The following is a 55,719-nucleotide window of genomic DNA, read 5'->3' as shown; positions in this document are numbered from 1 at the left end:
CCCGTCGTCGCCGTCGTCACGAAGGCGGACCTGGTCTCCCGGGAGGCCCTCGCGGAGCAGCTCCTGAACGTCAGCCGGCTCGGCGAGGAGATCCTCGACGGCGGCGGCTTCGCGGCCGTCGTGCCGGTCTCCGCCACCAAGGACTACCAGGTCGACGAGGTCGCCGACGTCCTCGTGGGGCTGCTGCCCGAGTCGCCGCCGCTCTATCCCGACGGCGAGCTGACCGACGAGCCCGAGATCAAGATGGTCGCCGAACTCATCCGCGAGGCGGCGCTCGAGGGGGTCCGCGACGAGCTGCCGCACTCGCTGGCCGTGGTGGTGGAGGAGATGCTCCCGCGCGAGGACCGGCCGGCCGACAAACCGCTGGTCGACATCCACGTGAACCTCTATGTCGAGCGGCCCTCGCAGAAGGCCATCATCATCGGCAAGGGCGGCGCGCGGCTGCGCGAGGTCGGTTCGCGGTCCCGCAGGAGCATCGAGGCGCTCCTCGGCGTGCGCGTCTTCCTGGACCTGCACGTGAAGGTAGCGAAGGAGTGGCAGCGAGACCCCAAGCAGCTGGGCCGGCTCGGATTCTGAGTGCCGGGCGCCCGGGGCGGTGTCCGGACCGCAATATTGGCGTGCCGACTTGCCGCGTCGATACGCGCCGGTGCTAGCGTGAGCGCATGCGTTGGACGTCGCTTCTTCTAGGTCGCCGCGGTGAGGGCCCACGGGGAGACTGAACCCCCGAGGCCGACCCCCTCACTGCGGAGACTTCGTGCTGCCGGCCGTGCTCCCACCAGGAGCTAGTCCCACCCGCTAGAGAGACAGAGGCGTCACCACCATGAACAACGCTCAGAAACCCTCCGGAATGCCGATCCACAAGTACGTGCCGTTCCAGGAGCAGATCCAGGTCGACCTCCCGGATCGCACCTGGCCGGACAAGGTCGTCACCAAGGCGCCGCGCTGGTGCGCCGTCGACCTGCGGGACGGCAACCAGGCCCTCATCGACCCGATGAACGTCGAGCGCAAGCACAAGATGTTCGATCTGCTGGTCGGCATGGGCTACAAGGAGATCGAAGTCGGCTTCCCGTCGGCCTCCCAGACCGACTTCGACTTCGTGCGCCAGCTCATCGAGCAGGACCGCATCCCGGACGACGTCGCCATCCAGGTCCTGACCCAGTCCCGGGAGCACCTGATCCAGCGGACCTATGAGGCGATCGACGGCGCGAAGAACGCGATCGTCCACCTCTACAACTCCACGTCCGTCCTGCAGCGTCGCGTCGTCTTCCGGCAGGACGAGGACGGGATCGTCGACATCGCCACCTCCGGGGCCCGGCTGTGCAAGAAGTTCGAGGAGACCCTGAGCCCGGGGACGAGCGTCACCTACGAGTACTCGCCCGAGTCCTACACGGGGACCGAGCTGGAGTTCGCCAAGCGCATCTGCGACGCCGTCTCCGACATCCTCGAGCCCACCCCCGAGCGGCCGCTGATCATCAATCTGCCCGCCACGGTGGAGATGGCCACCCCGAACGTCTACGCCGACTCCATCGAGTGGATGCACCGGAACCTGAACAATCGCGAGGCCATCTGCCTGTCCCTGCATCCGCACAACGACCGCGGCACGGCGGTCGCCGCGGCCGAGCTGGGCTATCTGGCCGGCGCCGACCGGATCGAGGGGTGCCTGTTCGGCAACGGCGAGCGGACGGGCAACGTCGATCTGGTGACGCTGGGGATGAACCTCTTCACCCAGGGCGTGGACCCGCAGATCGACTTCTCCAACATGGACGAGATCCGCCGGACCGCCGAGTACTGCAACCAGCTCAAGGTCCCCGAGCGCTCTCCGTGGGCCGGCGACCTCGTGTTCACGGCCTTCTCCGGCTCGCACCAGGACGCCATCAAGAAGGGCTTCGAGGACATGGAGGCCCGCGCCGAGGCAGAGGGCAGGAGCGTCGACAATCTGGTCTGGGGCGTCCCGTACCTGCCGGTGGACCCGCGTGACATCGGCCGCAGCTACGAGGCCGTCATCCGCGTCAACTCCCAGTCCGGCAAGGGCGGGGTCGCGTACCTGCTCAAGCACGACTACCACCTGGACCTGCCGCGCCGCGCGCAGATCGAGTTCTCCGGCGTGATCCAGCGCAAGACCGACGGCGACGGCGGCGAGATGAGCTCCGAGGCCATCTGGGAGACCTTCCAGGACGAGTACCTGCCCGCCGGCTCCGCGGCGGATGGCGGCTCCTGGGGGCACTACCGTCTCGCCTCGGCCACCGCCACGACGCGCGAGGACGGCTCCTTCTCCCTCGACGCCAAGCTGGTGGTCGACGGCACGTCGACCGAGCGCAGCGCCAGCGGCACCGGCCCCATCAACGCCCTGGCGACCATCCTGGCCGAGGACGGCGTGGACGTCCGCGTGCTCGACTACTCGGAGCACGCGCTCAGCGAGGGCGGCACCGCGACCGCAGCCGCGTACGTCGAGTGCGCAATCGGCGAACGGGTCCTCTGGGGCGTCGGGATCGACGCGAACACCGCGACCGCCGCCATGCGTGCGGTGATCTCCGCCGTCAACCGCGCCATCCGGGACCGCGCCGCCGAGGCCTGACCGGGAGTGCAGCGCGCCGGGCCCGCCCCCTCCGACGGGCCCGGCGCCGCACCTGCCCGCGGAATCGGTGCGATAATCCCTACGTGCCCCGCTACAGCTTCGCGTCCAAGTCGTATCGCACCGCCGCGATCGTGCTGCGGACGCACAAGCTGGGGGAGGCCGATCGGATCGTCATCCTGCTCACGCCCAGCAATGGTCAGGTCCGCGCGGTCGCCAAGGGCGTCCGGCGCACCAGCTCCAAGCTCGGGGCGACTCTCGAGCCCTTCATGCTGGTGGAGGCGCAGCTCAGCCGGGGCAGGAACCTGGACATCGTCACGCAGGCCCAGTTGAAGTCGCCGTACGGGCACGCGTTGTCGCAGGACTACTCCCGCTTCACGGCGGCCAGTGCCATGGCGGACGTGGCCGAGCGGCTCTCCGCAGACGAGACGGACACGGCGGCCCAGTACCGTCTGCTCCACGGAGCGCTGGCCGCGCTCGCCCGCGGCGACGTCGACCCCGTCCTTTTGCTGGACTCCTATCTCCTGCGCTCCCTGGGGAACGCGGGCTGGGCCCCGAGCTTCTCGGCCTGCGTGCGCTGCGGGGCGCCCGGGCCGCATCAGGCGGTGAATATCCCGCTCGGCGGGGTCGTGTGCCACGACTGCCGGCCGGCGGGCTCGCTCTCGCCGGCACCCGAGTCCGTGGCACTGCTCGAAGCCCTCCTGCGCGGTGACTGGGCCACCGCCGCGGCGAGCGAGGCGCCGGCCCGCCGGGAGGCGGCCAACATTGTGGCAGGATACGTCCAATGGCACCTGGAACGGGTGGTCAAGTCGCTCAAACTCGTCGAAAGAACGTAATGGCCGGATTCTCCCAGCGCTCCTCCCGAAGCACGTCCCGCTCGGGCCCCGGCCGGCCCGCCCCCGAACGCCCGGCGCCCCACCCCAGCGGAGCCACTCCGCCGCCGGTGCCCCCCGAGCTCGTCCCACGGCACGTCGCCATCGTGATGGACGGCAACGGGCGATGGGCCAACCAGCGGGGCCTTCCCCGCACCGAGGGCCACCGGGCCGGGGAGGCGGCCCTCCTCGACGTCGTGGCCGGGGCCGTCGAGATGGGCGTCGAGTACGTGTCCGTCTACGCGTTCTCGACGGAGAACTGGCGACGCAGCCCGGACGAGGTCCGGTTCCTCATGGGCTTCTCCCGGCAGGTCCTGCGCAATCGTCGCGACCAGCTGAACCGCTGGGGCGTGCGCGTCAAATGGTCCGGCCGCGCCCCGCGGCTGTGGCGCAGCGTCATCAACGAGCTCAAGTCGGCCGAGGAGCTGACGGCGGGAAACGACGTCTGCCAGCTGACCATGTGCGTGAACTACGGCGGCCGCGCCGAGGTCACGGACGCCGTTCAACGGATCGCGGCGGACGTCGAGGCGGGACGCCTGAGACCCGGTGGGATCAGCGAGCGGACCATCGGACGCTACCTCTACGCTCCCGAGCTGCCGGACGTGGATCTCTTCCTGCGCAGCTCCGGCGAGCAGCGGACGTCCAACTTCATGCTCTGGCAGTCCGCCTACGCCGAGATGGTCTTCCTCGACGTCCTCTGGCCCGATGTGGACCGGCGGACGCTCTGGCGGGCCATCGAGATCTACGCCCGGCGGGACCGCCGGTACGGGGGAGCCGTGGACGCGCCGGTCAGCCCCTCGCCGGCCGCTGGAGACCGCTGACGTACCCGCCCGCCCAGCGCCGGACGGCCTCGTAGGCGAACCGACGCGGCCGCTCCTTCGACGTGAAGACGTCGTGCATGCCCCCGTCCACCGTCACGACCGTGACCTCCGCGCCCAGCTTCAGGGCGCGCTGCCGTGTCACCTCGACGTCGAGCACCGAGTCCGCCTCCCGGTGCTCCGGCCGGAAGTGGGTGCTGATCAACGTTCGCCGGCTGGTGAGGACGAGCACCGGGGCCTGGATGTCGAGTCCTGCGGCGACCCGGGCATGGCCCTCGAGGATGCCGGCCATCCAGCCTGCCCTGATCGGGAACGCATAGCGGGGCCGCCAACGCGGGTGCAGGTCCCACTCGCCCTGGCCGAGGCGGCTCAGCGACTGCCAGTAGAAGTCCACCTCGGGCAGTCGGACGCGAGCCTTGGGCCGGCGCCGGGCCACCGGATCCAGGATGCCGCTCGCCGCCAGCCGCACCACCCAGCTGCCCTGGAACTCGAGCCACGGCGAATTGAGGACGAGGGCGTCGACGACTCCCGGATTGCGGTGGGCCCAGAGGGACGCGATCAGCCCTCCCGTGGAGTGCGCCACGACAATCACCCGGTCGGTCGGCCCGTCCCGGCGGATCAGGTCGAGCGCCCCCTCCAGATCGGCGTCGTAGTCGTCCAGGCTCTCCATGTAGCCCGGGGTCTGCCACGGACGCAGGCTGCGCCCGTAGCGGTGCAGGTCCAGTGCGTAGAAGCGGGTCCCCATTCCATGCCAGAACTCGGCCATCGGCGCATTGTAGAAGTAGTCGCTCCAGCCGTGGATGTAGAGGACCGCGGGGGCCGGGGTGCTCGTCGGCCCGACGGCCTCCTCGTCCCCGGGCGCACGCCCGCGGGCACCCCCGGCGGCCTCGCCGGGGGAGCGCAGCCCACCGAGTACGCGCCGCCATGCTCCGGCGACCGCGCCCAGCACGCCTCCCGCCCTCGGCCCGGCCGCGGGCTCGTCCTCCGCGGCCAGCGGTGCCGGCGGCGCGACAGGGCGGTAGCGCACGAGCGAGGCATAGAGAGCCGTGTCGGTCGTCTTCGGGTCCGCCTCGTCGTCCTCCCCGACCCGGAAACTGGTGTACTCGAAGCCCGCGCCGAGCACGTCCGGGTGCCAATGCCCGGGCGGGACGGTGGCCGCATACTCGTCCGACTCGGCCGGGTCGGGTGCGTCGGCCTGCTGCGGCGGACGCTGCTCGGCCGCGTGCTTGGAAGACATGGGACGAGCATAGCGATTCGCCCGTGCGCCTCCCTGTGGGCGAAAATACAACCCATGCGCATCTACCCCGCCGTCTTCCGGCTCGTCTTCACCCGTATGGACCCGGAGACCGCCCACCGCCTCGCCTTCCACGCCGTCCGCATCGCCGAGCGCGCGCGGGCCTCCTCCCTCTACCGGTCTCGGGTCAAGCCGGCCCCGCGCCTGGCGCGGACCGTCATGGGCCTGGACTTCCCGTCGCCGTTCGGTCTGGCGGCGGGTTTCGACAAGGAGGGCCACGGCGTCGCCGCCCTGTGCGACTTGGGCTTCGGGCATGTGGAGGTCGGGACGATCACCGGGCGGGCGCAGCCGGGCAATCCGAAGCCGCGTCTCTTCCGCCTGGTGGAGGACCGTGCGGTGATCAACCGCATGGGGTTCAACAACGACGGTGCAGAGACCGTGGCGCCGCGGGTCGCGGCGGTGCGCGAGGTTCTGGGGCGCCGGTTCGGCCCCCGCCGCCCGATCGTCGGGGTGAACATCGGCAAGACGAAGGCCGTCGAGCTCGAGGACGCCGTCGACGACTATCGAGCCAGCACGCGGCTGCTGGCCCCGCACGCCGACTACCTGGTGGTCAATGTCAGCTCGCCGAACACGCCGGGCCTGCGCCTGCTGCAGAGCGTCGAGACCCTGCGCCCGCTGCTGACCGCAGTGCGCGAGGAGTCTGCGGAGGCCGCCGGCCGGCACGTGCCGCTGCTGGTCAAGATCGCTCCCGACCTCAGCGACGAGGACGTCTCCGACGTCGCCGCGCTGGTCCGCGACCTCGGCCTCGACGGCGTCGTCGCGACGAACACCACCATCGGCCGCGACGGGCTCCGGTCGGACGCGGCCAGGGTCGAGGCCATCGGGGCCGGCGGCCTCTCCGGCGCCCCGCTGAAGCAGCGCTCGCTGGAGGTCCTCCGGCGTCTGCGCACCGAGCTCGGCCCCGAGGTGGCGGTCATCTCCGTCGGCGGCGTCGAGTCCGGCGCCGACGTGCTGGAGCGCATCCGCGCCGGAGCCGACCTGGTGCAGGGGTACACGGCATTCCTCTACGAGGGCCCGCTCTGGGCGGCGCGGATCAATCGGTACCTCGCCGAGCACCTCCCGGTCCGTACGGTCTAGCGACCGGCGCCGGGCCCCGGGCCCGGAGGGGCAGAACGACGGCGGGTCCCCACCTGCGCTCGAGAGCGCGGGAGGGGACCCGCCGTCGTACTCCGCGGTGCCGGCCCGGTCAGTCGCGGGGCGCGCCGCCCCGCTTGACCATCGGCTTCGGCAGCCGCATCTTGCGGAACTGCAGGCCGCGCATGGCGGCGTACCAGAGGACCCCGCGCTCGTGGTGGCCGAACTCCGCCACCAGGCGCTTCTTCAGCTGGCGGGTCATGATGAACGCGTCGAGGATGGTCACAAGCAGCACCACCCACAGGGCGATGGTCACGTTGGCCTGCACGGCCAGGTTGTCCACGAAGGCGAAGGAGACGATGAGGAAGGCGAAGATGATAATCATCAGGAACTCGCCGATCATCCAGCGCGCGTCCACGAAATCGCGGGCGAACCGCTTCTGCGGCCCCTTGTCGCGGGGCATCATGTAGCGGTCGTCGCCGGTCTCGTTCGCGAGGCGCAGGCGCTCCTGCGCCTCGATGCGGCGCCGCCGCTCCTGCTCGCGGCGCTCCTTCTTGTCGGAGGAGACCAGCGGCCGCTTGTTGCGGGCGACCTGCTCGTTGCGCCGCGGGGTAGGGGCTCCCTTGCCCCCGCTCGACGGCTCGTTCGATGCCGGGGTTTCAGCGGCCGTGGGCTCGGCTGTGACCTTGTCCTTATTGCGTCCAAACACCCCAGAAGTCTACCGGCACCCGGGCGTGAGGTAGAAAACAGCCGCCGTCGACCGGCGATAGTCTGAAGCTATGACTTCGTACAACCACGTCGACGTGGCGGCCATCGCCGCCCGCGTCGAGCAGGAATTCCATCAGACCATCGCCGAGCTCAAGGAGCTCGTCGCCATCCCCGGGATCGCCTGGGAGGCCTTCGAGGCCCGGGAGCTGACCCGCAGCGCCGAGGCCGTGCGCGACCTGATCCGCAGCACCGGCATCGAGGACGTCCGCATCCTCACGGCTCCGACGCCGAGCGGGGCGGACGGCAGCCCGGCCGTCGTCGCCCGGCGTCCCGCGGCGCCCGGCAAGCCGACGATCCTGCTCTACGCGCATCACGACGTCCAGCCCCCGGGAGACCCGGACCTCTGGAACACGCCGGCGTTCGAGGCGACGGAGGTGGACGGTCGTCTCTACGGGCGCGGGGCCGCCGACGACAAGGCCGGCATCATGGCGCATGTCGCCGGGCTGCGTGCGGTGCTCGACGTCGTCGAGGACTTCGGGGTCGGCGTCACCTTCTTCATCGAGGGGGAGGAGGAGCACGGGTCGCCGAGCTTCCGGAACTTCCTCGAGGCCTACCGGGACCTGCTCGCCGCCGACGTCATCATCGTGGCGGACTCGACCAACTGGCGGATCGGCACCCCGGCGCTCACCACGAGCCTGCGGGGCGTGACCGCCGCGGAGATCGAGGTCCGCGTCCTGGACCACGCCGTCCACTCCGGGATGTTCGGGGGACCGGTGCTGGACGCGCCGACCATCGCGGGCCGCCTGATCTCCACCTTCCACGACGACGCCGGCAACGTGGCCGTCGAGGGCCTCGTGGCCGAGGAGAGCGCCACCGTCGACTATCCCGAGGAGGACTTCCGCCGCGACGCGTCGACCGTCGACGGCCTCCGGCTGGCCGGGACCGGTCCGCTCACCGACCGGTTGTGGAACAAGCCCGCGCTCTCGATCATCGGGATGGACATCCCCTCGGTCGCGGTGTCCTCCAACACGCTCGTGCCCGTCACGAGGTTCAAGGTGAGCATCCGCCTCGCCCCCGGCCAGGATGCCGTCACCGCGGGCGAGGCGCTGCGGCGCCACGTCGAGCGGCAGGACCTCTTCGGAGCCTCCGTCCGCGTCGACGTGACGGAGCGGGGGAGCGCCTTCTCCACGGACACCTCCGCACCCGCCGCCCAGGCGTGCCTCTGGGCCCTCGAGCAGGCTTGGGGCCATGCCCCCGTCGAGACGGGTGTCGGCGGCTCCATCCCCTTCATCGCGGACCTGACCGAGGTCTTCCCGCAGGCGCAGATCCTGGTGACCGGCGTCGAGGACCCGGACTCCAGGGCGCATAGCGCCAACGAGTCCCTGCACCTGGGCGAATTCCAGCGGGCCGTCACGGCGGAGGCCCTGCTGCTGGCCCGCCTCAATGCGGTCCAGGGGGAGCGGGCGGCGGTTTGATCCCCGGCGTAGAATGGACGTCGAAGGGAGTACGGCAGCAACGCCGCCACCCGACACCATCAATGGAGGACTGAATATGACCACCACCGCGAACGAGGCCACTGCGGACGCCACCGAGATGCCGACCCACGGCGTCGAACTCTCCGACGTCGCCGCCGAGAAGGTGCGCAGCCTGCTCGAGCAGGAGGGGCGCACCGACCTCCGCCTGCGTGTCGCCGTGCAGCCGGGCGGTTGTTCGGGCCTCATCTACCAGCTCTACTTCGACGAGCGCATCCTCGACGGCGACGCGGTCCGCGAGTTCGACGGCGTCGAGGTCGTCATCGACAAGATGAGCGTCCCGTACCTCAACGGCGCCTCCATCGACTTCGAGGACACGATCTCCAAGCAGGGCTTCACGATCGACAACCCGAATGCGGGCGGCTCGTGCGCCTGCGGCGACTCGTTCCACTGAGCCGGCCCGCACAGCGGACGGTGCAGCACTGAAACTCCGGCGTGACCTCGGATTGGCGACACATCCGGGCCGCCGGAGTTTCTTTCTGCAAAGACGGCCCTCACGCGGTAAGCTCTACAGCGAGTAGTAGAACTAGGCTTCCTTCGGGCGCGCCCTCATCCGGCGTCGGATGGACGGGTCCAGACGAAGAATCATTCAGCACTAAAACAAAGAGGAAGGGCCGTCTGTGAGTTCGCAAGACCGAACCAACAGCCGCCGGCGGACAAGGACGAAGGTCCTGGCACTCGCCGCGACCGGTGCGCTGTTGTTGACGGGGTGTTCGGAGCAAGCCCAGCGGGGCTGGCTGCCGAACGAGGATCGTGACAACACCAATCACACGGGAATGCTGCAGGATCTCTGGGTCAATTCCTGGATCGCGGCTCTCGCCATCGGCCTTCTGACGTGGGCGCTGATCATCTGGTGCATCGTGGCCTACCGCCGCCGGAAGAACGACACCGGCTACCCGCGCCAGCTCAGCTACAACCTGCCGCTGGAGATCTTCTACACGGGCGTGCCGCTGATGTTGGTCCTGACGCTCTTCTTCTTCTCCGACAACACGCAGCGCACCGTCAACGAGCACGTCGACTCGCCGCTCGTCGTCGACGTCCGGGCGAAGCAGTGGGCCTGGGACTTCAACTACTCGTACGAGGGCCAGGAGAAGTACTTCGCCGGCAAGCAGGCCCACCTCACCGGTGAGTCGGGCGTGGAGGAGGACCTCCCCACCCTGTACCTGCCCGTCGATGTGCCCGTCGAGTTCCAGCTCAACAGCCGCGACGTCATCCACAGCTTCTGGATCCCGGCCTTCCTGCAGAAGCTGGATATGTTCCCGGGCCGCACCAATTACATCCATCTCACGCCCCAGGTCGAGGGCACGTTCCAGGGCAAGTGCACCGAGCTCTGCGGTGAATACCACTCGGAAATGCTCTTCAATGTCGAGGTCGTCTCCGAGTCCGAGTTCACGGACTACCTGCAGACGCTTCCCGACGGCCACCTCGGCGAGGAGTACGACAAGAAGCCCGCTGAAGTCGCCCGGCAGTCCACTGCGGACGAGGGGGAGTAGGACCAATGACCACCTACGAGTACGCCACTGACGAGGCCAAGGGCCTCGCGCCTCGCGTCGTTCCGGTGTCCAAGGGACGCATCGTCGTCAACTGGATCACCTCGACGGACCACAAGACGATCGGTTACATGTACCTGATCGCCTCCTTCCTGTTCTTCTGCATCGGCGGCGTGATGGCGCTGCTGATCCGCGCCGAGCTCTTCGAGCCGGGCATGAACATCCTGCAGACCAAGGAGCAGTACAACCAGCTGTTCACGATGCACGGCACGATCATGCTGCTGATGTTCGCGACGCCGCTGTTCGCCGGCTTCGCCAACGTGATCATGCCGCTGCAGATCGGAGCGCCCGACGTGGCGTTCCCGCGGCTGAACGCCCTGGCGTTCTGGTTCTTCCTCTTCGGTTCCTCCATCGCCGTCGCCGGCTACCTCACGCCGCAGGGCGCGGCCTCCTTCGGCTGGTTCGCCTACGCCCCGCTGTCGAACACGACCTTCAGTCCGGGCGTCGGCGGGGACCTCTGGGTCTTCGGCCTGGCGCTCTCGGGCTTCGGCACGATCCTCGGCGCGGTCAACTTCATCACCACGATCATCTGCCTGCGCGCACCCGGCATGACCATGTGGCGCATGCCGATCTTCACCTGGAACACGCTCATCACGGCGATTCTGGTCCTGATGGCCTTCCCGCCGCTGGCCGCGGCCCTCTTCGGACTCGGCGCGGACCGGCGCTTCGGCGCGCACATCTTCTCGCCGGAGGCCGGCGGACCGATCCTGTGGCAGCACCTGTTCTGGTTCTTCGGCCACCCCGAGGTGTACATCATCGCGCTGCCGTTCTTCGGCATCGTCTCCGAGATCTTCCCGGTGTTCAGCCGCAAGCCGATCTTCGGCTACAAGGGCCTCGTGTACGCCACGATCTCCATCGCCGCTCTGTCCGTCGCCGTGTGGGCCCACCACATGTACGTGACCGGTGCCGTCCTGCTGCCGTTCTTCGGCTTCATGACGATGCTCATCGCCGTCCCGACGGGCGTGAAGTTCTTCAACTGGATCGGTACGCTCTGGCGGGGGTCGATCACGTTCGAGACCCCCATGCTCTGGAGCATCGGCTTCATGGCCACGTTCCTCTTCGGCGGCCTGACCGGCATCATCCTCTCGGCGCCGCCGCTGGACTTCCACCTCTCCGACACCTACTTCGTCGTGGCGCACTTCCACTACGTCGTGTTCGGCACCGTGGTGTTCGCGATGTTCGCCGGCTTCTACTTCTGGTGGCCGAAGTGGACGGGTCGCATGCTCAACGAGCGCCTCGGCAAGATCCACTTCTGGCTCCTCTTCCTGGGTTTCCACGGAACGTTCCTCATCCAGCACTGGCTCGGCGTCATCGGTATGCCGCGCCGCTACGCTGACTACATGGTCGAGGACGGGTTCACCACGATGAACCAGTTCTCCACGGTGTTCGCGTTCGTCCTGGGCGCCTCGATGATCCCGTTCTTCTGGAACGTCTGGATCACGGCCCGGCATGCGCGGAAGATCGAGGTCGACGACCCCTGGGGCTTCGGTGGCTCGCTCGAGTGGGCGACCTCCTGCCCGCCGCCGCGACACAACTTCCATTCGATCCCGCGGATCCGCTCCGAGCGTCCGGCGCTGGATCTGCATCACCCGGAGCTGACTGGCCGCTCCACGCCGGACAGCGTGGCGGGGCGGGTCTTCGGTCCGGCCGACCAGAAGGACAAGAGCTAAATCATGAAGATCGAATCCTGGCTGTTCCTGGGCGGCGTCTTCTTCTTCCTCCCGGTCGCGATCGTCTACGGCGTGATGACCGAGTGGAACGAGTGGGTCGGCTTCCCGGCGCTGCTCATGCTCGTCGCCCTGTCCATGATGATCGGCGGTTATCTGCTGTTCACCGCGCGCCGAGTGGGCCCCCGGCCCGAGGACCGGCTCGACGGGGAGATCCATGAGAACGCCGGCGTGATCGGGGCCTTCTCCCCGTGGAGCTGGTGGCCGATCTTCCTCGCCGCCGCATGCGCGATCAGCTTCCTGGGCCTCGCGGTGGGCTGGTGGATCCTCTACATCGGGGCCGGCTTCGCCGTCGTCGGCGTCATCGGCTGGACCTACGAGTACAGCCGCGGCGATCACGCCCACTAAGCACCAATCAGCGCCGCGTCGAGCGGGGCGGCGGCTCTCCGTCCAGGAGGCCGCCGCCCCGCTTTTCGCGTCCCCGGACGGAGGAGGAGAACTGCAGTGGCGAAGATCAGGGCCGCCGCGATCAGCGGCGACATCGATGCCCATTCGGGCCTGGCGAAGCACCTGCAACTGCGGGAGATCCTCCACCAGCACGTCCGGACCGCCTGCAAGCCCGGCGATCTCCTGCCCTCCGAACGGGAACTCACCGCTCGGTTCGCGGTGGCCCGCATGACGCTGCGCCAGGCCATCGACTCGCTCGTGGCGCAGGGCGTGCTGGAACGCGTCGTGGGCCTGGGTACCTTCGTGGCCAGGCCGAAGATGGACCTCCAGGTCAAGCTCACCTCCTACAGCGAGGAGATGCAGCGACGGGGCATGGTCCCGGCAGCCCGTGTGCTGCGCTTCGACGAGGTCCCGGCGGCAGGCGGGCTCGCTCGGGAGATGGAGCTGGCCGACGGCACGCCGGTCGTGCGCTTCCGGCGGCTCCTCCTGGCCGACGGCATGCCGATGAGCCTGGACGAGAACTACCTGCCGAAGCACCGGGTGCCCGGCTTCCTCGACGAGCCCGCCCCGACGAGCCTCTACAGCAGCCTCGAGGAGCGCTACGGGCTGGTCATGGAGTGGGGCGAGGACCAGATCGAGGCGACGGCCGCGACGGCCGGGAACGCTCAGCTGCTGGCGGTCGACGGCGGCTCGCCGCTGCTGAAGATCCAGCGGCACGCGTACGTGCGGCGCGAGCTGGTCGACTACTCGATCTCCTACTACCGGGCGGATCGATACAAGCTCTGGGTGCCGCTGCAGCGTCCAGGGGTCCGTCGCACGCCCGGGCAGGCGCATCCGCAGTAGGGGACGAGCCAGTAGGGGACGAGCCGCAGCGCGCCGAACTGCCTCCCCGGGGGGCCAGCCGGCGGGTCAGCGGGTCGCGGCGATCCAGCGCTCGAGGGCCCCGGCCGCGGCGCCGGAGTCGATGGACTCCTCGGCGCGACGCAGGGAGGACTCCAGACGCGCCTGCAGCGGCCCCTGGGCGTCGTCGTCGTAGGCCAGGAGGCCGGCGGCCGCGTTGAGGACGACGGCGTCGCGTACGGGGCCGCTGGAGCCGTCCAGCACCTCGCGCACGACCCGCGCGTTGTACACGGAGTCGCCCCCGCGGAGGTCCTCGATCGTCACGCGGCCCAGGCCGAGCTCCCGCGGGTCGAGTGTCGACTCCGCGACCTCGCCCGAGCGGACCTCCCACACACGGTTGCCCGACGTCGTGGTCAGCTCGTCGAGGCCGTCGTCGCCCCGGAAGACCAGGCCGCGGCGGCCGCGGGCGGCCAGGACGCCCGCGATGAGCGGCGCCATGCGTGTGTCGGCGCAGCCGATGGCCGACGCCGTCGGATCGGCGGGGTTCGTGAGCGGGCCCAGGAAGTTGAACACGGTGGCCGTGCCGAGCTCGCGCCGGGGGACCGCCGCGAAGCGCATCGAGGGGTGGAAGACCTGGGCGAAGCAGAAGGTGATGCCCGCGGCGTCCAGGACGCGGGGGAGGGACTCGACCGGCACATCCAGGCGGACGCCGAGGGCCTCGAGGACGTCGGCGGAGCCGGAGGACGAGGAGGACGCCCGGTTCCCGTGCTTCACCACGCGCGCCCCGGCCCCGGCGCAGACCAGGGCGGCCATCGTGGAGATGTTCACGGTGTTCTGGCGGTCGCCGCCGGTCCCGACGATGTCCAGCTTCTCTCCCGCGATCTCGAGCGGGCGGGCGGCCTGGAGCATGGAGGCGACCAGGCCGGCCAGCTCGTCGACGGTCTCGCCCTTCGCGCGCAGCGCGACGAGGAAGCCGGCGACCCTCGCATCGGAGGTGTTGCCGGCCATGATCTCGCCCATCGCCCACGCCGCGTCGTCCTCCGCGAGGTCCTGTCCGGCGAGCAGCGCAGACAGGATCGATGGCCAGTTTCGGAACTCTGGGGCGGCGCTGAACGTTGACACGCCAACAGGTTATCTACGATTTGTAGAAAGCGCGCAAATGTTTCTGGCCCGTCATTCCGCGGATGTAGCGCCTGACCGGCGGAAAAACGGGCCTCCCGGGCCCTGCCGCATTGGTGCGGAGGCCCTCGGGATAGGCATAATGGGGCTGTGACAACTGCGACTCATGCCCTCAATGCCCCGGTGCACGCTGCACCGAACCGCCCCAACATGGTGTCGGTGGGAACTGTCGTCTGGCTTGCCAGCGAGCTCATGTTCTTCGCCGCGCTGTTCGCCATGTACTTCTCGCTGCGCGCCGCAGTGCCCGAACTGTGGGCGACCGAGAGCGCCAAGCTGAACGTGCCGTTCGCTCTGATCAACACGATCATCCTCGTCTCGAGCTCCTTCTCCTGCCAGTTCGGCGTCTTCGCTGCTGAGAACCTTCAGCCGCGCCGCACGGGCAAGCTGATGAACCTCAAGAAGTGGGGCATGGTCGAGTGGTTCATCCTCACGTTCATCCTGGGCGCCATCTTCGTCTCCGTGCAGGCGTACGAGTACACCGAGCTGGTGCACCACGGAGTCTCCCTGAGCTCCAACGCGTACGGCTCGGCGTTCTACATGACCACCGGCTTCCACGGTCTGCATGTGACCGGCGGTCTCATCGCCTTCCTGCTGATCATCGGCCGCGCCTACATCGCGAAGAAGTTCGGCCACTTCGAGGCCACCTCGGCGATCGTGACGTCCTACTACTGGCACTTCGTCGACGTGGTCTGGATCGCACTGTTCGCGATCATCTACTTCCTGAAGTAGTCGGCCCCGGCCTGCCGGCCGGCCACGCTCCACCAACTTCCAAGATAATTTAGTGAGGAACCAGCAAGTGAAGGCACTTTCGCAAAAGCGCCGGCATCCGCTCGCCGCTGTAGCGCTGCTCCTGATGGGTCTGCTTGTCACCGGTGGCCTGTACGCCGCCGCCAGCAGCGTCAACGAGGCTCAGGCCGCCAGCGCCTACAGCGCGAGCGACATCGAAGAGGGCAACAAGCTCTTCATCGCCAACTGCGCCACCTGCCACGGCATGAACGCCGAGGGCACGGATTCTGGTCCCTCGCTGATCGGCGTCGGCGCCGCGTCGGTCGACTTCCAGGTCGGCACAGGGCGCATGCCCATGCAGATGCAGGGCCCCCAGGCCCAGGCCAAGCCGGTCCAGTTCGATGAGGAACAGACCCGCCAGCTCGCCGCGTACGTCGCGTCCCTCGCCCCCGGCCCCGCAGTGCCGGAGTCGAAGTGGCTCGACAGCAGCCTGGGCAACTCCGCCGAGGGCGGCGAGATCTTCCGCGTCAACTGCGCCATGTGCCACAACGCCGTCGGTGCCGGCGGCGCGCTGACCCGCGGCAAGTTCGCCCCGTCGCTGGACGGCGTCACGGAGAAGCACATCTACGAGGCCATGGCCACCGGCCCGCAGAACATGCCGGTCTTCAATGACTCGAACATCACCCCCGAGGACAAGCGCGACGTGATCACGTTCCTCAAGGAGGTCGAGGCGACCGGTTCGCCGGGCGGCGCCGAGCTGGGCTCGCTGGGTCCTGTCTCCGAGGGCCTCTTCGTCTGGACCGCGGGCCTGGGCATCATCATCGCCTTCACCATCTGGCTGACCTCGCGTCCCTCCTGAGCCGTGGCGACGGGCCTAAGCGCCGCCTCACTACGTACCGAGAACATTTTTGAGATAAAGGATGAGAGACAACATGGGCGACCAGAGTCACGGCAGTCCGCAGGAAGCGGGTGCCGTCGCTAAGGCTCAGGCCGGCTCCGTGGATACGATCCAGGATCCGGGCCTTCCGCCGCATCGACCCCGCTTGACGGATACTGAGCCGCGGGCTGCCAAGCGTGCAGAGCGCCAGGTCGGCATTCTGTTCGCGATCTCCATGATCGGCACGATCCTCTTCCTGGTCGGCTACTTCGCCGTCGGCCACGCGGAGTCGATCGCGGAGACGCGGCTGCAGAATATGCTGCTGGGCCTGGGCACGGCCTTCGCCATGCTGGGCATCGGTGTGGGCATCGTCCACTGGGCACGCACCCTCATGCCGGACCACGAGATCGCCGAGTCGCGGCACGAGGTCCGCACGGAGGAGGACCGCCGGGACGCCGAGGAGATCATCGACACGGTGCTCGAGGAGTCGGGCATCAAGCGTCGCCCGCTGATCCGCAACACCCTGATCGGTGCGATCGCGCTGGCCCCGCTGCCCGCGCTGTTCATCCTCCGCGACCTGGACCTCACGAAGGCCTCGGCCGGCGAGATCGTCGAGCGCCTGCGCCACACCGCCTGGGACGAGGGCGTCCGCCTGACGCGGGACCCGGTCGGCACCCCGATCAAGGCCTCCGACGTGCAGATCGGCTCCGCCTTCCACGTCATCCCCGAGGGTCTCAACGAGCTCGAGGACCCGCTGAACGAGAAGGCCAAGGCCGTCGTCCTCCTGATGCGCCTGCACCCGGACAAGATGGAGATCTCGCCGGAGCGCGAGGACTGGCACTACGACGGCATCGTCGCCTACTCCAAGATCTGCACGCACGTCGGCTGCCCGGTGGCCCTCTACGAGCAGCACACCCACCACCTGCTGTGCCCCTGCCACCAGTCGACGTTCGACCTGACGCAGGAGTGCAAGGTCATCTTCGGCCCGGCCGCGCACCCGCTGCCGCAGTTGCCGATCACGGTCGACGACGAGGGCTACCTCGTCGCACGCAGCGATTTCCATGAACCTGTCGGACCCGGCTACTGGGAGCGTGGTTAATCCTCATGAGCACCCCTTCACATCAGTACCAGCCGGCGACCCGCACGGGCCGTATCGCGGACTTCGTCGACCAGCGCGTCGGCGCGTCCGGCATGGTCAAGGAGTTCGGCCGCAAGATCTTCCCGGACCACTGGTCCTTCATGTTCGGCGAAGTGGCCCTGTACACCTTCGTCATCCTGCTGATCTCGGGCACGTTCCTGACGCTGTTCTTCGACCCCTCGATGGCGCACACGACGTACAACGGCTCCTACGATCCGCTCAAGGGCGTCGGCATGTCCGTCGCCTACCACACGGCGCTGGACCTGAGCTTCGACATCCGTGGCGGCCTCTTCATGCGCCAGCTCCACCACTGGTCGGCGCTGCTGTTCGTCGCTGCTGTCTCCGTGCACATGCTGCGCGTCTTCTTCACGGGCGCCTTCCGCAAGCCGCGCGAGCTGAACTGGGTCGTCGGCGGCGTCCTCCTCGTCCTGGCCATGGCCGCCGGGTTCACCGGCTACTCGCTCCCGGACGACCTGCTCTCCGGTAACGGCCTGCGCATCATCGACGGCATCATCAAGGCGATCCCGGTCGTCGGCACCTACGTGTCGGCTTTCATGTTCGGTGGTGAGTTCCCGGGCACGGCGATCGTCGGCCGGCTCTACATGCTGCACATCATGCTGATCCCGGCCCTGATCCTGCTCATGGTGGCGGTACACCTCTTCATGGTCGTCGTGCACAAGCACACGCAGTGGGCGGGCCCGGGTCGCACCGAGGACAATGTCGTCGGCTTCCCTGTGGGTCCGGTCTACGCGGCCAAGGCCGGTGGCTTCTTCTTCATCGTCTACGGCGTGGTCGGGCTCATCTCGGGCTTCTTCACCATCAACCCCATCTGGAACTACGGGCCCTACGATCCGTCGCCGGTCTCCGCGGGCACCCAGCCCGACTGGTACATCGGCTGGGCCGATGGCGCCCTGCGCCTGATGCCCGGCATGCTGGGCGACTTCAGCTTCGACTGGATCATTCCGTTCCCGTGGGGCGACAACACCCTGGCCATGGGTGTCCTGGTTCCGGCGCTGGTCCTCGTGGGCCTGCTCGGCGCGATGTTCGTGTGGCCTTGGATCGAGCGGTGGGTCACCAAGGACGACCGCGAGCACCACCTGCTCGACCGTCCGCGCAACGCCCCGTTCCGCACGGGCGTGGGTGTCGCCGGCGTCGTCTTCTACTGCGTGCTCTGGGCGGCGGCCTCGTCCGACCTCATCGCCACGCACTTCCACGTGGCCCTGAACGACGTGACGTACTGGCTGCGGACGCTCTTCTTCCTCGGCCCGATCCTCGGGTTCATCGTGGCCCGCCGCATCGCCCTGGCGCTGCAGCGCAAGGACCGCGACATCGTCCTGCACGGCCGGGAGGCCGGCATCATCGAGATGTCCCCGGAGGGCGCGTTCAGCGAGCGCCACGAGCAGATCGACGACTACAAGCTCTACAAGCTGACGTCGTTCGACTCCTACCAGGTCCTTCCGCCGCAGCCGGACCGGGCGGGTCACGTGAGCCGTTCCGAGAAGCTCCGCGGCAAGATCTCGAAGTTCTTCTTCGAGGATCGTGTCGCGCCGGTGACACGGGCCGAGCTGGAGGAGGCGCGCTCGCACCACGGTCACCACGCCGTGGCGGCCGGGTCGCACGACGAGCTCGGCCAGTAGGCCGGATCTCCAGCACAGAGCGGCGGCCGCCGGGTCTCGGACCCGGCGGCCGCCGCTCTTCGTCGTGCCCGACATCGTGGGACATCGACCGCGACGGCCTGAACAGTCCTCAGGGTGATCCGCGACGGGGGAGTGGACCGCACGGGGGAGCGGCAGGTCATGCCCGGGAGCGGCTCGGGCGGTGGGCTGCACGAGCAGAGGGGTGTGCCCCGTCGCAGCGGCGACGGGGCACACCCCTCTCTGTCCTGCCCTTCCTCCGGTGGACTCGTCCGGCGCGGAGGGGGTCTCTACTCGAGGCCGAGTGAGAAGGCCGCGTCGAGGTCGTGCTGCGAGAAGGCCCGGAAGGCCAGATGGGTGGTGGTCTCCACGACGCCGTCGGCCTTGCTGACGCGGTTGGAGATCACCTCGGCCAGGTTCTCGTAGTGGCGGATCCTGACGATGGCGATGAGATCCCAGTCGCCGGAGACCGAGTAGACCTCGCTGACGCCGTCGATCTCCGAGAGTTCCTGGGCGCATTCCGGAATGCTGTCCGTCCGGGCCTTGATCATGACAAAAGCGGTAACCATCTCAACCTCGATCTCGTCGGTACCCCGTGCAGGGTGCTCTCCGCCCATCCTAGGCGTCCGGGCGGGGGAGCGCTCGTCTACGAAGCGGCTGTAGACCTCGCGGAGGCGCGGCGCAGGGCGAGTCCGGAGAGTGCACGGCGGCCGAGGAGCAGAACGCCGAGGCTGACCGTGGCCACGACGACGAAGGCGACGGCGGCTGTATCTCCGAACAGGAGGCGCAGGGCCAGGCCGAAGGACACCGTGCCCGCCCAGACCAGGACGCCCTGCGGCCAGAGGCGCGAGTGCGTCCGCGGGAAATGGCTCACGGCCGACATGGCGACGAGTGCGATCATGAACGGGGCGGCCGTGGCGAGGATGCCCGGGGCGGTCAGGGGAAGGTCGTGCTGCTGTCGGCCCAGCGCCGCGAAACCGACGACGAGTGCCAGATCGATGAGCAGAAGCCAGACGGGTCGCATGCCCCTCAGTTTAGTGGCTCAGTCTAGTGGCGGCTCAGCCCAGTGACGACGAGGGGTCGGGCACCCGCCGGACATCCGGACAAACCAGAGCCCTTGTCGCAGAGTTTACAAACTGCTAGTTTTGTGGAATGTACGTCATGACGATCGACCAGAGGCGGTCCCGGCGGGGTCCGGACCTCGTCGCGGAGCTCCTTTCCACGCTGGCCTCCGCGCCAACGCGTCGAGGCTTCGAGCGGACTGCCGGCGACGAGATCCAGGGAGTCCTGGACGATGCCGAGGCAGTCGTCCGGATCGCCCTGGACCTGGCCTCCGGGGAGTCCTGGAGCGTGGGGATCGGCGTGGGCCCAGTGGAGACGCCCATGCCGCAGGAGACGCGTGCCGGTCGTGGTCCCGCGTTCGAGTACGCACGGGATGCCGTGGAGCGTGCCAAGGCCTCCGGCGGACACATCGCCGTGGCGGGGGAGTCGCCCGACTTGGCGCGCATCGAGGCCGAGCTCCAATTGATGGGAGCGGTTGCAGCACGGCGGACGCGGACCGCGGTGGAGGCGGGCGTCCTCGTGCGCGCCGGCAGGACGCAGAGCGAAGTGGCCCGGACGCTCGGCATCAGCCAGCAGGCAGTGTCCAGTCGTCTGGCCCACGGGCTCTGGTACGAGGTCGAGCATCTCTCTGAGCTGACGGCGCGCGCCCTCGAGCACGTCGAGGGCGCACCCAGGAGGAACGTGCACGAAGCGGCGGCGCCCGAGTCGGATGTCGTCGGGGGAGAGGGGCTGTGATGGGCGCCGGCGTCATCCTGCTCCTGGCGGTGTGCGTGCTCGGGGCGTTCCTCTTCACGCCTCCGGGGGCGAAGTCCTTCCGTCGGCGCACCACCGCGTGGGCCATCATCCTCGCCGGGCTGCTCGGCCTCGCGGCCGTAGCGGCCGCGATCGGCGCCGCTGCCGGCGGCGCTGCACCGGTGGTGGCGGCAGTCCTCATCAGCACCGCGGCCGCAATGCTCGGCGGAAGCCATGTCACCGAGGCCGTCTTCCGGTGGGCCTCCTTCAAGGGCCCGGACGGGACGCCCCATCCGGTCGGCGAGCCGAGCAGCCCCGGGGTTCTGCGTGGCGGACTGTGGATCGGGCTCCTGGAGCGCGTCGCCATCGCGGCGACGCTCTGGGCCGCCTGGCCCGAGGGGCTCGCCGTGGTCCTCGCCGTCAAGGGGCTGGGTCGATTCGCTGAGCTGAAGGACCATGCCGCCGCCGAGAGATTCATCCTGGGGACGTTCTCGAGCGTTCTCTGGGCTGCGGGCTGCTACGGCATCGGCAGACTGCTCGGATCCTGAGCGACGCCGGATCACGGCGTTGGTCTCGAGAGGCACGGCCGGCACCGCAGTTGATTCCGGTAGCGGAAGGGGATGCGATCCCGACCCCTCCTTGGGGTCCACTCCGGATAACTTGACATAATGTACATTATCGGTGGTTTCTGAGGGACCCGTTGGGGGCTACCGCAGGGTTCCCGGCCGAGCTAGTCTGGCGCTCGAGTCCATCGACCCGATCGACCCGAGGAGAACCATGGCACAGCTGATCGCCACCGCCTTCGTCTCGCAGGACGGCGTCATGGAGGCGCCCGGCGGCGAGGACGGATATCGGAATGCGGGCTGGACGTTCAAGGACATCGACTTCGTGGAGGAAGCCTACGAGCTGAAGGCCATGGAGCAGCAGCAGGCCGGGTCACTCATGCTCGGCCGCCGGAGCTATCAGGCGTTCGCGCCCGTGTGGCCCTCGATGGAGGCAGAGTTCCCCCGCTACAACGCGATGCCCAAATATGTGGTCTCCACAACGCTGGACCCGGCGGACCTCGTGACCGACTGGGGGCGCATCGACATCCTCCGCGGCGTGGACGACGTCGCAGCCGCGAAGGACCAGGCCAGCGAGCCGATCATCATCCACGGCAGCGGGGAACTCGTCCGGAGCCTGACGGATGCCGGGCTCGTCGACCGATTCCACCTGCTGGTGTTCCCGGTGCTCCTCGGAGCCGGGAAGCACTACTTCAGCGCGGCGGACAAGGCTGCGCAGCGACTCGATCTCGTCGACAGCGCGGTGTACGCCAACGGGGTCCAGAAACTGGTCTACGACGTCGTCCGCTGAGTCTGCGGCGCCCGCCCGCGTCCGGCAGAATGGCACTGTGAGCCAAGCACCCTGGATCGAGCCAGCCCTCAGACTGATCGAAGCCTACGACGCCGGCGAGCTGCCGACGGTGGTCCAGCTGGGCCACCCGGCGCTCCGTGCCCCGGCACTCCCCTACGAGGACGAGCTCGACGCCGCCACGCTCGCCCGACTGCTGGCGATGATGCGCGCCACCATGCACGCCGCCCCCGGCGTCGGTCTCGCCGCACCGCAGCTGGGACTCGGCGTGCGCATCGCGGTCCTCGAGGACGCCGCCTCCGTCCCCGATCCCGAGACGGCCCGCCTGCGCGAGCGTACGCCGCTGCAGTACTTCGCAGCCCTCAACCCCTCCTTCCGCCCCGTCGGGGACCGCCGGGCCGAGTTCTTCGAGGGCTGCCTGTCCTTCACCGGCTACGCGGGCGTCGTCGGCCGGCCGGCGGACATCGTGGCCCGCTACAGCACTCCATCGGGCGAGTCCGTCGAGCGCGAGCTGCACGGCTGGCCGGCCCGGATCTTCCAGCACGAGACGGATCACCTCGACGGCATCGTGTACATCGACAAGGCGAGTACGCGGAGTCTCTGCTCCACGGCGGAGTACGCCCAGCGATGGGCCGCACCAGACGTCGAGCCCGCGCGCGTGGGTCTAGGCTTCTGACGTGGGCGACTCCATGCCGGAGCCCGCTCGTGCCCCGGGGACCACTCCCCCCGTCGTCCCCGTCCCGAGCCCGGAGGACCGCGGCCTGCTCGCCTGTCCCGTCTGCGCCGGTCCGCTCGAGCGAACCGAGCCCCGCAGGCTGAGCTGCGCCTCGGGCCACCGCTACGACGCCGCCAAACAGGGGTACTTCAATCTGCTCACCGGCCGCGGAACGAAGTTCCGGGAGGACACGGCCGAGATGGTCGCCGCGCGGGCGTCCTTCCAGGCCGCAGGGTACTACGACGCGCTCGCGGACGCGGTCGCGGACCAGGTACTGGAACATCTCGACATCGCCGGCGGACGGCGGGGAGCTCCCGATCCCGCCGCCGGGCCGGTGCGGATCGTGGACGCGGGAGCCGGTACCGGCTTCTACCTTGCCCGCACGATCGACGCGCTGGAGTCGTACGCTCCCGGGGTGCAGGCCGCGGCCCTGGACATCTCTCGCTACGCGATGCGGCGCGCGGCGCGTGTGCCGCACACCACGGCGCTGGTCTGGGACCTCTGGCGGCGGCTCCCTCTGCGCGATGCCGGCGCGGACGTCCTCCTGAACGTCTTCGCCCCACGCAACGGGGCCGAGTACCGGCGGATCGTGCGCCCCGGCGGCCTCGCCGTCGTCGTCACACCGCTGCCGCACCACCTGGCCGAGGTCCGCGACCGACTGGGGATGCTCGGGATAGCGGGCGGCAAGGAGGAGGCCGTCGGCGAACGCCTGACGGATGCCTTCGAGCGGATCGACTCCACCTCGGTCGAATCGACGCTCGAGCTGGACGGCGTCCACGCCGTCGACCTGGCCCTGATGGGCCCCGCCGGGCACCACGCGGACCGGGACCGGATCCAGGCGCGACTGGATCAGTCGGCCCTGCCGCTGACGGCCACAGCGGCCTTCCGCATCCAGTCCTTCCGGCGCCGAGGACCGCAGGCCACCGACCGATGAGCGGGCGCAGGGGCCTGGAGCGCGAAGATCGTCCTCCCGGCGGACAGACGACGGCGGCGTCATGGGGCAAGATGGAGTCATCGAGGGCGGCGAGTGCCCTCCCGAACGATGCGGTGACGAGCGATGCTTGAGTGGATTGTCGCCAACAGCTGGGCCTTCTGGCTCTCGATCTTCCTGATCCTGGCGGTCATCGAAGTCATGTCGCTGGACCTGTACTTCATCATGCTGGCGACCGGCGCCCTGGGGGCGGTGTTCGTCGATCTGGCCGGCGGCCCGTTCTGGCTGCAGACGCTGGTGTTCTGCGTGCTCTCCGCGGTCACCATCCTCTTCATCCGGCCCATCGCCATGCGGCACTTGAGACGCAGTCCGGCCGACCAACTCACCAACGTGGACCGGCTGATCGGCCAGGACGCCCTGGTGCTCGAACCGACGTCGCGCCTGAGCGGCCGCGCGAAGATCGGCGGCGAGACCTGGACCGCCCGGGTCGAGGGCGACTCCACGCTCGAGCCCGGCGCCTACGGGCGTGTCATCCGGATCGACGGGGCCACCGCCTACATCGTGGAGCGCCGGGCATGAGCGCCCTGCCCTCCTGCCGCGGCAGCAGGCCGCCGCGCACTCCTTCCAGAAAGAGGTAGACCATGTCCAGCTCGAACAGTCTGGGGACGTCGATCGTCCTGATCGTCCTCGCGATCTTCGTGATCGTGATCCTCATCCGGTCCATCCGGATCGTGCCGCAGGCGCGCGCCGGAATCGTCGAGCGGCTCGGCAAGTACCAGCGGACCCTCGGTCCCGGCCTGACGATCCTCATCCCCTTCGTGGACCGGCTGCTCCCCCTGCTCGATCTCCGCGAGCAGGTCGTCAGCTTCCCCCCGCAGCCCGTCATCACGGAGGACAACCTCGTGGTGTCGATCGACACGGTCGTGTACTTCCAGATCACAGAGCCGCGCGCCGCGACCTACGAGATCGCCAACTACATCCAGGCAGTCGAGCAGCTCACCACCACGACACTGCGTAACGTGGTCGGCGGCCTGAATCTCGAGGAGGCCCTGACCAGTCGCGACCAGATCAACGGGCAACTGCGCGGCGTGCTGGACGAGGCCACCGGCAAGTGGGGCATCCGCGTCTCCCGCGTCGAGCTCAAGGCGATCGACCCGCCCCTCTCGATCCAGGACTCCATGGAGAAGCAGATGCGCGCCGAGCGTGACCGCCGTGCCGCGATCCTCACCGCCGAGGGCACGAAGCAGTCCCAGATCCTCACCGCAGAGGGCCAGCGCCAGGCCGCCATCCTCGCGGCCGAGGGCGACGCGAAGGCGTCCGTCCTGCGCGCCGACGGCGAGGCCCAGGCGATCCAGCGTGTCTTCGACGCGATCCACGCCGGCAACCCGGACCAGAAGCTGCTGGCCTACCAGTACCTTCAGACCCTGCCGAAGATCGCCGAGGGCGACAGCAACAAGCTCTGGATCATCCCGAGCGAGGTCGGCGAGGCACTGCGCGGCATCGGCGGGGTCCTCGGCAACATCCAGCCGGACGGGGACGGGACGCCCGATCGCGGCGCGACGCCGGCCGCTGGTCAGCCGTCACCCGGCGTGTAGGGCCCGTGGGTCGCGCTCCGGCGCGACCCACGGCCCGCGCAGCCCGTATACTGGTGTGCTGGACAGAAGCCGGCGGGGAATTCCACGTCTCCCCCGGCCGTTAACTCCATCGTCGTCAAGCGTTACTAGACGCAGTAGGGAGAAAAATGAGCGATCGCAGTCTGCGCGGTATGCGCCTGGGCGCACAGAGCATGGAGTCCGAGTCCGGTGTCGAGCCGGCGCCGCGTCAGCGCGTCGAGTACCGCACCGAGGACGGCGAGCAGGTCTTCGTGACGTTCGCCGCCGAGGCCGAGATCCCGGCCACCTGGGTTTCCAAGAGCGGCAAGGAAGCGCTCCTCGTCAACGGTGAGCGGCCGGACGAGTCCAACGAGAAGCCGGTCCGCACCCACTGGGACATGCTCCTGGAGCGTCGGTCCACCGAGGAGCTCGAGGAGATCCTCCAGGACCGCCTCGAGAAGCTGCGCACCGCCCGCGGCGAGGCCGTCGAAGCACAGAAGAAGTAGGGGCCCGGCGCCGGCCGGCGCTCCCCCGACGGAAGAGCCCCGCACCATCGCTTAGCAGCAAGCGATGGTGCGGGGCTCTTCCGCGTCAGCGGGCCAGGCGTTCAGCCGCGCCGGCCGAAGCGCTCCGCGAGACGCCCCGCGCGGGCGCTCAGACCCCACTTGGTCACGTTGAGCATGGCTTCCACGACGATGTTGCCGCTCATCTTGGAGACGCCCAGCTCCCGCTCGACGAAGGTGATGGGGACCTCGACGATCCGTCGGCCCATCCGGGCCACGCGGAAGGTCATGTCCACCTGGAATCCGTAGCCGACGGACTCGATCTGGTCGAAGTCGATCGCCTCGAGGGTCTCGCGCCGGAAGGCGCGGAACCCGGCCGTGATGTCACGGACGCTGAGGCCGAGCATGGTCCGCGAGTAGAGCGAGCCGGCCCGGGAGATGAGCTTCCGGTGCAGCGGCCAGTTGACGACGCTGCCGCCCGGCACCCAGCGGGAGCCGATGACCAGATCGGCCCGGTCGACCTCCGCCAGCAGGCGCGGCAGATCCTCCGGCCGGTGGGATCCGTCGGCGTCCAGCTCCACCACGACGTCGTAGTCCCGCTCCAGCGCCCACCGGAACCCGGCGATGTAGGCGGCGCCCAGACCCTCCTTGCCCTTGCGGTGCATGACGTGGATCTGCGGGTCCTCCGCGGCCAGACGGTCGGCGAGCTCGCCGGTCCCGTCCGGGCTGTTGTCGTCCGCGATCAGGACGTCGGACTCCGGGACCGCTGCGCGGAGGCGTCCGAGCGTCACGGGCAGCGCCTCGAGTTCGTTGTAAGTCGGGATGATCGTCACTACGCGCACGCGGGTCTGTGTCCTTCTGAACGGGGAGATTGCCAGTGACACAGTATACGGGGAGCCGGCTGGACGGGCGCTGGGAACCGCGCGCTACGGTCCACCGGCGAGCGGTGGGAACTGGGGCCGCCAGGTGCGGCAGCGGGGCGAACCCCGACGACTTCGGACCAGCGCGACTCGGCGTCGTGCTGTTTTCTAATGCCGTCGGGGTTCCCCCGTGCCTTTGACGCTGGATCACCAGCGCGGCAACACCTGTGGCGCCTCGAGCGCGGTAGCGGAGTGGTTGCCGTGATTCACCACCCTACTGCGTGACCGAATCGTGTCAACCTGCCCGTGACCACCCGGAACAGGTCCCTCCCCTAGTCAGGCCCGCGTTGCCAGGAAGGTTAATTCGTCCTCACTGCGAATGCGGCACGCGCTCGGCCCCCTGGAACGCAGGCGATTCGAAGAGGATCCGCCCCTCGCGCACGGTACGGAGGCATTCCGGCGCAGCGTCGTCCAATGCCGGGAGCATCGGCGTGCCAGCGCGGGCGTCCGTGCTCCACGCGGCCACTCGCGAGTCCGGCGTCTGGACCATGAGCTCGGAGGCACTCCACACGGCGAAGGTCGCGGCGGCGCCGGGAACGAGCTGCCCCGCGAACGGCACGTCGACGCCTGCGGCGCGGTAGCCGGCCCGCGTGCTGGCCACGAACGCCGCCCGCGCCGAGATCCGCGAGGACGCGTCGCTGAGCTCGAGGCACGCCTTGACGCTCGCCCACGGGTCGATCGGCAGGACCGGGGCGTCGGACCCCAGGCAGACCGGCACGCCGGCGGCCAGCAGTCGTCCGATCTGATTCATGCCCGTTGCGCGCTCGGGCCCGAGCCGCTGCTCGTACAGCCCTCCGGGCCCGCCCCAGCGGGCGTCGAAGCCGGGCTGCATCGAGGCCGTGAACCCGGCCTCGAGCAGGCTCCCCAGGACGTCGTCGTCGATCATCTCCGCGTGCTCGACGCGGTGCCGCAGCGCCTGCAGACGTTCGGCCCCGACCTGCCGCATCGCGATCCGCAGGCCCTCGGCCAGCACCCGCGCCGCGCCGTCGCCGATGACGTGGAAAGCGGCCTGGAGGCCGGCCTCCGTGCACGCGACGAGATGCCGCGCCACCTGGTCGGCGTCGAGCATGAGCGTCCCGCTCTCGCCGGGCGCGTCCGAGTAGTCGTGGCTCAGGGCCGCCGTGCGGGAGCCCAGGGACCCGTCGATGTTCAGGTCTCCCCCGAGCCCCGCGAGCCGCGGCCCGAAAGCGCCGGCGACGGCCCGTGCGGTCTCGGCCGAGTCGACGAGCTCGCCCCAGTACAGCCGGACCAGCGGCAGGTCGTCGCCCGCGGCGTCGAGTAGCTCCCGCAGCAGCTCGGCGTCCCGAGCCCCGCTGATCTGCGGCGCGGCCATCTCAGCGACGCCGGCCACGCCACGGGCGGCGAGGTGGGCGAGCGCCGCCCGCTGGTAGCGGCGGCGGGTGTCGTCGTCGTAGTCCAGGGCACGGCGCCGCAGCTCGGCATGACGCTCCCCCGCCACGTGGGCGCTCTCAGTCCCGGGGGCAGCCGTTCCGGGAGCGATGCCGGCCTCGAGCACGGCCGGGCTGACGAGTGCGGAGTGGACGTCGGCCCGGGCCAGGTACACCGGGGCGCCTCCGGCGGCCGCCGAGAGCTGGGCGGCCGTGGGCAGTTCGGGGGTGTCCCAGCGGCTCTCGTCCCAGCCCGCGCCGAGGACAGGCTCGCCCGGGGCGGTCGCGGCCTGCGCGCGCACCGCGGCGAGGAGACCCGCGGCATCCCGCACCGCGCTCAGGTCCAGCTGCTCCAGCGACGCGCCGAGCTCGGTCAGGTGCACGTGGGAATCGAAGAAGGCCGGTGCGATGAGAGCGCCGCGCAGGTCCACGACGTCCATCCGGTCGTCGAGCAACGACGCGGCGGCGGCCTCCTGGCCGACCCACGCGACGGTTCCGTCCTCGACGAGCATCGCCGTGGCGAAGGGGTCCGCCGGCGAATAGACGGATCCGTTGCGGTACATGACCAGATGGGCCAAGGGTTTCCTCTCTGCGGGTCCCACGTCCGCTCGAACGGCGGAGTGGGACGTGTGGGTCTGCGATGGGAGTTCGACGGCGGGGTCAGTCGGTGACGCTGGAGTAGGCGACGACGCCGCGGCGGACCAGTTCGATCGCCTGCCGGCAGGTCGGGGCGAACCGCGGCGCGGTGTCCGGCACCTTGGCGAGCTGGTCGAGCGTGTCGATGACCTGCTTGGCCCACCGGACGAAGTCGCCGGCGGCGAAGTCCACGCCGCGGAGGCACTCCTTCAGGTCCTGGCCACGGACCCACTTGTACATCGGCCAGACGAGGCCGGACTCCGGCTCGGCCGTCTCCGGGAGCCGGTGCTGCTCCTCGGCGTCGGTCAGATCGCTCCAGCACTTCACCGCGGTCTCCCACGCCGCGCCCATCCGTCGCGAGGGAAGCTTCGGGTGCACGCCGTTGTCCTCGCGCTTGGCCTGGTAGACCAGCGTGGTGATGAACGCCGCGAGCTCCGCGGCATCGAGCTCGTAGAGCGCCCCCGACTCCATGACGAGGGAGATCAGCAGGTCACGCTCGCCGTAGATCCGGCGCAGCCGGTCACCCGCCGGCGTGGTGTGGATGGCCCCCGACTCGGGATCGGTGTGCAGGTAATCGTAGGCGTCGAGCACCGAGCAGACGCGATCGAAGGTCTTCGCGATGGTGTTGGTCCGGCCGTTGATCTGCGCGACCAGCCGGTCCCGCTCGGCCCGGAGCTTCCACCACCGCTCGGCCCAGCGGGCGTGGTCCTCGCGCTCGCCGCAGCCGTGGCACGGATGGCGCTTCAGTTTGCGCCGCAGCGCCGTGATCCGCTCCTCGTGCCGGGAGTCGGGGCCGTAGTCGAAGCCGACGGCGTCGCGCCGCGGAGGGCGGTGATCGTGGACGGCGTTGCGCAGCGACGCGGCCAGGTCCTTGCGCTCCTTGGGCGAGCGACCGGTGAACGACTTGGGCACCTTGATCCGCGAGACGATGTCCACCGGACCGTCCAGGTCCGCCGCGTGGAGTCGTCGGACGTGCTTGTCCTCCGTCAGGACGGTCGGGGCGGGGTCCCGCCCGTCGGAGAGCTGGATGACCACGCAGCGCCCGAGCCGGCGCGGCCCGTGGACCTGCACGACGTCGCCCACCGCCAGCTGCTCCAGGGAGCGCTCGGCGGCGGAGGCACGGGCGCGGTTGGCGCTGCGGGAGGCGTCCTTCTCGGCCTGGGACAGCTGGTACCGCAGCTTGGCGTACTCCTCGAAGTCGCCGAGGTGGCACTCCATCGCCTTGCGGTAGCCAGCGAGGGACTCCTCGCGGCTGCGCACCTGCTTGGCCAGACCCACCACCGAACGGTCGGCCTGGAACTGCGCGAAGGAGGATTCGAGGATGGACCGCGCCCGATCCCGCCCGAACTGGGAGAACAGGTTCAGGCTCATGTTGTACGTGGGCCTGAAACTCGAGTTCAGCGGGTAGGTCCGGCGCGAGGCCAGGCCGGCGACCGCCGTCGGATCCGTCCCGGGCTGCCAGAGCACGACGGCGTGGCCCTCCACGTCGATCCCGCGGCGCCCGGCGCGGCCGGTCAACTGGGTGTACTCCCCCGCCGTGATCGTCACGTGCTCCTCGCCGTTGAACTTCTCGAGCTTCTCCAGCACCACCGAGCGAGCCGGCATGTTCACCCCGAGGGCGAGCGTCTCGGTGGCGAAGACGGCCTTCACCAGACCGCGCGCGAAGAGCTGCTCCACGAGCTCCTTGAAGATGGGGAGCATGCCGGCGTGGTGGGCGGCGAAGCCCTGGATGAGTCCTTCGCGCCAGGACCAGAAGCCCAGGATCTCCAGGTCGTCCTTCGGCAGCTCGTAGGCCACGGCGTCGACGGCGCGCTGGATCTCCTCCGCCTCCCGGGCCGTGGTCAGGGAGAGTCCGCTGCGGACGCACTGGTCCACGGCGGCGTCGCACCCCTTGCGGGAGAAGATGAAGACGATGGCCGGCAGGAGCGCCGCGCGGTCGAGGGAGAGGATCATCTCCGGCCGCGACATCCTGAACTTCTGCACGCCCTCGTCCGGACGGCGGTCCGCCGGCCGGCGGCCGCCGCGGCCCCGCTGGGGCCGGGTGGAGCGGAAGCCCGAGCGCAGGTCCCGCTGGGCGAGTTTGAGCAGTTCCGGGTTCACCATGGCGCGGATGTCCCCGTCGCCGCCCTCGCCGAGGTCGTCGGCGACCTGGTCGAACGCGAGGTCCTCGGCGAAGAGGTCGATGATCCGGCCGCCCGCCATGACGTGCTGCCAGAGCGGGATCGGCCGGTGCTCGGAGACCACGATCGCCGTGTCGCCGCGGACCGTGTCCAGCCAGCCGCCGAATTCCTCCGCGTTGGAGACGGTGGCGCTGAGGGAGATCACCTGGACGGAGTCCGGGAGGTGGATGATGACCTCCTCCCAGACCGCGCCGCGGAACTTGTCGGCGAGGTAGTGGACCTCGTCCATCACCACGAACCCCAGGCCGACGAGGGTGTCCGAGTCCGCGTAGAGCATGTTGCGGAGGACCTCGGTGGTCATCACCACGACGTCGGCCTCGGGGTTGATGCTCGTGTCGCCGGTGAGCAGGCCGACCCGCTCGCTGCCGTGGCGGGCGGCGAGGTCGGCGTACTTCTGGTTGCTGAGCGCCTTGATCGGCGTGGTGTAGAAGGCCTTCTGGCCGCGGGAGAGCGCCAGATGGATGGCGAACTCGCCGACCACGGTCTTCCCGGCACCCGTGGGCGCGGCCACGAGGACGCCGCGGCCGGCCTCGACGGCCTGGCAGGCCTCGATCTGGAACGGGTCGAGCTCGAAGCCCAGTCCGTGCCGGAATCCGTGGAGCTCGGTCTTGGCCTCCGCGGCCCGCTGCTTGGCGGCCGCGTATCGTTCGGCGGGCGATTCCATGCTCATCTGCCGCCTCCTTCGGGTCGGGTGTGTTCTACTCCGGCAGCTCGCTGGCCTGACGGGCGGACCGCTCGTACTCCTCCGCCAGCGCCGCCGCACGCCGGGCCCGGCGTTTGTCGTTGTAGAGGCAGAACCCGGTCGCGGCCGCGAAGAGCAGCAACAGCGGCCCGGCGAGCACGAACATGGTCAGCGCATCGCCGCCCGGTGCGGCCATGGCCGCGACGAGGCAGATGAGGAAGACCGTGATCCGCCAGTTCTTGAGGATGGTCCGGCCGGGCAGGATGCCGATCATGTTCAGGCCGACCACGAGCACCGGGAGGATGAACGCGATGCCGAACGCGAGCAGGAGCCGCAGCACGAAGTCGAGGTACTCCGGCATGGTGATCAGGTTGACCGCGTTGCCCGGTGTGAGGCCGATGAAGAAGAGCAGCGCGAAGGGCAGGGCCCAGAAGCCCAGCACCACGCCGCCCAGGAAGAGCGGTACGGCGGTGCCGATGAACCCGACGGCCGTCCACTTCTCTTTCTTGTGCAGCCCGGGCACGATGAAGGCCCACAGCTCGTAGAGCCACACGGGCGAGGAGATGAGCAGCCCGAGGAAGACCGACACCTTGATCATCAGGTCCAGCGGCGAGACGGCGGAGGCGAAATTCGCCTGACCGCCGGCGTCGAGCAACGGCTGCGTCAGGATCTCCATGACCGGGTTGTACAGGAAGAACCCGCCGACGGTCGCCAGGAGCAGGGCGCCCAGAGCGATGAAGAGCCGGTTGCGCAGCTCGATCAGGTGCTCTTTGAGGGACATGCGCCCCTCGGGATCTTTTCTACCTTTCAGTGCCACGAATCAGTCGATATCAGGTCGCGCTCAGGCGTTATCGCGGTTCGGCTTGTCGCGATCGTGGATCACGTTGCCCTCGACCGGGCCCTCGGGGCCCTCCTGCTCCGCCTTCGGATCGTCGTCCTTCATGTGACGGACCTCCGTTTTGAAGATGCGCAGGGACTGGCCCATCGACCGCGCCAGGCCCGGGAGCTTGGGAGCCCCGAACAGGAGCAGGACGAGAGCGATGATGATGAGCCACTGCCAGCCCTGAATACCCATGGGAGATAGTCCTTTCGTAGGTTTGCAATTCTACGTCACTCGGCGAAGACATCGCCGTAGCGTTGCGGCTGGCCGGATGAACGTTTCCTGTCGACGCGGCGACGGATCCGTGCCGCCCGCCGATCCTCCCGGGCGGCCGCGAAGTCCTCCCGTGCCTGGGCCGGGTCGACGAAGAGCGCCGCCACGCCGACCACGGACGATCCGGTCCGCTCGACCGCGTCGTCCTCGGACACCATGCGGTCCGGCCCGTCGGCCCCGGCGGACAGGATGCCGCTGAGCCGGTCCGCGGCGGTGCCGGCCTCCTCGACCGCACCCATGGCCTTCCGGAACAGGTGCACAGCGCCGAGCGCCAGGAAGATCAGCGCCAGCAGCGCCAGCACCGTCCAGAGCAGTATCCAGAACCACCACGGCATCATGCCCGTACTCCTTCGTCGTCCGCCGGCCCGGCGGTGCTTCCTGTTGTCCCACGGGGGTCCTCCACCGCGGCACCCGCGTCCGTGTAGGCCCGCAGGGCGGCCTCCAGCCAGTCCGTCACGGCGTCGGCCAGGTCTTCCGGCGCCACGACGGTCAGGTCGCCGCCGTGCTCGGCCACGAGTCGGCGCAGGGTGCCGGGGTCGGCCACGCGCACCTCGCAGAACGTCCTCTCGTCACCGGGCGCGGTCCCGACCCGGAGGGGCGAGAACTCCTGCTGGAGCTGCGCGAGCCTCGGGGCGAAGCCGACCACCGTGAGCAGGTCGTCCTCCCGGGGCGTGTAGTGCTCGCCGTCCACGGCGTGGCGCTCACCCGGGATGTAGACCTCGTCGAGCGGCTCCGCCTCGACGATCCGGTCGAGCCGGAACCGCCGGGACCCGTCGGCGCGCCGGCACCAGGCGTGGAGGTAGGCACGGTCGCCGCTCTCCTCCAGCCGCGTGGGCTCCACCAGCCGCTCGGTGATCTCCTCGCGGGCCGGGCTGACGTAGCGCAGCCGGAGCACCCGTCGGGCCTCCACGGCGGCGGCGAGAGTGCCGCTGAGCGCGGCGTCGTCCGCGGCACGACTGCGGGGTGCCACCAGGTCGAACAGCCCGTCCAGGTGCTCGGTGGCCCCGCGCAGCTTGGCCAGTGCCCGCCCGGCGGCCTCGGCGGACCCCGCGGGAACGGTGCTCAGGAGCTGCAGCCCGGTGCCGAGCGCGAAGGCCTCCGCGAAGTTCAGTCGGATGGGGTGGGCCAGATCGTCGTCCTGCGAGAGGACGATCGTGTCGGTGGCGTCGTCGATCCAGATGTCCACGCGGGAGCCGTAGTCCCAGCTCCCCGGCCCGCACAGCTGGAGCCGCTCGATGTCCTTCTTCAGGGTCCGCCGTGGGATCCCGAAGTGCTCCACCGCCTCGGTGACGGTGGGGGCGCCCGCCTGCCGGACGAACGCCACCAGGTCCAGCGCGCGGGCGGCGACCGCCGTCGCGGGTGCGCGCCCGGCATGGCGCCGCTCCTTCAGGGTCGGCCGCGGTGCGGGGCGCCGCTGCGCCGCGAGAGTCCGCTCCAGGCGGCGGACGACGGCGGTCCGCAGCTCGGCGGGCGCGAGCACCTCGGCCGCGTCGCCCAGCGCGGCGATCTCGGCCGAGGCGGCCTCGCCGTCGTGGTACTCGAAGGCGACGGTCTCCCAGGCGGGGTCGGTGTCCCCGGCCGGACGCGTGCTGGAGGGGCGGTCACCGGGGTCCACGGCGCGGCGGCGGAGATTGGCTCCCCGGCCGGGAGCGAGGCGCACGACGGCGGTGGTCATCGCCGCCGCGGGATCGAGGTGCTCCAGCGCCGCGGCCGCGGTGAAACCGGCCGGGCGGGGCTCGGCGGCGGGGTCCCCGGCCGGGCACTCGGAGATGTCCCCGACGATCCGGGAGAGGCGGAAGATGCGCTCGGCGCCGCGGTCGTGATCGTAGCCGACGAGGTACCAGTGGCCGAATCTGCTGCCGAGGCCCCACACGGAGACGGTTCGCGCACCCTCGGCGCCGTCGACCGTCCGATACCGGAAGGCGACGACCCGGCGTTCCTGGGCCGCGGTTGCGAGCGGACCGAACAGGACCTCCTCGGCGGCGATCTGGACGCCGAACGGGGACGCGGCGTCGTCGGTGGAGGCCGGCGCGAATCCGGGCGCCGGGGCATCCTCGGCCCCGACGGAGCGACCGGCGGACAGGCGTCCGCGGGCGGCGGGCGCGGTGCCGGTGATCCGGCTGAAGGCGCGCAGAGCGGCCGAGCCGAGATCCGGGTCCCTCCAGAGCCGGGCGGCCAGCGAGAGCGCGAGGACCTCCTCGGCGGAGAACTCGATCTCCGGGAGCCGATAGGCGGCCGGGTCGACCCGGTAGCGGTGGGCCTCGGTGCCCTGGCCGGGCCGGTCGCCGTCGCGGGGGCCGTCGAGGGGGACGCCGAGCTCGCGCAGGTGGGCCTTGTCGCGTTCGAAGCTCGCCTCGAAATTCTCGTCGCCGAGATGCGCGTAGCCGTCGACGGCTGCGCGGACCTGTTGCTTGGTCAGCCCCACGCGGGTCTGCAGCAGCGTGCTGAGAAGGCTCAGCAGGCGCTCGGAGTTGTCCACGTTCTGTTCAGCCACACCCGCCACGTTACTACGAAGAAGGCCGGTGGGTTCCGCTGCTGGAGCGGGACCCACCGGCCTGGTGCGCCGGGTGCAGCAGGTCAGCGTGCGCCGACCAGATCGACGACGAAGATGAGTGCCTCGTTGGGGCCGATCGCCGAGCCGGCACCGCGCTCCCCGTAGGCGAGCTCGGCCGGGATCTCCAGGCGGCGGCGTCCACCGACCTTCATGCCGAGGAGGCCCTGGTCCCAGCCCCGGATGACCTGGCCGATGCCGGCGGTGAAGTCGAGCGGCTGGCCGCGGTTCCACGAGGCGTCGAACTCCTCGCCGGTGGACCAGGCGACGCCCACGTAGTGCGCCGAGATCGCCGTGCCGGGCTGGACCTCCTTGCCGGTGCCCTCGATCAGATCGTGGATGATCAGCTCCTCGGGCGGCGTCTCCCCCGGGAAGTCGATCTCCGGCTTGGTGCGGTCGAAGTTGCGCTGTCCGAAGGACATGTTCTCCTCATTTCATTTCGAGCCGGCCGTAGCCGGCGGTCCGGATCTTGCGATGCGCGTGGTGCGATGCGGGCGGTGCGGGGGCGTCGGCCGGTCGGCCGAGACCCGCAGGGACTACTTGGCCTCGACGATCTCCACGACGAAGACCAGCGTGCCGGCGGGGCGGCCCTGGGCTTCGGCCTCCGTCTTGCCGTAGGCGAGCTCGCCCGGGATCGTCAGCAGGACCTTGGATCCGACCTTCTCCCCTGCGAGGCCCATGCTCCAGCCCTGGATGACACCTCCGGCCAGATTCGCGTCGAAGGGCTCGCCGCCGTCGTAGGACGAGTCGAAGACCTTCCCGTCGTCCCAGCGCACACCCTCGTAGTCGACCGTGACGGTGCTCTCCGCGGTGACCTCGGCACCGTCGCCCTCCTCGAGGACCTGGACGGCGATGTCCTTCGGCGGCTCCTGGCCCTCCGGGATGGTGACCGTGGGGTTGCCGGCGTCGTCGAACTCCGCGGTGGGCAGCGCCCCGTCCTCCTCCAGCTGGGCGACCTCGTCGTCCGAGAGCTTCTGGGGGATGTCCTCGGCACCGGTGATCTTCATGACCAGGACCTCGGCGGCGTTCTCCGGCGCGGCGGGCGCCGAGGAGGAGCCCTCGGCCGGGGCCTGCGCGGCCGGCTCCTGCGCGAGCGCGATGTAGGAGCCGACCTTGGCCCCGACCAGGATGTCGTAGACGACCGGCAGTGTTTCCTTGAGCTCCGGCGTGGTCGGCAGCGGGCGGGGGTCCTGGTCGAAGGTGTCGCCGAGGATCTCGCCGGTCTTCGTGTCGTACGCGGCCAGGGCGACGTTGACGTTCTGGTTCTCGGTCACGGCCTCGCCGTCGCCCTCGACGACGATCCGGGCACCGGCCTCGGACGTCTCGAGCGGCGTGTCGAAGCTGACCTTCGGGGGCTCGAGCTCCTCGGAGCTCGGCTCGACGGTGATGCTCTCGAGGGGGGCGGCGTTTCCGGCGGACTGGTCTTCGGGGGTGCCGCAGCCGGCGAGGGCCAGCAGGGACGCCGCTGCGACGACGGAGAGGAGCTTGCGCACAGGTATGTCTTCCTTCAGTGGTTCGGGTGCTTCGGGCCGCGGGCCGAGAGCCTCGTCAAGCCTAGGGGTTCGGACTGTGAAAGCGCTGAGGCCGCGCCGTCAGACGTGCAGGGACTCGATGAGCGCGTCGACCCTCTCATCGGTCGCGGCGAACGGGTCCTTGCAGGCGACGGCCCGGGAGGCCGAGTCCTCGAGCTTCAGGTGGACCCAGTCGACGGCGAAGTCGCGGCCGGCGGCCCGGGCTGCCCGGACGAAGTCGCCGCGGAGGCGTCCGCGGGTGGTCTCGGGCGGGTGGTCCACGGCGTGGCGGACGGCCTCCTCCGCGACCACCGTGGCCGCCCGGCCCCGGGCACGCAGCAGATTGAAGAGGCCGCGCTCCGGAGCGATGTCGTGGTAGGTCAGGTCCAGCTGGGCCAGCCGAGGGTGCTCGAGGCCGAGGCCGTGCCGGTCCGCGTAGCCGTCGAGGAGGCGGCGCTTGATGGCCCAGTCGATCTCGGTGTCGATCCCCGAGGCGTCGCCGGACTCGACGGCGTCCAGGGCGCGCTCCCACAGTTCGAGCACGCGCGCCACGTGGGGCGTGTGCGCTCCCTCGCGGGCCACGAACGCCGTGGCCTTCGCCAGGTACCGGCGCTGGAGTTTGAGCGCGGTCATGGTCCGCCCGTCGGCGAGCCGGATCTGCGCCCTGCCGGTCGTGTCGTGCGAGACGTCGCGGATCGCCCGGATGGGGTTGGCGATGCTGTCGTCGCGCATCGGGACCCCCGCCTCGATCATGCGCAGCATGAGGTCGGTGGCGCCGATCTTGACCAGCTGGGTGGTCTCCGACATGTTCGAGTCGCCCACGATCACGTGCAGCCTGCGGTAGTACTGGGCGTCGGCGTGCGGTTCGTCCCGGGTGTTGATGATGGGACGGGACCGCGTGGTCGCGTTGGAGACGCCCTCCCACATGTGGTCCGCGCGCTGGGAGAACACGTACCGGTGCTCGCCCTCGACCTCCAGGATCTTCCCGGCCCCGGCGAAGAGCTGGCGGGTCACGAGGAACGGGATGAGGATCTCGGCGAGCCGCGCGAACTCGACGCGACGCGGGATGAGGTAGTTCTCGTGGCTGCCGTAGGAGTTGCCCGCGGAGTCGGTGTTGTTCTTGAACAGGTAGACGCTGCCGTCGTACCCGTCCGCGGCCAGCGCCCGCTCGGCGCGCACGGCGAGGTCGTGCATGATCAGCTCCCCGGCGCGGTCGTGCGCGATGAGCTGGGCGACGTCGTCGCACTCCACCGTCGCGTACTCCGGGTGGGAGCCGACGTCGAGGTAGAGCCGGGAGCCGTTGTTCAGGAAGACGTTGGAGCTGCGGCCGAACTCGACCACGCGCCGGAAGAGGTACTTGGCGGTCTCCTCGGGGGTCAGGCGGCCGTGGCCCGCCGGCGAGTAGGCCAGGCCGAACTCCGTCTCGATCCCGAAGATCCGGCGCTCCACGCCTACTGGCCGCCCTTCTGGACGAAACCGCGGACGAACTCCTCCGCGTTCGACTCGAGGACGCCGTCGATCTCGTCCAGCAGGTCGTCGACCTCCTGGAGCTGCGCCTGCTGCTGGGCGTTCGACTGCGCGGCCGGCGCGTCCAGCCGGTGCGTCTGCTCCGACTGCTGGTTCAGGCCCTGCCGGGCCGAGGACTGCTGGCTCTGGCCGGAATGCTGATCCGCCATGGTGTGCTCCTTCTCTGCTGTGCCCGGTCTGACCGAGCCCGTCGAATCCAGTATCGCCGTGCGGGGCGAGTGCGTCATGTGGCCGAGCGCGTCGCGCCCGGGCCGCCAGGCCCGGTGCGTCGGGTGAACCGGCCCGGCCGGTGGCCATCGCGCGCACGACGGCGGGTGGTCACCGGCCGGTCAGGTCCCCCGGGGCCAGCCGGTCCAGGAAGTCCCCGACCTCCAGCTCCGCCTCGAACAGGGCGCCGGTCCGGCCCTTGGTCGCGGCCAGCGGTTCCGGGAGCCGGATCCGCTGCAGGCCACGGCGTCCCGGGACGCTGAAGACCACGGAGTCCCAGTTCGCCCCCACCACGTCCTGGCGGTAGCGGCTCAGGGACTGGCCGCGGAAGTAGGCCCGCGTGTCCTCCGGGGGCGCGGCCACGGCCCGTCCGATCCGGTCGGCGTCGACGAGCCGTTCGATGCGGCCGCGGGCCTCGAGCCGGCGGAAGAGCCCGCGGTCGGGGCGCAGGTCGGCCCACTGCAGGTCCATCAGGGCGATCCGTGCGTCGTCCCAGGCCAGACCGTGCCGGTCGCGGAACTGCGTCATCAGCTGGAGCTTCGCGACCCAGTCCACGGTCGCCGCCTGGGCGAGGACGTCGGAGCGCAGTCCGTCGATGGTCCGCTGCCAGCGCGCCAGGACGTCGAGGGTCTGCTCGTCGGCGATCCCGCGGGCCTCGCAGTGGGCGCGCGCGGCCTCGCAGTAGGCCTCCTGGACGTCCAGAGCGGTGACGCGTCGGCCGTCCGTCGTCTCGACGGCAGCTCTCAGGCCGGGGTCGTGGCTGATCTGCTGCACTGCGCGGACCGGGTCGCGCAGCTCCAGCGGCGGCTCCCCGCCGGCCTCGACGAGGCTCAGGACCAGGGCGGTGGTGCCGACGCGGAGATACGTGGGGACCTGGCCGAGATTGGCGTCGCCGGCGATGACATGGAGCCGGCGGTAGCGGTCCGCGTCGGCGTGCGGCTCGTCGCGCGTGTTCACCAGGGGACGGCGGACCGTGGTCTCCAGCCCGACCTCGGCCTCGAAGAAGTCGGCCCGCTGGCTGACCTGGAAGCCCGGGGTGCGCCCGGTCGCCCCGCGGCCGACGCGCCCGGATCCGCAGAACACCTGGCGGGTCGCGAAGAAGGGCAGCAGCGCCCGGGCGATCGCATCGAACTCGACATCGCGGCGGACCAGGTAGTTCTCGTGGGCGCCGTAGCTGGCGCCCTTGTTGTCCGTGTTGTTCTTGTACAGCAGCAGCTGGTCGAACCCGGGCCGGGAGTTGACGTGCTCCATGGCGGCCAGGACGACGGCGTCGCCCGCCTGGTCCCACACCACGGCGTCCAGCGGATTGCTGGTCTCGGGCGAGGAGTACTCGGGGTGCGCGTGGTCCACGTACAGCCGGGCGCCGTTGCCGAGGACCAGGTTCATGATGACGTGGCCGTCGCCGGCGGGCTCCGCCTCCCCCGCGTAGAGCGTGGTCCCGGCCCGGGCGTCGATCAGGGCGACCTCCTCGGCGGTCAGCTCCCGGGCCTCGTCGGTCAGCTGGCTCGGGTCGGCCTCGGCGCGTCCCACGGTCCAGCCTCGGGCGTCGAGCAGCGGCGACTCGTCCGAGTAGTCCCACTGCGTTCCGGCCAGCGATCCGGTCCCGGCGCGGATGACCTCGGCGTAGGCGTTGACGACTCGCGCGGAGAGCACGGTGGCGTTCGCGTGCGGGGCGTCCGGGGCGAGCACGCCGTACTCCGTCTCCAGCCCCATGACACGGTGGACGCTCATCGGCTCCCCCCTCCGTCCGGGACGTCGAGGGCCACGGGGGCGGCGTCGTGCAGGATCGGCCGCAGGTGCGTCACGCGGAGACCCCGCTGGCCCGTGATGCGCGCCCAGTCATCGGGGTTGGACGTGTTGGGCAGGTCCTCGTGCTCGCGGAACTCCTCCGTCACGGCGGCGAGCAGGTGGCGCTGGCGCACGCCCCGCTCCCCCGTGGTGAGCAGATCCTTGATCGCGTGCTTCTTGGCCCGGTCCACGATGTTCCGCAGCACGGCGCCGGAGGCGAAGTCCCGCACGTAGAGCATCCGGGTGCTGCCGTCGGCGAAGGTCAGCTCGAGGAACTCGTTCTCCGGCGAGGCGGCGTACATCCGGTCGATCGTCGTGGACACCAGCCGGGAGACGGTCGCGGCGCGGTCGCCGCCGTCGTGCCCGACCTCCTCGGCGTGCAGCGGGACCTCGACGGTCAGGTACTTGGAGAGGATCTCGGCGGCGCCCTCCGCGGTGGGCCGCTGGATCCTGATCTTCACGTCCAGCCGGCCGGGGCGGAGGATCGCCGGGTCGATCATGTCCTCGCGGTTGGAGGCGCCGATCACGATCACGTTGTCCAGCTTCTCGACGCCGTCGATCTCGGTCAGCAGCTGGGGGACGATGGTGGTCTCGACGTCCGAGGAGACGCCGGAGCCACGGGTGCGGAAGAGCGCGTCCATCTCGTCGAAGAACACGACCACGGGGTCGCCCGTGCTCGCCTTCTCGCGGGCCCGCGCGAAGATCAGGCGGATGTGTCGCTCCGTCTCACCGACGTACTTGTCCAGCAGCTCCGGGCCCTTGATGTTCAGGAAGTGGCTGCGCACGCCCTCGCCGTCGCTCAGCTCGGCGGCGCGCTCGGCCAGCGAATGCGCCACGGCCTTCGCGATGAGCGTCTTGCCGCAGCCCGGCGGACCGTAGAGCAGGATTCCCTTGGGCGCGCTGAGCCCGTGCTCGCGGTAGAGATCCTGGTGCAGGAAGGGGAGCTCGACGGCGTCGCGGATCTGCTCGATCTGCGGGCCGAGCCCGCCGATGTCGCTGTAGGCGATGTCCGGGACCTCCTCGAGGACCAGCGACTGCATCTCCGTGAGCTGGACCCGCTCGACGGCGAGGCCCGTCTTGGGCTCCAGCACGATCGCGTCGCCGACCCGGAGTCTCTGCGCCGCCAGCGGGGCGGCCAGTCGCACCACCCGCTGGTCGTCCCCGCGGCCGAGGACGACGACGCGGCCGGCCTCGAGGAGCTCCTTGACGGTGACGATCTCGCCGGTCTGCTCGTAGCCGAGCGCGGCGACGACCGTGAACGCCTCGTTGAGGAGGACCTCCTGCCCGAGGTGCAGGCCTGCCACGTCGATCAGCGGGCTGATCGCCACACGGATCTTCCGCCCGCCCTGGACGACGTCGGCGCTCGCGAGGCGGGTGGTGGAGATGGCGCTGCCCGGCTCGGCGCGGCCGGCCGGATTCAGGTCCACGATGGTGGCGAAGTTGAACGGCGCCTCACCGTCGCGGTCCAGCCCCTGGCGCAGCGTCGCGATCTCGTCCCGCGTGCGCTCGAGCATCTCGGCCATGCGCCGATTGTTGGCTCCTGCGGACATGAGCTGCCGGTCCAGCGTGCGGGCCTTCTCGCGCTGGACATTGAGGTCGCGTTCCGCCCGGGCGACCTGCTCGCGGACCCGCTGCAGCTCGTGCTGCCCGTCCTCCGCGGCTGAATCCTGCCCGTGTCCACCGGTGGGGTGCTCGTCCAAGGTGCCTCCTCCTCGCTTCCGCGCGTCGTCGTCGCGTCTGGTGTGCTCCGGCGGCCCGCTCGCCGTCGAGTACCGCTCCCGGCCGGGCCGGGAGCCGGCTAGTGGGTCTCGCCCCGGCTCGTCTCGTCGGCGCCGGCGTCCGGGCTGTCGGCGCCCTCGGCCGCTGCGCGCTCGGTCTCCCCGCTGGCGGCCGCACCGCTGATGGCCGCCGCCTCGCGGCCGGCGCGGCGGACCTTCTTGTCGGAGACGTTCCGCTGCCCGAAGGCCTCGGGCGTCCACGCCTCCTCGCTGTGGTCCCTCGTCCAGGCGCTGATGTCCTCGGGCGCGAACTCGGCGTTCTTGACCCTGCGGGCGCCGGGGATGCCGTCGGCGCCGTCGGCCAGTCGACGGCAGGTGATGAGGAACGCCGTGTGGGCGACCATGCGGTGGTCCGGACGGACGGCGAGCCCGTCGACGTGCCAGCCGCGGACCATGGTCTCGAAGGCCTCGGGCTCGGTGTACTGCCCGGTGGCACGGATCGCCTCGACCACGCGGGACATCTGGGTCACCGTGGCCACGTAGTTGACCCACACCCCGCCCGGGGCCAGGACGGTGGTGACGGCGTCGATGCACTCCCAGGGCGCCAGCATGTCCAGGACGACGCGGTCCACCGAGCCCGGCTCCTCCGTCTCGAGAACCTTCTCCTGGAAGTCGCCCAGGGAGATCCGCCAGGCCGGGTGCGGGCCCGCGAAGGCCGCCTCGACGTTGTCGCGGGCGATCTGAGCGAATTCCTCCCGCCGCTCGAAGGAATGGAGGTAGCCCCCGTCGCCGACGGCCCGCAGGAGCGACATGGAGAGGGCGCCGGAGCCGACGCCGGCCTCGACGACGCGCGCGCCGGGGAAGACGTCGCCCATCTGGACGATCTGCGCCGCGTCCTTGGGGTAGACGACCGTGGCCCCGCGCGGCATGGAGAGGACGAAGTCCTTCAGCAGGGGGCGCAGCGCCTGGTAGCGGTGCCCGGTCGAGTTCTCGACGACGGAGCCGTCCGGCAGGCCGATGAGCTCGTCGTGCGCGAGGATGCCCCGGTGCGTGTGGAACTCGCCCCCGGTCCTGAGCGTGATGGTGTTGATCCGGCGCTTCTCGTCCGTGAGCTGGACCCGGTCCCCCGGGCGGAACGGTCCGCGGCGCGCCGAGGCGCCGTGGACGTCGCGTCCGGCTGCGGCCGACTGATCGGCGCTGGGAAGGGAGGAATCGGTCATCATGCTCTTTTCTCGCCCGGCCCGGACCGGGACGCGCGTGTGCTGGACTTCAAAACTATGTCGGGCTCCTATTGTGGCCCAAAGTGTTGCGCGGCCGGACCGGCCTAGACGCCCTTGGTGAGCGCGCGGACCACGCGCTCCTGGCGGAGCAGGCCGACCACCCGCCCGCGGAGGTCCACGACCGCGTACTCGCTCCCGGCGAGCGAGGCGAGGTACTGCAGCAGGGGCCGGCCGGCCGCATCCTGGCGGACCACGGCTCCGGCGGCCAGGGCGCGGGCGACACTGCTCGCCGGGGTCGTGCCGTGGACGGACGGGTCCACCTGGGCGAGCGAGCCCTGGTCGACGACCGCCTCGGGCGCGCCGTGGCGCCCGACCAGGATCAACTGCACGGAGCCGTGCTCCGGCTCGACTCCGGCCTGCGCGCGGCGGTGCACGGAGTTCTCGGCCCGATCGCGGGCCACGAGCAGCTGCGACACGGTGAGGGTGGCGGGGACGCCGATCGCGGGCACCGCGAGCGCGCCGGCGGTCAGGCGCGGCAGCCGGAGCCGCATGCGGGCATCCCGGAGGGAGGCCGTGGCCCCCGTGAAGAGGAAACCGGCCACGAGCAGCGTGATGAGCCCCAGGTACAGGTCGACGTGCTGGAAGACGATCAGCGGCCCGCCGATCAGGCCGAGGACCAGGAGCACCGCGATGACGCGACCGGTCCAGGCCGCGGCGATCGTGCCGCGCTCCTGGGAGCCCGTGACCTTCCAGACCAGCGACTCCACGAGGCGTCCGCCGTCCAGCGGAAGGCCGGGCAGGACGTTGAAGACGGCGACGAGGAAGTTCGCGAGCACGAGGATGCCGAGCAGGAGCCCGGTCACCCCGCCGGGCTCGAAGAGCACGATCAGCAATTGGCCCGCGCCGGCGATGATGAAGTTCGCGGCCGGGCCCGAGAGCGCGACGGCGAGCGAGCGCCCCGGCGTCGTCCGGAACTGGCCGAACTGGGTGTGCCCGCCCCAGAGGGTGAGCACGATCCGGGCACCGGGCCAGCCATAGGCCTTCGCGCACCACGCGTGGGCGAGCTCGTGCACCAGGACCGAGAGCAGCAGCAGGATCGCGTAGACGAGGGCGACCAGGTAGGCCATGCCGCCGATTCCGGGCAGCGCCCGGGCGACGTCCGGCCCGAAGGCGAGGACGACGAACGCGGCGATGATGAACCACGACCACGCGAGGGTGACGGGGACGCCCAGGAGGGATCCGAGCGGGATGCCGCTCCGCAGGCCGCCGGCCGGCGCGTCGGTGCCGGGCGCTTCCGCCATGCGGCTACTCCCCCGGGCCATCGGCGGCGGCGCCCGCGGAGACCGCGCCGGCCTCGCCGGACCCACCCGCGACGACGGCGCGCACGAGGGCGTCCAGGTCGGCCGCGGTACGTCCCTCGAGGGTGTCCCAGACGGTCCAGTTGCGCGGCGCCGGCAGCGGTACCACGTGCGGGACCGCGATGGTCGTCGCACCGCTGGCCGCCGCCGAGGCGACGCCGGGCACGGAGTCCTCGATGGCCACGACGCGTGCCGGGTCGAGCCCCGGCACGATGCCCCGCAGGCGCTCGAGCCCCACGAGGTAGGGCTCGGGGTCCGGCTTGCCCCGGCTGACCAGGTCCCCGGTGACGGCGAACCGCATGGTGCCCTCGGGCAGTGCGGAGAGGATGGTCGCGGCCAGCGGACCCTCGGACATCGTGACCAGGGCGCAGGGCACGCCGGCGGCGTTGAGGTCCTCGAGCAGCTCGCGCGCCCCGGGCCGCCACGGCACCTGCGTGCGGACCTGCTCGATCACACGGCTGGACAGGGTGTCGATGATGGTCCGGGGCTCCACGACTGGCCCGCCCTGGCGGATGATGCTCTCCTGGAGGACGGCCGCGCTGACGTCGAGGGCGTTCCCGACCACCGACATGGCGTCCTCGTCCGTCCAGACCCCGCCGTGGGCGGCGACGAGCTCTTTCTCCGCGGCGATCCAGTAGGGCTCGGTGTCGACGATGGTCCCGTCCATGTCCCAGAGGACCGCCTGCAGCCCGCCGTCGGCGGATCGGATGCTGGTGTGGGCGGGGGCGGGTGTCGTCGCAGGCATGCCGACAGTCTATCGGCGCGCCGCCTGCCGGGCCGAAGTGTGTGGCCGACACACCTTTACGCCGCTCGCTGGGGCGTTAGTGTGTGTGACGTGGGAGAAAAATCGCTGCTCGCCCTGTTGACCGAGCTCGGGACGCCGTCCGTGGACTCCGGCGGGGAGCCGGGGTCCGGGAAGCGGCCGGCCATCATGCTGGTCGCCTTCGAGGGCTGGAACGACGCCGGCAGCGCGGCGAGCGACGCCGTCGCCCTCCTCGAGCGCGAACTCGGCGCGGAGGCCATCGCGACCATCGGCGAGGACGACTACTACGACTACCAGTTCTCCCGTCCGTCGGTGCGGCGCACGAGCGCCGGCCAGCGCGTCATCCAGTGGCCGACGACCCGCGTCCTCCGCGCGGCCCGGCCGGATCGCGGCCACGACCTGCTGCTTGTGCGCGGCGTAGAGCCGACGTACCGGTGGAAGGCCTTCTGCGCGGAGCTGCTCACGCTCGCCGAAGCCCAGAACGTGCAGGCGGTGGTGCTGACCGGGGCGCTCCTGGCGGACTCGCCGCACACCCGCCCCGTGCCATTGAGCGTCACGAGCGACGACGCGACCGTCCGCGAGGGGCTCGGGGCCGACGCCCCGGGCTATGAGGGGCCCACGGGCATCGTCGGCGTCCTGGCGGCCGTGGCGGAGGCCGCGGGACTGCCGACGGTGTCCGTGTGGGCCGCCGTCCCGCACTATGTCGCCCAGTCCCCCTCGCCCAAGGCGACCTACGCGCTGCTGCGCCGCCTCGAGGACCTGCTGGAGATCGAGGTCGACCTGCACCTCCTCGGCGAGGATGCGGAGGCCTGGGAGCGCGGCGTCGACGAGCTGGCCGGCGAAGACCCGGAGATCGCCGCCTACGTCAAGCAGCTCGAGGAGGCGCAGGACGCCGCCGAACTGCCCGAGGCGAGCGGGGAGTCGATCGCCCGCGAGTTCGAGCGGTACCTGAAGCGCCGCGAGGACGGCCGCGGCGACGGCGGCCGTCCGCCGCGGCCCTAGCGCGCTGACCGCGGTCCGAGCGCCTGGACCACGAGCTAGAGCCGGAGGCCCAGCAGCGCGTCGACCGTGTCGACGAGCTCCGTCGTGGCCGTTCCCCGCTGCGCCTCCGGGGCGCTGGCCGCCCACGCGTCGAGGGCGTCGAGGGCACCGGGGGCGTCGAGGTCGTCGGCCAGCCGATCGCGCAGGTGGGTGGCGAGCTCGGAGACCTCGGCGGGGGACGCCGTCGCACTGCGCCGGCGCCAGGCGGCCAGGCGGGCCTCCGCGTCGGCGAGCAGCTCGTCCGTCCAGAACCAGTCGGTCCGGTAGTGCTGGCCGAGGAGGACTGCACGGACGGCCATCGGATCCACGCCGCGCTCCCGCAGGCGGGAGACGAGGACCAGGTTGCCCTTGGACTTGCTCATCTTCTCGCCGTCGAGGCCGACCATCCCCGTGTGGACGTAGAGCTCCGCCAGCGGCCTGTGGTCGTGAGCGCTGGCGTGCCCGGCCGAGAACTCGTGGTGGGGGAAGGCGAGATCGCTGCCGCCGCCCTGGACCGTGAACGGCGCCGGCAGGTGGTGCCGGGCGATGACCGAGCACTCGATGTGCCAGCCCGGGCGGCCACGGCCGAGCGTCCTCCCGTCCCAGGCGGGCTCCCCCGGCCGCTCCACGCGCCACAGCAACGGGTCCAGCGGGTCGCGCTTGCCGGGGCGGTCCGGGTCCCCGCCGCGCTCGGCGGAGAGCGACAGCATCGTCGCGCGGTCGTACCCGCTGACGTCGCCGAGCCGCCAGCCGTCCACGGCGAACGAGGAATCGAAGTAGACGTCGCCGTCGGGCTCGCCTCCCCCGCCGGGCACGCGGTACGCGGCGCCGTCGGCCAGGAGCGCCTCGACGCCGTCGACCACGAGGTCCACCGTCTCCACGACGGACACGTAGTGGTGCGGCGGCAGGACGCGCAGGGCCTCCATGTCGGCGCGGAACAGCTCGACCTGGTCCGCTGCCAGGTCGCGCCAGTCGACCCCGGTCGCCGCGGCGCGCTCGAGGAGCGGGTCGTCGACGTCGGTCACGTTCTGGACGTAGGTGACCTCGCGCCCCTCGGCGAGCCACAGCCGGTGCAGCAGGTCGAACGCGACGTACGTGGCGGCGTGCCCCATGTGCGTCGCGTCGTAGGGGGTGATGCCGCAGACGTAGAGTCCGGCGCGCTCCCCGGCGGGCACGGGCACGGCCTCGCGGCGGGCCGAGTCCATCAGCGAGATGTCCCCGGCGGCGTCGCCGGGTCGGGGCAGGGTGGGCACAGCGGGGGCCGGCCAGGCGTGCACAGGGTGTCCTTTCGACAGGGAGAACGAGGGAGCGCAGAGGGCTCCCCACGGTTCAAGCGTTTAGACAGGCTGAATAATCCCGAGCCCCAGCAGGAGGAAGATCGCAAGTCCGAGCGCGATGCGGTACCAGACGAAGGCGCGGTAGCTGTGCGTGGAGATGTAGCGCAGCAGCCAGGCGACCACCGCGTAGCCCACCACGAAGGCGACACCGGTCGCGACGAGGGTCTCCGCCAGCCCATACGGGCCGGCGACGGCGTCCGGCCCGAGGGACTTTGCCAGCTTGTAGCAGCCGGAGGCGACGACGGCGGGGATGGCCAGCAGGAACGCGTACCGCGTGGCCGCCTCGCGGGTGTACCCCAGCATCATGCCGCCCGTGATGGTTCCACCGGAGCGGGAGACGCCGGGGATGAGGGCGAGCGCCTGGAAGAGGCCGTAGATGATGCCGTGCTTGTAGGTCAGTCGGTCCAGTTCGCGATTCTGGCGGCCGAGCGCGTCGGCGAGGGCCAGGAAGATACCGAAGACGATCAGCATCGTGGCAGTGATCCAGAGGCTCCGGAACGTCGTGTCGATGTAGTCCTCGAGGAACAGGCCCAGGACGGCGATCGGGACGCTGCCGATGATCACGAGCCAGCCCATGCGCGCGTCCGGGTCGTTCCGCGCCACGCGGCCGACGAGGGACAGCGCCCACGCCCTCACGATCCGGACGATGTCCTTCCAGAAGTAGATGACGACGGCCGCCTCGGTGCCCAGCTGGGTGATGGCCGTGAAGGCCGCCCCCGGGTCCTGCGCATTGGGCAGGAACTCCCCCACGATGCGCACGTGGGCGCTCGAGGAGATCGGCAGGAATTCGGTCAGGCCCTGTACCAGGCCGAGAATGATGGCTTCGATCCAAGTCACGGAGACGACCCTACTGGAGGAACGCCCCGCCCCCGTTCAGGGGTCGGCGATGTCGCCGCATTTCAGCCCGTGGTGCCACTCACGGCAGGCCCCGGGTCAACCCGTCGGCTGAGAGCCGCCGCCCTCCGAGCCCTCCTCGGCGTCGGCGTCCTCCTCCGCATCCTCGTCGTCCGCATCCTCGTCATCGTCGTACAGCTCGAGCGGCGTGACCTCCTCGTACGCGTCGTACAGCGCGTCCTCGTATGCCTCGAACGCGTCGGCGACCGCGTAGAAGGCGGATTCGACGGCGGGATCGGCATCGCTGCGCCGAGAAACGATGGCAGTCAGGTGCTCGTCCAGCGCTGACTTGAGCAGTTCCAGTGCAACTCGCGGATCGGTGGTCATGGCCAGAACGTTACCGCCTGCAGCAGGCTGTGGGTAGGGGCCTCCGGGCCGCTCGGGGACAAGCCGTGGAGAGGGTCGGATCAGTCGCCGCAGGGGTGTTCGACACGGCCGCCCCGCGGAGTATGGTGGCCTCACCATGAAGCATCCGACACAGCCGCCGACCCCGCTGCCGAGAGCGGAGAGGGTCCGCGATCCGCACCAGCCGTACGAGTACCTGATCGTCACGGTGCAGCCCGGCCAGTCGCTCGCGGAGGCCCGGCGCGCCATCGTCGAGCACGCCGAGTATGGGAAGTGGGAGCTCAAACGCTCGTCGAAGTACCGCGGAGGCGTGCACAAGTACTGGCTCCGCCGGCGCATCATGCGCGTCGAGCGCACGCTGACGGTGTACTGACCCCCGAGCGGACACGTCCCGGCCGCGTCGCCGTCTACGCGAGCGGACCGAGCAGCCAGGCTGCGACCGTCCCGTGGGCGGACTCCGCGTCCGAGGGATGGTAGAGGCTGGCCAGGGCATCCCGGTACAGGCGTTCCAGCTCGCTGCCGCGGAAGTACTGCCCTCCCCCGGAGACCTTGAGAGCCGTCTCCACGGTCGATCGCGCCGTGTCGCCGGCGCGGGTCCGCAGCGTCACGAGGCGTGGGAACCAGCCGGCGCCGTGGTCCACCAGTCCGTCCAGATCCGCCGTCGTCCGCCGGATCAGGGCGTCGAGCGCGAGGATGTCCATCCCGGCGTGGGCGATCTGCCAGCGGATGTCCGGGTCGCGGTCAAGTGTCGTCCCGTGCTTGAGCGAGGTCCGTCGAGCCGGCACCTGCGCCGCCAGCTCGAGCGCCCGGTCGGCGAGCCCCGTGTAGACCGACGCCGTCAGGGTCAGGAACGACGCGAAGATGCCGAAGATCAGCGGATCGGGCTGCGGGCCCACGGGGAGCCTTGTATGGAGCCACTCGCCCGGAACGAAGGCACCCTCGAGACGCGTGGAGCTCGACTGCGTCGCCCGCATCCCGAGCGTGTCCCAGTCGTCGCCCGTGGAGACGCCGGGATCAGCGCGGTCCACGAATCCGTGGACGAGCTCCGCCTCCTCCCCGGCACCGAGCTTCCCGAAGACGCCCAGCCGCGTCCATACCGGCGACAGCGAGGTGAAGATCTTGCGTCCGGTGAGCCGGACGCCGCCGTCGTGTTCCTCCGCGGCGGTCAGGGAGTCGAAGAGGACCTGATCGTTGCCGGGCTCGGAGATCCCGAACGCCATGACGTGCCCGTCGCGTATCCACTCCTGCACAAAGCCCAGGCGGTCGTCGCCGCGGGCACCGAGGATGTGTGCGACGCCGGCCCATACATGGTGCATGTTCACCGCCAGCGCGGTCGCCGGCGCGTGGGCGGCCAGCAGGCGCTGAGCGGTCGCGAGCGTTCCGAGATTCCAGCCCGACCCGCCGTCGGAGACAGGGAGCAGCACCTTCAGATACCCGGCCGCGGCGAGCTCGGCGAAGTCCTCGTCGGGGAAGCGGTTCTCGCGGTCGTAGCTCGGCGCGCGCTCGCGGATGCGCTCCAGGAGATCTGCCGGGAGCACGTCGCTCACGTGGTCGGGAGCTTCCAGATGCTTCACGGAGGAGTCCTCTCGGTGTGGCGGTGCGCGCAGTCGATCTGCCGGACCGGGGTTCGATAGGTCTGCAGGAGGGCTCAGTAGGACTGCAGGAGGCGGTGCAGGACGCGCGTGCCGAACTTCAACGAGTCCACCGGGACCCGCTCGTCGATGCCGTGGAACATCCCCGTGAAGTCCAGTTCGGCGGGCAGCCGCAGCGGCGCGAATCCGTAGCCCGTGATCCCCAGCCGCGCCAGCGACTTGTTGTCCGTCCCGCCGGAGAGCATGTAGGGCAGCACGACGGCGTCCGGGTCCTCCGCGCCGAGCGCGTCGATCATCGACTCGACGAGATCCCCCGAGAAGGGGACCTCGAGCGAGATGTCCTCGTGGTCGGCCACGACGTCGACGCCCGGGCCGGCCAGCCGGCGGATCGTCTCCCGCAGGACCTCCTCCTGGCCCGGCAGGGTGCGGCAGTCGATCAGGGCCTCCGCCGTCCCCGGGATCACGTTGTGTTTGTACCCGGCGGTCAGCGCGGTGGGATTCGAGGTGTTCTGCAGGGTGGCCCCGACGAAACGGGCCACGGTGCCCAGCTGGTCCAGCAGCGCCTGCGGGTCCGACTCGTCGAACTCGACGCCCGTCAGCTCGGAGACGCCCTCGAGGAACGCGCGCGTCGTCTTCGTGTACTCGATCGGCCACTCGTGCGAGCCGATGCGGGACACGGCGTTGGCCAGCCGGGTCACCGCGTTGTCGTCGTTGATCTGCGAGCCGTGGCCGGCCCGGCCCGCCGCCGCCAGCCGCAGCCACGCGATCCCCTTCTCGGCGGTCTGCAGGAAGTAGGCGCGGCGACCATTGATCGTCGACGAGAACCCGCCCACCTCGCTGATCGCCTCGGTAGCCCCCGCGAAGAGCTCGGGGCGCTTCTCGACCAGCCACCCCGCGCCGTAGTCGCCCCCGGCCTCCTCGTCCGCGAAAAACGCGTAGACGATGTCTCGACGGGGGCGCTCGCCGATCCGTGCCATGTGCCGCATGACCGAGAGGATCATCGCGTCCATGTCCTTCATGTCCACGGCGCCCCGGCCCCACACCATGCCGTCCGAGATCTCCCCCGAGAAGGGATCCACACTCCAGTCGGCCGCCTGCGCGGGGACGACGTCGAGATGGCCGTGGACGACCAGCGCCGGCAGGCTCGAGTCGGTCCCGGCGACACGAGCGACGACGTTCGCCCGTCCGGGCGAGGACTCGAGGATCTGCGGATCGGCCCCGGCATCGGCCATCAGGCTGGCGGCGTACTCGGCGGCCCGGCGCTCGCCGCGGGAATCGTTGTTGCCGAAGTTGGACGTGTCGATCCGGATGAGATTGCGGCAGATGTCCACCACTTCGTCCTCGGCGGTGACCTCGGACGCGGATAGGTTGCTCATGGCGACTCCTTCTGGGCGGCTGGGACTGCCTCCAGCGTAGCGACGGACGCCACACTCCGGCCGAATTGGTCAACGCCCCGAAGTGGTGTTAGAGTATTTCTCGCTGCAAACGCACGGAAACGAGTCCTAACCGACTTCTGACTTGCGGAAACATCACCTGCGCGGGTGGCGGAATAGGCAGACGCGCTAGCTTGAGGTGCTAGTCCTCGGATAGAGGGTGGGGGTTCAAGTCCCCCTCCGCGCACATTCGGACCCCGGAGAACCAAGGTTCTCCGGGGTCTTTTTTGTGCCCTCGTCGGCAGGGTGAGCGCTGTAGGAGTGGACGCCGCAGCACTCACGTGGTCACCTGGTGTGCCCGACCGGACGGACACCGTGCGCGCCGTACCGCCTGCTCGGCCCCCGTCGGCGTGGCGACGGTAGGCTGTCCAGCGGTCACAGGAAATACGTCGCCCCTCGGAAAGGTTGAGAGAGACATGAGCGAATCTGCACTGAACGAGTACATCCCCGCCGCCGGCGTCACGATGTTCACCACCACCTGGTGCGGCTACTGCCGCAACCTGAAGCGCATGATGGATGCCGAGGGCATCGAGTACCGCGAGGTCAACATCGAGGAGACGCCCGGTACGGCGGAGATCGTCGAGTCCTTCAATGGCGGCAATCAGACCGTCCCGACCCTGATCTTCCCGGACGGGTCCGCGGCCACCAACCCCCGGATCGACGAGGTCCGCTCGCGTCTCGGCGCGTAGCTCGTCCAGAGCCGGCTCGCCTCTGGTGAGCTCTCGTCTCGGAGGCCGTGTCCGGGTCGCGGAACCTCTTGCGCACACCTCTCCCGCCCGTGATTGGATGACGGTGGCGTCCTGCGAAGGACGCCACCGTTTCCATGCACGAAGAATCCAGGAGAGCACATGCCTCAGCAGGTCAAGGGCGTCGTCGCCACAGCCAAGAACGCACCCGTGGAGCTCACGACGATCGTGATCCCGGATCCGGGGCCGGGAGAGGCCGTGGTGGACATCCTCACCTGCGGTGTCTGCCACACGGATCTGCACTACAAACTGGGCGGGATCGGGGACGAGTTCCCATACCTCCTCGGCCACGAGGCCACCGGCGTGGTCTCCCAGGTGGGCGAGGGCGTCACCGAGGTCGCCGTGGGCGACCGGGTCATCCTGAACTGGCGCGCCGTCTGCGGCCAGTGCCGGGCCTGCGCCAAGGGCCAGCCGCAGTACTGCTTCGACACAGCCAACGCCACCCAGAAGATGACGCTCGAGGACGGCACGGAGCTCTCCCCCGCGCTCGGCATCGGCGCCTTCGCGGAGAAGACCCTCGTCGCCGCGGGCCAGTGCACCAAGGTGGACGACGACGTCGATCCCGCCGCCGTCGGTCTGCTCGGCTGTGGTGTCATGGCGGGGATCGGCGCGGCCATCAACACGGGCGAGGTCAAGCGCGGCGAGTCGGTTGCCGTCATCGGCTGCGGCGGCGTGGGCATCGCCGCGGTGGCCGGCGCAGCCCTGGCCGGTGCCACGACGATCATCGCCGTGGACATCGACCCGGAGAAGGTCCAGATGGCCAAGAAGCTCGGCGCCACCCACGGGGTCAACTCGCGTGAGCAGGATCCGATCGAGGCGATCCGCGAGCTCACGGGCGGATTCGGCGCCGACGTCGTCATCGAGGCCGTCGGCCGCCCGGAGACCTACGAGCAGGCGTTCTACGCGCGCGACCTCGCCGGCCGCGTCGTGCTCGTCGGCGTCCCGACCCCCGACATGAAAATCGAGCTGCCGCTGCTGGAGGTCTTCGGCCGCGGCGGCTCGCTGAAGTCGTCCTGGTACGGCGATTGCCTGCCCAGCCGCGACTTCCCCATGCTCGTGGACCAGTACCGGCTCGGCCGGCTCGATCTGGATGCGTTCGTCACCGAGCGCATCGAGCTGACCGATGTGGAGGCCGCCTTCGAGAAGATGCACGGCGGCAAGGTGCTGCGCTCCGTCGTCGAACTGCCCGCGAGCCAGGAGGTCTAGCCATGACTGCACGCGTAGAGAACCTTGTCACGTCAGGGACGTTCAGCCTCGACGGCGGCACCTGGGACGTCGACAACAATGTCTGGATCGTCGGCGACGACGCCGAGGTGATCGTGATCGACCCCGCGCACGACGCCGACGCCGTGGCCACCGCCGTCGGCGACCGCAGCGTCAAGGCCGTACTGCTCACGCACGGGCACGACGACCACATCCGTCACGCGCGCTCGGCCGCCGAGAAGCTGGGCGCCGAGATCTGGATGAATCCCGCCGACCAGATGCTCTGGGAGGCCGTCTTCCCCGGCACCCGACCCGATCACGAGATCGCTGACGGGGACCGCTTCGAGGTGGCTGGGACCGAGTTGATCGCCCTGCACACACCGGGCCACTCCCCCGGATCCACCTGCTTCCACGCCCCTGCCCTCGGCACCGTCTTCTCCGGCGACACCCTGTTCAACGGCGGCCCGGGAGCGACGGGACGGTCCTACAGCGACTTCGGCACGATCGTGGAGTCGATCCGGACGCGTCTCCTCGGCCTGCCCGAGGAGACGGTGGTCCGCACCGGCCACGGCGACACGACCCGGATCGGGGACGAGGCGCCCAACGTCCAGGACTGGATCGACCGGGGTCACTGAACCCGGCGCCCGACTGCTGCCGGCCGGTCGCCCTCTCAGGCGCCGGTCGGCAGCGCCAGCGGCAGGTGGGCCGCGTAGGCGCTCAGGAGCGCGTCCTCGACGTGGGAGACGGTGACGCCGGGCACCAGGTCGTCGACCGAGCCGACTGTCGCCGGATCCAGCGGCATCGCCAGCGCATCGTAGACGTCGGTCAGCACCCGCCGCAGCGGCTCGGAGTCCTCCACCACGAAGACCGAGGCGAAGAGCCACGCGCCGGCGACGACTCGCTGGGCGGTGCCGACCAGTTTCACCGGGCCGCCTGGCGCGGACGCGGGCGGACGCCCGTGCACGCTGAAGTCACCCGGACAGTACTCCCCGGGGATCTCCCCGACCCGGGCATCGACGGCGAGGGACCGCAAGGCCTCCGCGTAGAGCTCGCCCAGCTGCTGGAACCGGGCCTGGTGCCCCAGCATCGCCTCGCCCGCCGGCTCGGCGTGGTCCACGATGAGCGTGCCACGGTGATAGGCGGCGGCGCGTCCGCCTGCCTTCCGGACCACCGGCGCGAACCCAGCGGCTCGCGAGAGCCGCACCGCGTCGTCGTAGCCCTCCAGGCGCACGTCCCGCTGGCCGAAGGCCATCGTGGGGGCCGGGCGGTAGATGCGCAGGGTCGGGCCGCGATGGCCGCTGCGCACCGCCTGCAGCAGGTCCACACCGCCCAGCAGATCACGCTCCGGGTCGCCGGATGCGGAATCCCGGACGATCGTGAGCGGTCCGACAACCCCGGGATTCCAAACAGTCATGCATCTGATTCTAGGATGGACGCTGTGCAAACGCCCGGTAAACCACTCGTCCTGCTCGGCGGCGCCTCCGGCGCCGGGAAGTCCTACCTCGCCGCGCGCTATGGCCGTCCGCACGTGGTGCTGGACAATTTCTACCGCGAGCTCGCGGAGCACACGGCCGAGTCGCCGTTGCCGATGACTTCCTACGGCGAGGTGGACTGGGACCACCCGGGGACCTGGAACACCTCCTCGGCGGTCGGCGCGATCGTCGAACTCCTGGAGACGGGCGAGACACAGGTCCCTGACTATTCACTGGCGACGTCGAGCTACCGGGGGCGTTC

56 protein-coding genes and 1 tRNA gene (2 of these 57 only partly in view) are annotated in these 55,719 nt (G+C 70.2%); 30 read left to right on the top strand and 27 right to left on the bottom strand.

The features are described from left to right. The 4 genes from era to ABD784_RS02035 form a co-directional block, all read left to right on the top strand. Positions 1-576 carry the 3' portion of a GTPase Era gene (era, locus tag ABD784_RS02050; RefSeq protein WP_344879226.1) on the top strand. 426 nt of this gene lie to the left of the window's left edge, so 576 of the gene's 1,002 nt are visible here — the last part of the coding sequence; the start codon falls outside the window, past its left edge; it ends in the stop codon at positions 574-576. A gap of 244 nt (positions 577-820) precedes the next feature. After that, on the top strand, positions 821-2,575 hold the full coding sequence (gene leuA, locus ABD784_RS02045; protein ID WP_344879223.1) for a 2-isopropylmalate synthase: 1,755 nt from the start codon (positions 821-823) through the stop codon (positions 2,573-2,575). An 83-nt stretch (positions 2,576-2,658) separates the two neighbouring features. Beyond that, positions 2,659-3,408 (top strand): DNA repair protein RecO, encoded by a 750-nt coding sequence (gene recO, locus ABD784_RS02040; RefSeq protein WP_344879220.1) that lies wholly within the window; start codon positions 2,659-2,661, stop codon positions 3,406-3,408. Further along, positions 3,408-4,265, top strand: coding sequence for an isoprenyl transferase (locus tag ABD784_RS02035; RefSeq protein WP_344879217.1), 858 nt, complete (start codon positions 3,408-3,410; stop codon positions 4,263-4,265). The genes recO and ABD784_RS02035 overlap by 1 nt, the downstream gene beginning before the upstream one ends. Here ABD784_RS02035 and ABD784_RS02030 read toward each other — a convergent pair. After that, positions 4,234-5,499, bottom strand: a complete 1,266-nt coding sequence (locus tag ABD784_RS02030) for an alpha/beta hydrolase (RefSeq protein WP_344879214.1) — start codon at positions 5,497-5,499, stop codon at positions 4,234-4,236. The two genes, ABD784_RS02035 and ABD784_RS02030, sit on opposite strands and share 32 nt — an antisense overlap. Before the next feature lie 54 nt (positions 5,500-5,553). Between ABD784_RS02030 and ABD784_RS02025 the strand changes: the two genes are divergently transcribed. Then, positions 5,554-6,633: a quinone-dependent dihydroorotate dehydrogenase gene (locus ABD784_RS02025; protein ID WP_344879211.1), complete on the top strand. Its 1,080-nt coding sequence runs from the start codon at positions 5,554-5,556 to the stop codon at positions 6,631-6,633. A gap of 109 nt (positions 6,634-6,742) precedes the next feature. Here ABD784_RS02025 and ABD784_RS02020 read toward each other — a convergent pair whose 3' ends face one another. Next, positions 6,743-7,339 carry a DUF3043 domain-containing protein gene (locus ABD784_RS02020; RefSeq protein WP_344879207.1) on the bottom strand — a complete coding sequence of 199 codons (597 nt, stop codon included), beginning with the start codon at positions 7,337-7,339 and terminating at the stop codon, positions 6,743-6,745. 70 nt (positions 7,340-7,409) lie between these two features. On the opposite strand from ABD784_RS02020, the gene ABD784_RS02015 reads away from it, so the two are divergent. From ABD784_RS02015 to ABD784_RS01990, 6 genes are all read left to right on the top strand, one after another. Further along, positions 7,410-8,813, top strand: coding sequence for a dipeptidase (locus tag ABD784_RS02015; protein ID WP_344879204.1), 1,404 nt, complete (start codon positions 7,410-7,412; stop codon positions 8,811-8,813). 76 nt (positions 8,814-8,889) lie between these two features. Then, entirely contained in the window at positions 8,890-9,264 is a 375-nt protein-coding gene (locus ABD784_RS02010; RefSeq protein WP_344879201.1) for a HesB/IscA family protein, read from the top strand. A 226-nt stretch (positions 9,265-9,490) separates the two neighbouring features. Beyond that, the gene (gene ctaC / locus ABD784_RS02005) at positions 9,491-10,363 is read left to right on the top strand and encodes an aa3-type cytochrome oxidase subunit II (protein ID WP_344879198.1); all 873 of its coding nucleotides are present in this window, start codon (positions 9,491-9,493) and stop codon (positions 10,361-10,363) included. Between the two features lie 5 nt (positions 10,364-10,368). After that, a complete protein-coding gene (ctaD, locus tag ABD784_RS02000) occupies positions 10,369-12,090 on the top strand; it encodes an aa3-type cytochrome oxidase subunit I (RefSeq protein ID WP_344879195.1) in 1,722 nt (573 codons plus the stop codon). Between the two features lie 3 nt (positions 12,091-12,093). Further along, complete coding sequence (locus ABD784_RS01995; protein ID WP_344879192.1) at positions 12,094-12,495, top strand: cytochrome c oxidase subunit 4; 402 nt, start codon at positions 12,094-12,096, stop codon at positions 12,493-12,495. Between the two features lie 96 nt (positions 12,496-12,591). Next, the gene (locus ABD784_RS01990) at positions 12,592-13,377 is read left to right on the top strand and encodes a GntR family transcriptional regulator (RefSeq protein ID WP_344879189.1); all 786 of its coding nucleotides are present in this window, start codon (positions 12,592-12,594) and stop codon (positions 13,375-13,377) included. Between the two features lie 66 nt (positions 13,378-13,443). Here ABD784_RS01990 and trpD read toward each other — a convergent pair whose 3' ends face one another. Next, the gene (gene trpD / locus ABD784_RS01985) at positions 13,444-14,496 is read right to left on the bottom strand and encodes an anthranilate phosphoribosyltransferase (RefSeq protein ID WP_344879185.1); all 1,053 of its coding nucleotides are present in this window, start codon (positions 14,494-14,496) and stop codon (positions 13,444-13,446) included. Between the two features lie 147 nt (positions 14,497-14,643). On the opposite strand from trpD, the gene ctaE reads away from it, so the two are divergent. The 4 genes from ctaE to qcrB all read left to right on the top strand — a co-directional run bounded on the left by ctaE (position 14,644) and on the right by qcrB (position 18,931). Then, a complete protein-coding gene (gene ctaE / locus ABD784_RS01980; protein WP_344879182.1) occupies positions 14,644-15,282 on the top strand; it encodes an aa3-type cytochrome oxidase subunit III in 639 nt (212 codons plus the stop codon). A gap of 67 nt (positions 15,283-15,349) precedes the next feature. Next, positions 15,350-16,138 carry a cytochrome bc1 complex diheme cytochrome c subunit gene (gene qcrC, locus ABD784_RS01975; protein WP_344879179.1) on the top strand — a complete coding sequence of 263 codons (789 nt, stop codon included), beginning with the start codon at positions 15,350-15,352 and terminating at the stop codon, positions 16,136-16,138. 73 nt (positions 16,139-16,211) lie between these two features. After that, complete coding sequence (gene qcrA, locus ABD784_RS01970) at positions 16,212-17,255, top strand: cytochrome bc1 complex Rieske iron-sulfur subunit (protein WP_344879177.1); 1,044 nt, start codon at positions 16,212-16,214, stop codon at positions 17,253-17,255. A 5-nt stretch (positions 17,256-17,260) separates the two neighbouring features. Further along, a complete protein-coding gene (gene qcrB / locus ABD784_RS01965; RefSeq protein WP_344879174.1) occupies positions 17,261-18,931 on the top strand; it encodes a cytochrome bc1 complex cytochrome b subunit in 1,671 nt (556 codons plus the stop codon). A gap of 287 nt (positions 18,932-19,218) precedes the next feature. Here qcrB and ABD784_RS01960 read toward each other — a convergent pair whose 3' ends face one another. After that, positions 19,219-19,497 carry an Lrp/AsnC family transcriptional regulator gene (locus ABD784_RS01960; RefSeq protein WP_344879171.1) on the bottom strand — a complete coding sequence of 93 codons (279 nt, stop codon included), beginning with the start codon at positions 19,495-19,497 and terminating at the stop codon, positions 19,219-19,221. Between the two features lie 77 nt (positions 19,498-19,574). Then, positions 19,575-19,952, bottom strand: coding sequence for a DUF3054 domain-containing protein (locus ABD784_RS01955; RefSeq protein WP_344879168.1), 378 nt, complete (start codon positions 19,950-19,952; stop codon positions 19,575-19,577). A gap of 128 nt (positions 19,953-20,080) precedes the next feature. On the opposite strand from ABD784_RS01955, the gene ABD784_RS01950 reads away from it, so the two are divergent. The 8 genes from ABD784_RS01950 (at position 20,081) to ABD784_RS01915 (ending at position 25,816) form a co-directional block, all read left to right on the top strand. Beyond that, the gene (locus ABD784_RS01950) at positions 20,081-20,725 is read left to right on the top strand and encodes a hypothetical protein (protein WP_344879166.1); all 645 of its coding nucleotides are present in this window, start codon (positions 20,081-20,083) and stop codon (positions 20,723-20,725) included. After that, positions 20,725-21,270 carry a hypothetical protein gene (locus tag ABD784_RS01945; RefSeq protein ID WP_344879163.1) on the top strand — a complete coding sequence of 182 codons (546 nt, stop codon included), beginning with the start codon at positions 20,725-20,727 and terminating at the stop codon, positions 21,268-21,270. The genes ABD784_RS01950 and ABD784_RS01945 overlap by 1 nt, the downstream gene beginning before the upstream one ends. A 229-nt stretch (positions 21,271-21,499) precedes the next feature. Beyond that, complete coding sequence (locus tag ABD784_RS01940) at positions 21,500-22,075, top strand: dihydrofolate reductase family protein (RefSeq protein WP_344879160.1); 576 nt, start codon at positions 21,500-21,502, stop codon at positions 22,073-22,075. Positions 22,076-22,112: 37 nt separating this feature from the next. Next, complete coding sequence (locus ABD784_RS01935; protein WP_344879157.1) at positions 22,113-22,748, top strand: peptide deformylase; 636 nt, start codon at positions 22,113-22,115, stop codon at positions 22,746-22,748. Position 22,749: 1 nt separating this feature from the next. Beyond that, positions 22,750-23,721, top strand: coding sequence for a putative RNA methyltransferase (locus tag ABD784_RS01930; RefSeq protein WP_344879154.1), 972 nt, complete (start codon positions 22,750-22,752; stop codon positions 23,719-23,721). Positions 23,722-23,844: 123 nt separating this feature from the next. Continuing rightward, positions 23,845-24,297: an NfeD family protein gene (locus ABD784_RS01925; RefSeq protein ID WP_344879151.1), complete on the top strand. Its 453-nt coding sequence runs from the start codon at positions 23,845-23,847 to the stop codon at positions 24,295-24,297. Between the two features lie 62 nt (positions 24,298-24,359). Further along, positions 24,360-25,313 carry an SPFH domain-containing protein gene (locus ABD784_RS01920; protein WP_344879148.1) on the top strand — a complete coding sequence of 318 codons (954 nt, stop codon included), beginning with the start codon at positions 24,360-24,362 and terminating at the stop codon, positions 25,311-25,313. Positions 25,314-25,459: 146 nt separating this feature from the next. Then, positions 25,460-25,816 (top strand): RNA polymerase-binding protein RbpA, encoded by a 357-nt coding sequence (locus ABD784_RS01915; RefSeq protein WP_344879145.1) that lies wholly within the window; start codon positions 25,460-25,462, stop codon positions 25,814-25,816. Positions 25,817-25,917: 101 nt separating this feature from the next. Here ABD784_RS01915 and ABD784_RS01910 read toward each other — a convergent pair whose 3' ends face one another. The 16 genes from ABD784_RS01910 to ABD784_RS01835 all read right to left on the bottom strand — a co-directional run bounded on the left by ABD784_RS01910 (position 25,918) and on the right by ABD784_RS01835 (position 45,397). Continuing rightward, a complete protein-coding gene (locus ABD784_RS01910; RefSeq protein WP_344879142.1) occupies positions 25,918-26,655 on the bottom strand; it encodes a polyprenol monophosphomannose synthase in 738 nt (245 codons plus the stop codon). 388 nt (positions 26,656-27,043) lie between these two features. Continuing rightward, a complete protein-coding gene (locus ABD784_RS01905; protein ID WP_344879139.1) occupies positions 27,044-28,699 on the bottom strand; it encodes an amidohydrolase in 1,656 nt (551 codons plus the stop codon). An 82-nt stretch (positions 28,700-28,781) separates the two neighbouring features. After that, positions 28,782-31,601 (bottom strand): DEAD/DEAH box helicase, encoded by a 2,820-nt coding sequence (locus ABD784_RS01900; protein WP_344881252.1) that lies wholly within the window; start codon positions 31,599-31,601, stop codon positions 28,782-28,784. Between the two features lie 34 nt (positions 31,602-31,635). Continuing rightward, the gene (tatC, locus tag ABD784_RS01895; protein WP_344879136.1) at positions 31,636-32,400 is read right to left on the bottom strand and encodes a twin-arginine translocase subunit TatC; all 765 of its coding nucleotides are present in this window, start codon (positions 32,398-32,400) and stop codon (positions 31,636-31,638) included. 60 nt (positions 32,401-32,460) lie between these two features. Continuing rightward, positions 32,461-32,694: a Sec-independent protein translocase subunit TatA gene (gene tatA, locus ABD784_RS01890; protein ID WP_344879133.1), complete on the bottom strand. Its 234-nt coding sequence runs from the start codon at positions 32,692-32,694 to the stop codon at positions 32,461-32,463. A 35-nt stretch (positions 32,695-32,729) separates the two neighbouring features. After that, positions 32,730-33,110: a hypothetical protein gene (locus ABD784_RS01885; protein WP_344879130.1), complete on the bottom strand. Its 381-nt coding sequence runs from the start codon at positions 33,108-33,110 to the stop codon at positions 32,730-32,732. Further along, positions 33,107-35,266 (bottom strand): helix-turn-helix transcriptional regulator, encoded by a 2,160-nt coding sequence (locus ABD784_RS01880; RefSeq protein ID WP_344879127.1) that lies wholly within the window; start codon positions 35,264-35,266, stop codon positions 33,107-33,109. The genes ABD784_RS01885 and ABD784_RS01880 overlap by 4 nt, the downstream gene beginning before the upstream one ends. An 83-nt stretch (positions 35,267-35,349) precedes the next feature. Continuing rightward, complete coding sequence (locus ABD784_RS01875) at positions 35,350-35,745, bottom strand: FKBP-type peptidyl-prolyl cis-trans isomerase (RefSeq protein ID WP_344879123.1); 396 nt, start codon at positions 35,743-35,745, stop codon at positions 35,350-35,352. 114 nt (positions 35,746-35,859) lie between these two features. After that, the gene (locus ABD784_RS01870; protein WP_344879121.1) at positions 35,860-36,816 is read right to left on the bottom strand and encodes an FKBP-type peptidyl-prolyl cis-trans isomerase; all 957 of its coding nucleotides are present in this window, start codon (positions 36,814-36,816) and stop codon (positions 35,860-35,862) included. 99 nt (positions 36,817-36,915) lie between these two features. Next, on the bottom strand, positions 36,916-38,283 hold the full coding sequence (pafA, locus tag ABD784_RS01865; protein ID WP_344879118.1) for a Pup--protein ligase: 1,368 nt from the start codon (positions 38,281-38,283) through the stop codon (positions 36,916-36,918). A gap of 2 nt (positions 38,284-38,285) precedes the next feature. Continuing rightward, positions 38,286-38,510, bottom strand: coding sequence for a ubiquitin-like protein Pup (locus ABD784_RS01860; RefSeq protein ID WP_344879114.1), 225 nt, complete (start codon positions 38,508-38,510; stop codon positions 38,286-38,288). 169 nt (positions 38,511-38,679) lie between these two features. Continuing rightward, positions 38,680-40,299 (bottom strand): depupylase/deamidase Dop, encoded by a 1,620-nt coding sequence (gene dop, locus ABD784_RS01855; protein ID WP_344879111.1) that lies wholly within the window; start codon positions 40,297-40,299, stop codon positions 38,680-38,682. Next, complete coding sequence (gene arc, locus ABD784_RS01850) at positions 40,296-42,056, bottom strand: proteasome ATPase (RefSeq protein WP_425582901.1); 1,761 nt, start codon at positions 42,054-42,056, stop codon at positions 40,296-40,298. The genes dop and arc overlap by 4 nt, the downstream gene beginning before the upstream one ends. A 98-nt stretch (positions 42,057-42,154) precedes the next feature. Next, on the bottom strand, positions 42,155-43,294 hold the full coding sequence (locus ABD784_RS01845; RefSeq protein WP_344881247.1) for a tRNA (adenine-N1)-methyltransferase: 1,140 nt from the start codon (positions 43,292-43,294) through the stop codon (positions 42,155-42,157). Positions 43,295-43,398: 104 nt separating this feature from the next. Continuing rightward, entirely contained in the window at positions 43,399-44,595 is a 1,197-nt protein-coding gene (locus ABD784_RS01840; protein WP_344879108.1) for a site-2 protease family protein, read from the bottom strand. 4 nt (positions 44,596-44,599) lie between these two features. Then, positions 44,600-45,397 (bottom strand): HAD family hydrolase, encoded by a 798-nt coding sequence (locus tag ABD784_RS01835; RefSeq protein ID WP_344879105.1) that lies wholly within the window; start codon positions 45,395-45,397, stop codon positions 44,600-44,602. Positions 45,398-45,511: 114 nt separating this feature from the next. Here ABD784_RS01835 and ABD784_RS01830 point away from each other — a divergent pair, with 114 nt between their 5' ends. Then, positions 45,512-46,417: a PAC2 family protein gene (locus tag ABD784_RS01830; RefSeq protein ID WP_344881244.1), complete on the top strand. Its 906-nt coding sequence runs from the start codon at positions 45,512-45,514 to the stop codon at positions 46,415-46,417. A gap of 35 nt (positions 46,418-46,452) precedes the next feature. Here the strand turns inward: ABD784_RS01830 and mshC are convergent, their stop codons facing one another. From mshC to ABD784_RS01815, 3 genes are all read right to left on the bottom strand, one after another. Next, positions 46,453-47,712: a cysteine--1-D-myo-inosityl 2-amino-2-deoxy-alpha-D-glucopyranoside ligase gene (gene mshC / locus ABD784_RS01825; protein ID WP_344879102.1), complete on the bottom strand. Its 1,260-nt coding sequence runs from the start codon at positions 47,710-47,712 to the stop codon at positions 46,453-46,455. A 60-nt stretch (positions 47,713-47,772) separates the two neighbouring features. Then, positions 47,773-48,609, bottom strand: coding sequence for an undecaprenyl-diphosphate phosphatase (locus ABD784_RS01820; protein WP_344879099.1), 837 nt, complete (start codon positions 48,607-48,609; stop codon positions 47,773-47,775). A 96-nt stretch (positions 48,610-48,705) separates the two neighbouring features. Further along, positions 48,706-48,993 (bottom strand): hypothetical protein, encoded by a 288-nt coding sequence (locus ABD784_RS01815; RefSeq protein ID WP_344879096.1) that lies wholly within the window; start codon positions 48,991-48,993, stop codon positions 48,706-48,708. Positions 48,994-49,129: 136 nt separating this feature from the next. Here ABD784_RS01815 and ABD784_RS01810 point away from each other — a divergent pair, with 136 nt between their 5' ends. Then, positions 49,130-49,384, top strand: a complete 255-nt coding sequence (locus ABD784_RS01810) for a DUF5703 family protein (protein WP_344879093.1) — start codon at positions 49,130-49,132, stop codon at positions 49,382-49,384. Between the two features lie 34 nt (positions 49,385-49,418). Here the strand turns inward: ABD784_RS01810 and ABD784_RS01805 are convergent, their stop codons facing one another. After that, positions 49,419-50,585 carry an acyl-CoA dehydrogenase family protein gene (locus ABD784_RS01805; protein ID WP_344879091.1) on the bottom strand — a complete coding sequence of 389 codons (1,167 nt, stop codon included), beginning with the start codon at positions 50,583-50,585 and terminating at the stop codon, positions 49,419-49,421. 74 nt (positions 50,586-50,659) lie between these two features. Beyond that, positions 50,660-51,979 (bottom strand): M20/M25/M40 family metallo-hydrolase, encoded by a 1,320-nt coding sequence (locus ABD784_RS01800; RefSeq protein WP_344879088.1) that lies wholly within the window; start codon positions 51,977-51,979, stop codon positions 50,660-50,662. 159 nt (positions 51,980-52,138) lie between these two features. On the opposite strand from ABD784_RS01800, the gene ABD784_RS01795 reads away from it, so the two are divergent. The 4 genes from ABD784_RS01795 (at position 52,139) to ABD784_RS01780 (ending at position 54,620) form a co-directional block, all read left to right on the top strand. Then, positions 52,139-52,223, top strand: a tRNA-Leu gene (locus ABD784_RS01795). Positions 52,224-52,452: 229 nt separating this feature from the next. After that, positions 52,453-52,725 carry a glutaredoxin domain-containing protein gene (locus ABD784_RS01790; RefSeq protein WP_344879085.1) on the top strand — a complete coding sequence of 91 codons (273 nt, stop codon included), beginning with the start codon at positions 52,453-52,455 and terminating at the stop codon, positions 52,723-52,725. A gap of 159 nt (positions 52,726-52,884) precedes the next feature. After that, a complete protein-coding gene (locus ABD784_RS01785) occupies positions 52,885-53,988 on the top strand; it encodes an S-(hydroxymethyl)mycothiol dehydrogenase (protein WP_344879082.1) in 1,104 nt (367 codons plus the stop codon). 2 nt (positions 53,989-53,990) lie between these two features. Next, positions 53,991-54,620, top strand: coding sequence for an MBL fold metallo-hydrolase (locus ABD784_RS01780; RefSeq protein WP_344879079.1), 630 nt, complete (start codon positions 53,991-53,993; stop codon positions 54,618-54,620). Between the two features lie 35 nt (positions 54,621-54,655). Here ABD784_RS01780 and ABD784_RS01775 read toward each other — a convergent pair whose 3' ends face one another. Further along, on the bottom strand, positions 54,656-55,399 hold the full coding sequence (locus ABD784_RS01775; RefSeq protein ID WP_344879076.1) for a lipoate--protein ligase family protein: 744 nt from the start codon (positions 55,397-55,399) through the stop codon (positions 54,656-54,658). Positions 55,400-55,423: 24 nt separating this feature from the next. Here ABD784_RS01775 and ABD784_RS01770 point away from each other — a divergent pair, with 24 nt between their 5' ends. After that, positions 55,424-55,719, top strand: the start of a protein-coding gene (locus ABD784_RS01770; protein ID WP_344879073.1) for a uridine kinase family protein. 307 nt of this gene lie beyond the right edge of the window; only the first 296 of its 603 coding nucleotides appear in the window; it begins with the start codon at positions 55,424-55,426; its stop codon lies beyond the right edge, outside the window.

The sequence above is a fragment of the Zhihengliuella alba genome (assembly GCF_039538765.1).
GTDB lineage: Bacteria > Actinomycetota > Actinomycetes > Actinomycetales > Micrococcaceae > Zhihengliuella > Zhihengliuella alba.
Note: the sequence above shows the minus strand (reverse complement) of the source record. Positions and strands in the feature narration are given on the sequence as shown.

What these genes read in the sequence shown, in the direction of transcription:
- qcrA (WP_344879177.1), top strand. Translation starts at nt 16,212, where the DNA reads ATGGGCGACCAGAGTCACGGCAGTCCGCAGGAAGCGGGTGCCGTCGCT.
- ABD784_RS01775 (WP_344879076.1), bottom strand. Translation starts at nt 55,399, where the DNA reads ATGACTGTTTGGAATCCCGGGGTTGTCGGACCGCTCACGATCGTCCGG.
- ABD784_RS01885 (WP_344879130.1), bottom strand. Translation starts at nt 33,110, where the DNA reads ATGATGCCGTGGTGGTTCTGGATACTGCTCTGGACGGTGCTGGCGCTG.
- ABD784_RS01835 (WP_344879105.1), bottom strand. Translation starts at nt 45,397, where the DNA reads ATGCCTGCGACGACACCCGCCCCCGCCCACACCAGCATCCGATCCGCC.
- ABD784_RS02025 (WP_344879211.1), top strand. Translation starts at nt 5,554, where the DNA reads ATGCGCATCTACCCCGCCGTCTTCCGGCTCGTCTTCACCCGTATGGAC.
- ABD784_RS02010 (WP_344879201.1), top strand. Translation starts at nt 8,890, where the DNA reads ATGACCACCACCGCGAACGAGGCCACTGCGGACGCCACCGAGATGCCG.
- ABD784_RS02030 (WP_344879214.1), bottom strand. Translation starts at nt 5,499, where the DNA reads ATGTCTTCCAAGCACGCGGCCGAGCAGCGTCCGCCGCAGCAGGCCGAC.
- ctaD (WP_344879195.1), top strand. Translation starts at nt 10,369, where the DNA reads ATGACCACCTACGAGTACGCCACTGACGAGGCCAAGGGCCTCGCGCCT.
- ABD784_RS01800 (WP_344879088.1), bottom strand. Translation starts at nt 51,979, where the DNA reads ATGAGCAACCTATCCGCGTCCGAGGTCACCGCCGAGGACGAAGTGGTG.
- ABD784_RS01920 (WP_344879148.1), top strand. Translation starts at nt 24,360, where the DNA reads ATGTCCAGCTCGAACAGTCTGGGGACGTCGATCGTCCTGATCGTCCTC.
- ABD784_RS01995 (WP_344879192.1), top strand. Translation starts at nt 12,094, where the DNA reads ATGAAGATCGAATCCTGGCTGTTCCTGGGCGGCGTCTTCTTCTTCCTC.
- ABD784_RS01915 (WP_344879145.1), top strand. Translation starts at nt 25,460, where the DNA reads ATGAGCGATCGCAGTCTGCGCGGTATGCGCCTGGGCGCACAGAGCATG.
- ABD784_RS02015 (WP_344879204.1), top strand. Translation starts at nt 7,410, where the DNA reads ATGACTTCGTACAACCACGTCGACGTGGCGGCCATCGCCGCCCGCGTC.
- ABD784_RS01945 (WP_344879163.1), top strand. Translation starts at nt 20,725, where the DNA reads ATGGGCGCCGGCGTCATCCTGCTCCTGGCGGTGTGCGTGCTCGGGGCG.
- dop (WP_344879111.1), bottom strand. Translation starts at nt 40,299, where the DNA reads ATGAGCGTCCACCGTGTCATGGGGCTGGAGACGGAGTACGGCGTGCTC.
- ABD784_RS01955 (WP_344879168.1), bottom strand. Translation starts at nt 19,952, where the DNA reads ATGCGACCCGTCTGGCTTCTGCTCATCGATCTGGCACTCGTCGTCGGT.
- ABD784_RS01815 (WP_344879096.1), bottom strand. Translation starts at nt 48,993, where the DNA reads ATGACCACCGATCCGCGAGTTGCACTGGAACTGCTCAAGTCAGCGCTG.
- qcrB (WP_344879174.1), top strand. Translation starts at nt 17,261, where the DNA reads ATGAGCACCCCTTCACATCAGTACCAGCCGGCGACCCGCACGGGCCGT.
- ABD784_RS01950 (WP_344879166.1), top strand. Translation starts at nt 20,081, where the DNA reads ATGTACGTCATGACGATCGACCAGAGGCGGTCCCGGCGGGGTCCGGAC.
- ABD784_RS01960 (WP_344879171.1), bottom strand. Translation starts at nt 19,497, where the DNA reads ATGGTTACCGCTTTTGTCATGATCAAGGCCCGGACGGACAGCATTCCG.
- ABD784_RS01875 (WP_344879123.1), bottom strand. Translation starts at nt 35,745, where the DNA reads ATGTCCTTCGGACAGCGCAACTTCGACCGCACCAAGCCGGAGATCGAC.
- ABD784_RS01780 (WP_344879079.1), top strand. Translation starts at nt 53,991, where the DNA reads ATGACTGCACGCGTAGAGAACCTTGTCACGTCAGGGACGTTCAGCCTC.
- ABD784_RS02035 (WP_344879217.1), top strand. Translation starts at nt 3,408, where the DNA reads ATGGCCGGATTCTCCCAGCGCTCCTCCCGAAGCACGTCCCGCTCGGGC.
- ABD784_RS01785 (WP_344879082.1), top strand. Translation starts at nt 52,885, where the DNA reads ATGCCTCAGCAGGTCAAGGGCGTCGTCGCCACAGCCAAGAACGCACCC.
- ABD784_RS01840 (WP_344879108.1), bottom strand. Translation starts at nt 44,595, where the DNA reads ATGGCGGAAGCGCCCGGCACCGACGCGCCGGCCGGCGGCCTGCGGAGC.
- ABD784_RS01940 (WP_344879160.1), top strand. Translation starts at nt 21,500, where the DNA reads ATGGCACAGCTGATCGCCACCGCCTTCGTCTCGCAGGACGGCGTCATG.
- tatA (WP_344879133.1), bottom strand. Translation starts at nt 32,694, where the DNA reads ATGGGTATTCAGGGCTGGCAGTGGCTCATCATCATCGCTCTCGTCCTG.
- ABD784_RS01925 (WP_344879151.1), top strand. Translation starts at nt 23,845, where the DNA reads ATGCTTGAGTGGATTGTCGCCAACAGCTGGGCCTTCTGGCTCTCGATC.
- ABD784_RS01845 (WP_344881247.1), bottom strand. Translation starts at nt 43,294, where the DNA reads ATGACCGATTCCTCCCTTCCCAGCGCCGATCAGTCGGCCGCAGCCGGA.
- ABD784_RS01810 (WP_344879093.1), top strand. Translation starts at nt 49,130, where the DNA reads ATGAAGCATCCGACACAGCCGCCGACCCCGCTGCCGAGAGCGGAGAGG.
- tatC (WP_344879136.1), bottom strand. Translation starts at nt 32,400, where the DNA reads ATGTCCCTCAAAGAGCACCTGATCGAGCTGCGCAACCGGCTCTTCATC.
- ABD784_RS01860 (WP_344879114.1), bottom strand. Translation starts at nt 38,510, where the DNA reads ATGGCGGATCAGCATTCCGGCCAGAGCCAGCAGTCCTCGGCCCGGCAG.
- leuA (WP_344879223.1), top strand. Translation starts at nt 821, where the DNA reads ATGAACAACGCTCAGAAACCCTCCGGAATGCCGATCCACAAGTACGTG.
- ABD784_RS01900 (WP_344881252.1), bottom strand. Translation starts at nt 31,601, where the DNA reads ATGGAATCGCCCGCCGAACGATACGCGGCCGCCAAGCAGCGGGCCGCG.
- ABD784_RS01790 (WP_344879085.1), top strand. Translation starts at nt 52,453, where the DNA reads ATGAGCGAATCTGCACTGAACGAGTACATCCCCGCCGCCGGCGTCACG.